General features: G+C 69.0%; 50 protein-coding genes (2 of these 50 cut by a window edge). 14 read left to right on the forward strand and 36 right to left on the reverse strand.

The annotated features are described in order from the left end of the window. Positions 1-96: the end of a sensor histidine kinase gene (locus tag MOQ72_RS45150; RefSeq protein WP_242182851.1), read on the forward strand. It extends 1,125 nt beyond the left edge of the window; the window shows 96 of its 1,221 coding nt (coding positions 1,126-1,221); its start codon lies off the left edge, out of view; it ends in the stop codon at positions 94-96. Positions 97-157: 61 nt separating this feature from the next. Here MOQ72_RS45150 and bla read toward each other — a convergent pair whose 3' ends face one another. From bla to MOQ72_RS11500, 9 genes are all read right to left on the reverse strand, one after another. Further along, positions 158-1,075, reverse strand: a complete 918-nt coding sequence (gene bla / locus MOQ72_RS11460; RefSeq protein WP_242182852.1) for a class A beta-lactamase — start codon at positions 1,073-1,075, stop codon at positions 158-160. Positions 1,076-1,244: 169 nt separating this feature from the next. After that, a complete protein-coding gene (locus MOQ72_RS11465) occupies positions 1,245-2,141 on the reverse strand; it encodes a serine hydrolase (protein WP_242182853.1) in 897 nt (298 codons plus the stop codon). Beyond that, on the reverse strand, positions 2,138-3,013 hold the full coding sequence (locus tag MOQ72_RS11470; RefSeq protein ID WP_242182854.1) for a LysR family transcriptional regulator: 876 nt from the start codon (positions 3,011-3,013) through the stop codon (positions 2,138-2,140). The genes MOQ72_RS11465 and MOQ72_RS11470 overlap by 4 nt, the downstream gene beginning before the upstream one ends. Positions 3,014-3,408: 395 nt before the next feature. Continuing rightward, a complete protein-coding gene (locus MOQ72_RS11475; RefSeq protein WP_242182855.1) occupies positions 3,409-4,407 on the reverse strand; it encodes a YdcF family protein in 999 nt (332 codons plus the stop codon). Between the two features lie 126 nt (positions 4,408-4,533). Continuing rightward, positions 4,534-5,244 (reverse strand): maleylpyruvate isomerase family mycothiol-dependent enzyme, encoded by a 711-nt coding sequence (locus tag MOQ72_RS11480; RefSeq protein ID WP_242182856.1) that lies wholly within the window; start codon positions 5,242-5,244, stop codon positions 4,534-4,536. Continuing rightward, positions 5,241-6,059 carry a fumarylacetoacetate hydrolase family protein gene (locus MOQ72_RS11485; protein WP_242182857.1) on the reverse strand — a complete coding sequence of 273 codons (819 nt, stop codon included), beginning with the start codon at positions 6,057-6,059 and terminating at the stop codon, positions 5,241-5,243. The genes MOQ72_RS11480 and MOQ72_RS11485 overlap by 4 nt, the downstream gene beginning before the upstream one ends. Further along, positions 6,056-7,132, reverse strand: a complete 1,077-nt coding sequence (locus tag MOQ72_RS11490; RefSeq protein ID WP_242182859.1) for a cupin domain-containing protein — start codon at positions 7,130-7,132, stop codon at positions 6,056-6,058. The genes MOQ72_RS11485 and MOQ72_RS11490 overlap by 4 nt, the downstream gene beginning before the upstream one ends. A 77-nt stretch (positions 7,133-7,209) precedes the next feature. Next, a complete protein-coding gene (locus MOQ72_RS11495) occupies positions 7,210-8,520 on the reverse strand; it encodes an MFS transporter (protein WP_242182860.1) in 1,311 nt (436 codons plus the stop codon). Positions 8,521-8,680: 160 nt separating this feature from the next. After that, a complete protein-coding gene (locus tag MOQ72_RS11500) occupies positions 8,681-9,448 on the reverse strand; it encodes an IclR family transcriptional regulator (RefSeq protein WP_242182862.1) in 768 nt (255 codons plus the stop codon). Positions 9,449-9,541: 93 nt separating this feature from the next. Here MOQ72_RS11500 and MOQ72_RS11505 point away from each other — a divergent pair, with 93 nt between their 5' ends. After that, the gene (locus MOQ72_RS11505) at positions 9,542-10,729 is read left to right on the forward strand and encodes an FAD-dependent monooxygenase (protein WP_242182864.1); all 1,188 of its coding nucleotides are present in this window, start codon (positions 9,542-9,544) and stop codon (positions 10,727-10,729) included. Between the two features lie 104 nt (positions 10,730-10,833). Here the strand turns inward: MOQ72_RS11505 and dnaK are convergent, their stop codons facing one another. The 14 genes from dnaK to MOQ72_RS11575 all read right to left on the reverse strand — a co-directional run bounded on the left by dnaK (position 10,834) and on the right by MOQ72_RS11575 (position 27,050). Beyond that, complete coding sequence (dnaK, locus tag MOQ72_RS11510; protein WP_242182866.1) at positions 10,834-12,675, reverse strand: molecular chaperone DnaK; 1,842 nt, start codon at positions 12,673-12,675, stop codon at positions 10,834-10,836. Positions 12,676-12,851: 176 nt separating this feature from the next. Beyond that, positions 12,852-13,961 carry a nucleotide disphospho-sugar-binding domain-containing protein gene (locus tag MOQ72_RS11515; protein ID WP_242182868.1) on the reverse strand — a complete coding sequence of 370 codons (1,110 nt, stop codon included), beginning with the start codon at positions 13,959-13,961 and terminating at the stop codon, positions 12,852-12,854. Between the two features lie 240 nt (positions 13,962-14,201). Then, entirely contained in the window at positions 14,202-15,347 is a 1,146-nt protein-coding gene (locus tag MOQ72_RS11520) for an MCE family protein (RefSeq protein ID WP_242182870.1), read from the reverse strand. Continuing rightward, entirely contained in the window at positions 15,347-16,477 is a 1,131-nt protein-coding gene (locus MOQ72_RS11525) for an MCE family protein (RefSeq protein ID WP_242182872.1), read from the reverse strand. Before MOQ72_RS11525 ends, MOQ72_RS11520 begins: the two co-directional genes overlap by 1 nt. Then, a complete protein-coding gene (locus tag MOQ72_RS11530; protein ID WP_242182874.1) occupies positions 16,474-17,631 on the reverse strand; it encodes an MCE family protein in 1,158 nt (385 codons plus the stop codon). The genes MOQ72_RS11525 and MOQ72_RS11530 overlap by 4 nt, the downstream gene beginning before the upstream one ends. Continuing rightward, complete coding sequence (locus MOQ72_RS11535) at positions 17,631-18,650, reverse strand: MCE family protein (protein WP_242182876.1); 1,020 nt, start codon at positions 18,648-18,650, stop codon at positions 17,631-17,633. The genes MOQ72_RS11530 and MOQ72_RS11535 overlap by 1 nt, the downstream gene beginning before the upstream one ends. Next, a complete protein-coding gene (locus MOQ72_RS11540; RefSeq protein WP_242182878.1) occupies positions 18,647-19,681 on the reverse strand; it encodes an MCE family protein in 1,035 nt (344 codons plus the stop codon). Before MOQ72_RS11540 ends, MOQ72_RS11535 begins: the two co-directional genes overlap by 4 nt. After that, positions 19,678-21,003 (reverse strand): MCE family protein, encoded by a 1,326-nt coding sequence (locus MOQ72_RS11545; protein ID WP_242182880.1) that lies wholly within the window; start codon positions 21,001-21,003, stop codon positions 19,678-19,680. Before MOQ72_RS11545 ends, MOQ72_RS11540 begins: the two co-directional genes overlap by 4 nt. Then, positions 21,000-21,854 carry an MlaE family ABC transporter permease gene (locus MOQ72_RS11550; RefSeq protein WP_242182882.1) on the reverse strand — a complete coding sequence of 285 codons (855 nt, stop codon included), beginning with the start codon at positions 21,852-21,854 and terminating at the stop codon, positions 21,000-21,002. The genes MOQ72_RS11545 and MOQ72_RS11550 overlap by 4 nt, the downstream gene beginning before the upstream one ends. Before the next feature lie 4 nt (positions 21,855-21,858). Continuing rightward, on the reverse strand, positions 21,859-22,590 hold the full coding sequence (locus tag MOQ72_RS11555; protein WP_242182884.1) for an MlaE family ABC transporter permease: 732 nt from the start codon (positions 22,588-22,590) through the stop codon (positions 21,859-21,861). A gap of 136 nt (positions 22,591-22,726) precedes the next feature. Further along, positions 22,727-23,470, reverse strand: a complete 744-nt coding sequence (locus MOQ72_RS11560; RefSeq protein ID WP_242182886.1) for a glucose 1-dehydrogenase — start codon at positions 23,468-23,470, stop codon at positions 22,727-22,729. A 1-nt stretch (position 23,471) separates the two neighbouring features. Then, a complete protein-coding gene (locus MOQ72_RS11565; RefSeq protein WP_242182888.1) occupies positions 23,472-24,980 on the reverse strand; it encodes an aldehyde dehydrogenase family protein in 1,509 nt (502 codons plus the stop codon). 82 nt (positions 24,981-25,062) lie between these two features. After that, positions 25,063-25,950 carry a 3-oxoacyl-ACP reductase gene (locus MOQ72_RS11570; RefSeq protein ID WP_242182890.1) on the reverse strand — a complete coding sequence of 296 codons (888 nt, stop codon included), beginning with the start codon at positions 25,948-25,950 and terminating at the stop codon, positions 25,063-25,065. An 11-nt stretch (positions 25,951-25,961) separates the two neighbouring features. After that, positions 25,962-27,050 carry a Zn-dependent alcohol dehydrogenase gene (locus tag MOQ72_RS11575; RefSeq protein ID WP_242182893.1) on the reverse strand — a complete coding sequence of 363 codons (1,089 nt, stop codon included), beginning with the start codon at positions 27,048-27,050 and terminating at the stop codon, positions 25,962-25,964. A gap of 394 nt (positions 27,051-27,444) precedes the next feature. Here MOQ72_RS11575 and MOQ72_RS11580 point away from each other — a divergent pair, with 394 nt between their 5' ends. From MOQ72_RS11580 to MOQ72_RS11590, 3 genes are read left to right on the forward strand one after another with little or no spacing between them, the layout of a single operon-like run. After that, positions 27,445-28,623, forward strand: coding sequence for an acyl-CoA dehydrogenase family protein (locus tag MOQ72_RS11580; RefSeq protein WP_242182895.1), 1,179 nt, complete (start codon positions 27,445-27,447; stop codon positions 28,621-28,623). 56 nt (positions 28,624-28,679) lie between these two features. Next, positions 28,680-29,777: an acyl-CoA dehydrogenase family protein gene (locus tag MOQ72_RS11585; RefSeq protein ID WP_242182896.1), complete on the forward strand. Its 1,098-nt coding sequence runs from the start codon at positions 28,680-28,682 to the stop codon at positions 29,775-29,777. A 1-nt stretch (position 29,778) separates the two neighbouring features. Further along, a complete protein-coding gene (locus MOQ72_RS11590; protein ID WP_242182898.1) occupies positions 29,779-31,359 on the forward strand; it encodes a long-chain-fatty-acid--CoA ligase in 1,581 nt (526 codons plus the stop codon). A gap of 103 nt (positions 31,360-31,462) precedes the next feature. Here MOQ72_RS11590 and MOQ72_RS11595 read toward each other — a convergent pair whose 3' ends face one another. Both MOQ72_RS11595 and MOQ72_RS11600 read right to left on the reverse strand, forming a co-directional pair. Further along, positions 31,463-32,566, reverse strand: coding sequence for an NAD(P)H-dependent flavin oxidoreductase (locus MOQ72_RS11595; RefSeq protein WP_242182901.1), 1,104 nt, complete (start codon positions 32,564-32,566; stop codon positions 31,463-31,465). Positions 32,567-32,688: 122 nt separating this feature from the next. After that, the gene (locus MOQ72_RS11600; protein WP_242182903.1) at positions 32,689-34,332 is read right to left on the reverse strand and encodes an acyl-CoA synthetase; all 1,644 of its coding nucleotides are present in this window, start codon (positions 34,330-34,332) and stop codon (positions 32,689-32,691) included. Positions 34,333-34,487: 155 nt separating this feature from the next. On the opposite strand from MOQ72_RS11600, the gene MOQ72_RS11605 reads away from it, so the two are divergent. Then, positions 34,488-35,291, forward strand: coding sequence for a crotonase/enoyl-CoA hydratase family protein (locus MOQ72_RS11605; RefSeq protein ID WP_242182905.1), 804 nt, complete (start codon positions 34,488-34,490; stop codon positions 35,289-35,291). Between the two features lie 154 nt (positions 35,292-35,445). On the opposite strand, the gene MOQ72_RS11610 is transcribed toward MOQ72_RS11605, so the two are convergent. Continuing rightward, entirely contained in the window at positions 35,446-36,996 is a 1,551-nt protein-coding gene (locus MOQ72_RS11610) for an acyl-CoA synthetase (protein ID WP_242182906.1), read from the reverse strand. 61 nt (positions 36,997-37,057) lie between these two features. Then, complete coding sequence (locus MOQ72_RS11615; protein WP_242182908.1) at positions 37,058-38,107, reverse strand: LLM class F420-dependent oxidoreductase; 1,050 nt, start codon at positions 38,105-38,107, stop codon at positions 37,058-37,060. Positions 38,108-38,206: 99 nt separating this feature from the next. Between MOQ72_RS11615 and MOQ72_RS11620 the strand changes: the two genes are divergently transcribed. The 5 genes from MOQ72_RS11620 to MOQ72_RS11640 all read left to right on the forward strand — a co-directional run bounded on the left by MOQ72_RS11620 (position 38,207) and on the right by MOQ72_RS11640 (position 42,788). Beyond that, positions 38,207-39,175 carry a Zn-ribbon domain-containing OB-fold protein gene (locus tag MOQ72_RS11620; RefSeq protein WP_242182910.1) on the forward strand — a complete coding sequence of 323 codons (969 nt, stop codon included), beginning with the start codon at positions 38,207-38,209 and terminating at the stop codon, positions 39,173-39,175. Between the two features lie 19 nt (positions 39,176-39,194). Continuing rightward, the gene (locus tag MOQ72_RS11625; protein ID WP_242182912.1) at positions 39,195-40,250 is read left to right on the forward strand and encodes a thiolase family protein; all 1,056 of its coding nucleotides are present in this window, start codon (positions 39,195-39,197) and stop codon (positions 40,248-40,250) included. Continuing rightward, positions 40,250-41,410 (forward strand): thiolase family protein, encoded by a 1,161-nt coding sequence (locus tag MOQ72_RS11630; RefSeq protein ID WP_242182914.1) that lies wholly within the window; start codon positions 40,250-40,252, stop codon positions 41,408-41,410. Before MOQ72_RS11625 ends, MOQ72_RS11630 begins: the two co-directional genes overlap by 1 nt. Continuing rightward, positions 41,407-42,276 (forward strand): TIGR03619 family F420-dependent LLM class oxidoreductase, encoded by an 870-nt coding sequence (locus MOQ72_RS11635; RefSeq protein WP_242182917.1) that lies wholly within the window; start codon positions 41,407-41,409, stop codon positions 42,274-42,276. The genes MOQ72_RS11630 and MOQ72_RS11635 overlap by 4 nt, the downstream gene beginning before the upstream one ends. 68 nt (positions 42,277-42,344) lie before the next feature. Beyond that, positions 42,345-42,788 carry a nuclear transport factor 2 family protein gene (locus MOQ72_RS11640; protein WP_242182919.1) on the forward strand — a complete coding sequence of 148 codons (444 nt, stop codon included), beginning with the start codon at positions 42,345-42,347 and terminating at the stop codon, positions 42,786-42,788. A gap of 145 nt (positions 42,789-42,933) precedes the next feature. Here the strand turns inward: MOQ72_RS11640 and MOQ72_RS11645 are convergent, their stop codons facing one another. Further along, complete coding sequence (locus MOQ72_RS11645) at positions 42,934-44,160, reverse strand: cytochrome P450 (protein WP_242182921.1); 1,227 nt, start codon at positions 44,158-44,160, stop codon at positions 42,934-42,936. A gap of 207 nt (positions 44,161-44,367) precedes the next feature. Here MOQ72_RS11645 and MOQ72_RS11650 point away from each other — a divergent pair, with 207 nt between their 5' ends. Further along, positions 44,368-45,504, forward strand: coding sequence for a steroid 3-ketoacyl-CoA thiolase (locus tag MOQ72_RS11650; RefSeq protein ID WP_242182923.1), 1,137 nt, complete (start codon positions 44,368-44,370; stop codon positions 45,502-45,504). A gap of 7 nt (positions 45,505-45,511) precedes the next feature. Here the strand turns inward: MOQ72_RS11650 and hsaB are convergent, their stop codons facing one another. From hsaB to MOQ72_RS11690, 8 genes are read right to left on the reverse strand one after another with little or no spacing between them, the layout of a single operon-like run. Then, positions 45,512-46,078 (reverse strand): 3-hydroxy-9,10-secoandrosta-1,3,5(10)-triene-9,17-dione monooxygenase reductase subunit, encoded by a 567-nt coding sequence (gene hsaB, locus MOQ72_RS11655; RefSeq protein WP_242182925.1) that lies wholly within the window; start codon positions 46,076-46,078, stop codon positions 45,512-45,514. Continuing rightward, a complete protein-coding gene (gene hsaC / locus MOQ72_RS11660; protein WP_242182927.1) occupies positions 46,075-46,983 on the reverse strand; it encodes an iron-dependent extradiol dioxygenase HsaC in 909 nt (302 codons plus the stop codon). Before hsaC ends, hsaB begins: the two co-directional genes overlap by 4 nt. 24 nt (positions 46,984-47,007) lie before the next feature. Continuing rightward, a complete protein-coding gene (hsaD, locus tag MOQ72_RS11665; RefSeq protein ID WP_242182929.1) occupies positions 47,008-47,868 on the reverse strand; it encodes a 4,5:9,10-diseco-3-hydroxy-5,9,17-trioxoandrosta-1(10),2-diene-4-oate hydrolase in 861 nt (286 codons plus the stop codon). Continuing rightward, the gene (gene hsaA, locus MOQ72_RS11670) at positions 47,865-49,037 is read right to left on the reverse strand and encodes a 3-hydroxy-9,10-secoandrosta-1,3,5(10)-triene-9,17-dione monooxygenase oxygenase subunit (RefSeq protein WP_242182931.1); all 1,173 of its coding nucleotides are present in this window, start codon (positions 49,035-49,037) and stop codon (positions 47,865-47,867) included. Before hsaA ends, hsaD begins: the two co-directional genes overlap by 4 nt. A gap of 31 nt (positions 49,038-49,068) precedes the next feature. Next, a complete protein-coding gene (gene dmpG, locus MOQ72_RS11675) occupies positions 49,069-50,118 on the reverse strand; it encodes a 4-hydroxy-2-oxovalerate aldolase (protein ID WP_242182934.1) in 1,050 nt (349 codons plus the stop codon). Beyond that, a complete protein-coding gene (locus MOQ72_RS11680; protein WP_242182936.1) occupies positions 50,115-51,008 on the reverse strand; it encodes an acetaldehyde dehydrogenase (acetylating) in 894 nt (297 codons plus the stop codon). The genes dmpG and MOQ72_RS11680 overlap by 4 nt, the downstream gene beginning before the upstream one ends. Further along, positions 51,005-52,126, reverse strand: coding sequence for a 2-keto-4-pentenoate hydratase (locus tag MOQ72_RS11685; RefSeq protein ID WP_242182937.1), 1,122 nt, complete (start codon positions 52,124-52,126; stop codon positions 51,005-51,007). The genes MOQ72_RS11680 and MOQ72_RS11685 overlap by 4 nt, the downstream gene beginning before the upstream one ends. Then, positions 52,113-53,711 carry an FAD-binding protein gene (locus tag MOQ72_RS11690; RefSeq protein ID WP_242182939.1) on the reverse strand — a complete coding sequence of 533 codons (1,599 nt, stop codon included), beginning with the start codon at positions 53,709-53,711 and terminating at the stop codon, positions 52,113-52,115. The genes MOQ72_RS11685 and MOQ72_RS11690 overlap by 14 nt, the downstream gene beginning before the upstream one ends. A gap of 134 nt (positions 53,712-53,845) precedes the next feature. Here MOQ72_RS11690 and kstD point away from each other — a divergent pair, with 134 nt between their 5' ends. Next, complete coding sequence (gene kstD, locus MOQ72_RS11695; protein WP_242182941.1) at positions 53,846-55,522, forward strand: 3-oxosteroid 1-dehydrogenase; 1,677 nt, start codon at positions 53,846-53,848, stop codon at positions 55,520-55,522. A 14-nt stretch (positions 55,523-55,536) separates the two neighbouring features. Continuing rightward, positions 55,537-56,576 carry the 5' portion of a 3-ketosteroid-9-alpha-monooxygenase, oxygenase component gene (locus MOQ72_RS11700; protein WP_242183065.1) on the forward strand. Its footprint extends 103 nt past the window's final position, so the window shows 1,040 of its 1,143 coding nt (coding positions 1-1,040); its start codon is at positions 55,537-55,539; its stop codon lies off the right edge, out of view.

Genomic DNA, 56,576 nt, shown 5'->3' on the forward strand with positions numbered 1-56,576 from the left:
CGCGTGCAATTGGCCGGTGGCACCATCGACTCCGGCCCACTGCCCGACGGCGGATTCCAGGTGACCGCAACGGTTCCCGCCGCGGAACCGGCCTGACTTCGTGGCGTGGCGATTGCGCGCGAAAGCGCCCCTACGCAAGCCAATCCGCGCACCCCTCCTACCCGAGGGCTTCGGCGACGAAGCGGGCGCCGTCGGCGAACAGGGCGCTGTTGACTTCGGCGTCCTGCTCCGCGCGGCTGGACAGCATCGCGATCACGATCGGATCGCCGTGGTCGGTCCAGGTCACCGCGATGTCGTTGGCCGCGCCGTAGGAGCCCGTGCCGGTCTTGTCGCCGGTTCGCCAGGAGGGCGGCAAGCCAGCGCGGATCCGCTCGTTCCCGGTGGTGTTGGCGATGAGCCAGTTGGTCAGCTGGTCGCGCTCGGGTTGCCCGAGGGCGTCGCCCAGCACCAAAGCCTGATAGCCCGCCGCGATCCCGGCCGGGGTGGTGGTGTCCCGCTCGTCGCCGGGGATCGCGCTGTTGAGCTCCGTTTCCCAGCGGTCCAGCCGAGTGCTGCCGTCGCCGATCGAGCGCGCGAACGGGGCGATCGCCGCCGGGCCGCCCAGTTCGGCGAGCAGCAGGTTGCCCGCCGTGTTGTCGCTGTGCGTGATCGCCGCGTAGCACAGATCGGCGACGGTCATGCCGGTTGCCACGTTGGTTTCGGTGATCGGTGAGTTCTCCACCAGATCTTCGCTGGTGTAGCGGATCACCTTCGCGAAGTAGCCGGTGGCCAGCGGGTGGGCGCGCAGCAGGGCGGCGGCCGCGTAGGTCTTGAACGTGGAGCAGATCGCGAACCGCTCGTCGGCGCGGTGTTCCAGAGCACGGCCGGTGCGCACGTTGCGCGCCGACAGCCCCAGCCGCACGTCGTACCGGCGTTCCAGGTCGGCGAACACCGGCTCGTGCTGGCGACCCGGTTCCTGCGGGGCGCTGCCGGGTGCCGCCGACACTCCAGCCGAACCGCACCCGGCCAGCAACGGAGCGGCCAGCAACGCGCCGAGGACCGCTCGGCGTCCGACGCGAAATTCGTGGTGCTGCAAGGAAATTCTCCATTCAGATTGGGCGAGGCGGAACACCGATCCGCCGCCACTGAAGCAGCACCCCGATCGATAGCGCCAATCCGCACAACCCGCTCGGGCGATAGCGGATCGATATGAACACAGTTGCCGAGCCCTGCCCCCGCCCATTCGAACCGGCGAAAAATTTCGATCAAAGCCGCCCGGAACGCAGGTCGGTGACGGCGAGCCGGGCGCACTCGGCGATCGCCGCGTCGACCTTCGGCAGCGCCGCATCGGCTCGGGCCGCCAGCGTGAACACGGCGACCGCGACCGGTGCTTCGCCGTCGAACTCGACGACGGACACCTCGTTGCGCACCGCGCCGATCGTGCCGGTTTTGCCCGCGACCCGCACACCCCGGTACGGGAACCCGGCCCGGATCCGGTGCTGCCACGCCTGGTTGCCCAACAACCGCCGGATGAACGCGCATTGCGACGGCGATGCGACCGCATCGGCCCAGACGAGTTCGAGCAGCCGGGTCATCTCCCGTGGTGTGGTGGCGCTGGCCAGCGCCGGGGCGTAGGCGCTGACCGCGTTGACCTCGTCGTTGTCGGTGAGCCGCGCGAACGCCTCGTCTGCGGTGGTCACGCCCAGGTCGTGGACCAGCGAGGCGTGTGCGTCGGCGGTGCCGCCGACCACCCGCGTGCGGGAAAGCCCCAGGTCGGCAAGCGTGCTGGCGATCGCCTCCAACCCCACCGCGTCGAGGATCACGTCCGCTGCGGCGTTGTCCGAGACGCCGATCATCGAGGCCGCCAGGTCGCGCCAGGACAACGTGACGGGGTCCAGGAACGTCGACAGCCCGGTGGGACCGGGCGTGCTGGAAGTCGGATCGATCCGCACCGCAGCGCGCGGATCCAGCGCACCCGAGTCGAAGTCGCGGCACATCGCCACCAGCAGCGGCAGCTTGTAGACCGACGCTGCGACCACGAGTTCGTCGGCGCCGAGACCGATCTCCCGCACGGTCGCGCAACCCAACTGCTTCGCATGCACCCAACCTTGGGCACCGGCATCGGCGAGCACCTCGCGGATCCGGTCCTCGACGGGGTTCACCGCTGCCGTCGCAATGCCGTCTCGAACGCGGTCCGCACATCCTCGGGCGACGCCGGTTCTTGCCAGATCAGCCGCACCCGCAGCGCCAGGTCCTCGCCGGCCGACAGGCTCACCACGCCGGGCACCGCCAGCGACGAGTCGGTGGTGAGCGCGAACGCCCGCCCGGCGGCCACCGCGGTAACCGCGTCGCGATCCCCGGCCGCCGGTAGGAAGTCGGGGTCGAGGCCCTTGCTCCGCAGGGTGTCCGCGAGCAGGTCGAACGCGGCCGTGCCGTGGCTGCGCGGTGCCGTCGCACATGCGAGCCCGCGCAGCGCCCTGATCGACTGCTTTCGGCGCGCGGCCGGATGATCGGTGGGGACCAGCAGCCAGCGCGGGATCTTCAGGACTGGCCCGGCTGCCAGCGCGCCGACCAGTGCCGGGTGGTGCACCGCTGCGCAGTCCAATCGACCAGCGGTTACGGCATCGACGAGTTCGACCGTCGCTGCGGTGCTGGTGATCACGGTGCGGGCCGTCGGATCCGGCGCGGCGGCGCGAACGGCCGCCGTGATGGCGGCGACCTGCCAATCGCTCAACGCCGGGATGACACCGACCCGCACCGCACCGCGGTTCTCCCGCTGGCGGCGCGCCTCGTCCTCGAACTGGTCCGCGCCGTCGAGCAGGGCGCGCGCTCTGGGCAACAACTCGGCACCGGCCGTGGTCAGCCGGACGCCGCGCGAACCTCTCGTCAGCAGCGTGACGCCGAGTCTCGCCTCCAGCCGTTGCACGCCCTGCGACAGCGGCGGCTGCGTCATGCCGAGCCGGTCGGCGGCGTGCCCGAAATGGCCTTCCTCGGCAACCGCGACGAAGAACCGGAGATGGCGAAGCAGATCCACGACCTAGATCCAAGCAAACCACCCCAGCACCACCCGGAGGGTGCGAGGTGAAGGGCACCTTTCACCAAGTTAGAGGGTGCGCGGATTGGGCGTGGCGTGGGCGGTCATCAAGCAAGCGGCGGTAGCCGCTTCCGGTGGTAGACCGCCGCCGCGACACCCAACGGACGCACGCACCTGGGCCGTCGCAAGCAGCGAAGCCGCTTAGCCCACCCATGCAACTTGCACCGCCGCGGGTTCTCAGAGGCTTTCTCGCGAGGACAGCCCCGACGCCGCGTATCCGGACATACATAAGTCGGGGATCCCGCAGCCGAGAAAGCCTCTGAGGTTCCGCACCCGCACCGCCACGCAAAACGAGCCGCACACCCTCCAACTTGGTAAGAGGTGCCCTTCACCTCTCACGTGATCGCGGGGACCACTTGGCCCGCGATCAGGAATAGGCAGATGCAGCCGTTGATGATGCGGTGGGTCAGGAAGACCGCCACGAACTCGCGGATCGTCGCGCTCGGCACGAAGTACCGGGCCGTCGGGGAACCGATCACCTGCGCCCTGACCTTCTCCTTGCGGGCGATTCGAGCGGCGCGCATGACGTGGAAGTTGTTGGTGACCACCAGGCAGCGGTACTTGGGCTTGATGGCCTGCATGATCGCCTTGCTGAACCGCAGGTTCTGCTCGGTGGTGCGCGACTCGTCCTCGACCAGGATCTCGCTTTCCGGGACACCGCCGGAAACGAGGTAGTCGGCCATCGCCCGCGCCTCGGGTAGGTCCTCACCGGGCCCCTGCCCGCCGGAGGTGATCAGCACGGGGTGTCGGCCCTTCGCCCGCTCGGCGTCGTACACGGCGCGCCCCCGGTCGAGCCGACTGGCCAGCAGCGGCGGCACGCGGGACCCGATCAGCCCCGAGCCCAACACCACGATGAAGTCCACGGCGCGGCGGGGCCGGATCTTGCCGTAGACGAACGAGTAGAGCAGGAAGCACACGAACAGGAATGACACGTAAGCGAGCAGGCTGCCCACGGTGGCCATGGCGACTTTCAGCGGCGGCCACTTGGTGAAGTTGGCCACGGCTGAAAGCACCAGGTAGCCGATGATCCCGATGCCCGCTGCCAGCGACAGCAGGTTCGCCGGGCGCCTGCCCTCGCGCCGCAGCATCGTCACGCCGTTGGCGATCAGGAAACCGGCGAGGACCAGTACGAACAGCGGGATGAGCAGCACCAGCCCCACCAGCACGACGGCTGCCGCCCACTCCGATACCGAAGCGAGCGTCGTCAGCAGTCCGCCGACCAGGAAGACCAGCGCGAAGAACAGGTAGACGCCGTTGCGCAACTGGCGACGGTCGTAGATGAAACTGACCGTGAACACGAGGAAAAGCATCCCGGCTGGGATGTAGAAAAGCATGCCCGGCAGGCTATCCGACCACCCGTGGCGGCTTTCGGATACCAGGCGAGGCGCACTCGCCTGGCTCCGATTCGCCCGAAACCCTCGCCAAGTCCGGTCTCGCGGGCGCGTGTCGACAGTCGGGAACTACAGCCAGCGGCCCAGTTCCGGTAGTTCGCCCCCATCGGCCTTGAGGTCGCCGACTCCCCTACCGGACACCCAGCGGGCGAGGTCCACGCTGGAACCCCGCACCACGCGGGGCTTCTCGCCGTCGATGTCGACCCGGTACTCGGCGTCGCGGTCGTCCGGGCGCAGCAGCAGGGCCGGACCCTGCCCCTTGCGGTGCCACAGGCTGATGATGTCGGCCAGCAGGGCATCGACGAAATCCGGTGGGAAATCGACGAAACTACCGCCGTTGCCGAGGTCGACCGCGTGGATCCACACCTCGCGGGCCCGCAACCACGGCGTCTCGGTGGCTGGCACCAGGCGCCCCTGCGCGGTGCGGACCTCGGCGTTCCAGCGATCTTCGGGCAGATCCCGCCAACTGACGTCCAGGTGCGCCGCCGCGTGCTCGGCGAGCGCCCGGAGGGCGGACACGCTGAGCGTGGCCCCTTCCTCGATCTCCGCCGCACGTGCCTGCGGCGAGCTGTACATCGGGTTCTCCACGCCGGTTTCGGCCCAGTCGACCAGCCGCGCGATGGCTCGCGCGTTGTAGCCGACATGGGCCACCAGGTGCCGCCGGGTCCAGCCCGGCAGCGCGGTGGGGGTGTCGAATTCGGCGTCCGGAAGTTCGTTCAGCTTGCGGGCGAAGTACGCGCTGCCGCGCCGCGCCCACAGCAGCCGCTGCGCGAGGCTCACGACGGTTCCCGCACGGTGTTGACCAGTTCGCCGAGCCCGTCGATGCGGGTCACCAGCTTGCTGCCCGCGGCCAGGTAGCGGGGTGGTTTCCGGGCGTGCCCGACGCCGCCGGGAGTACCGGTGGCGATCACGTCGCCGGGGTTGAGCGTGACGATCTCGGAGATGTAGGAGACCAGGTGCACCGGGTCGAAGAGCAGGTCGCTGACGTTGGACCGCTGCATGACCTCCCCATCGACCTCGGTGACGATCTCCGCGTCGAGCGCGAACTCGTCGGGTGTCACCAGGTACGGCCCGAATGGCGTGGTGGCCTCGAAGGTCTTGCCCTGCAACCACTGCTTGGTCCGGTACTGGTAGTCGCGCACCGTGACGTCGTTGAGCACCGCATAACCGGCGATCGCCGCCTCGGCAGCCGCGCGGTCGGCGCCGCGCACCCGCGAGCCGACCACGACCGCCAGCTCGGCCTCCCAGTCGAGCGCTTCGGAGACCTTGGGCAGCTCGATTTGGTCGTTCGGGCCGATCAGCGCTTCCGAGAACTTGGCGAACAGCGTCGGGTAATCCGGCAGCTCGCGTCCCATCTCCAGGATGTGGTTGCGGTAGTTGAGCCCGACGCACACGATCTTCCCAGGATCGGGCACCACCGGCGCGAGGTCCACATCGGACAGCCGGTGCCGGGCGCCATCAGCCGACGCGGCGGTCTGCCACTGGTCCTGCCGCAGCAGGGCGCCGACATCGGCTGCGGCGAGCGCCACCGCCTCGTCACCCTCGATGCGAGCGGCGGTGGTCGTGCCACCGAGGCGCAGCGTGGCCAGCTTCATCGTTCACCTTCCTCGACGAGCACGCGGGACTGGTTGAGCCGTTCGAAGATCGGCTGGTCGGAGAAGCGGAACAGGTCGAACCCGCCTTCGGAACGCAGCGACCACTTGGACCAGGACGGCACGACGAACAGGTCACCGGTCGACACGTGGTGCTCGGTGCCGTCGAGCACCACCTCGCCGTCGCCTTCGAACACCTGCCACACCGCGGAGCCGACCTCCCGGCGCGGGCGGGTCCACGCCCCGGCGCGCAGCCGGTGGAACTCGGCGCGGATCGTCGACATCACGTCGCCGCCGGTGGTCGGGTTGCTGTAGCGCACCGCGGCGTGGCCCGGCTCGACGGTCGCCGGTTGGCCCTCGTCCTCCAGCGCGAGCTGTTCGCGCAGGGCCGCGTCGGTGTGCTCCCAGCGGTACGCGGCGATCGGTGAGTTCGGCAGATCGTCCAAACCGGACAGCGGGCGCAGGCCGGGGTGCGCCCACAGCCGCTCGGAGCGCGAGATGTGCGGCGTGGCCGGGTCGGTGACCTGTTCCGAGCCGAATTCGAAGAAGCCCGTGTCGGTGTAGTGCACGAACGGGATGTCCAGCCCGTCGATCCAGGCCATCGGCCGGTCGGTTTCGTTGTGGTGGCCGTGGAAGTTCCAGCCCGGCGTGAGCAGGAAGTCACCGCGGCGCATCGCCACCGGGTCACCGTTGACGACGGTCCACACGCCCTCGCCCTCGACCACGAACCGGAAGGCGTTCTGGCTGTGCCGGTGCTCCGGGGCCACCTCCTGGGGCCCGAGGTACTGGATCGCCGCCCACAGCGTCGGGCTCGCGTGCGGCACGCCGCCCAGACCGGGGTTGGCCAGCGCGATCGCCCGGCGCTCGCCACCGCGGCCGACGGGGACCAGGTCACCCGCGCGCTGCGCCAGCGGGTAGAGCGTCGACCAGCGCCACACGTGCGGCACGGCCTTCGGGGTCGGCTGCATCGGCATGAGGTCGTCGCGCTGCGTCCACAGCGGGTTCAGGTTCTCCGCCGCGAAGTCCGCGTAGAGTTGGGCGAGCGCGGCTTCCTGCTGGGTGTCAAGCGAAGTCATTTCCGTTCTCCCCTCGAATACCGTCGATATTTCCAAACTGTTCACTGGTGCGGAACCAGATTCTTATATGCAGAACATCAGTTGGCGTCCGCCACCGGCAGGGGTTCGTCCGCGGCGGTTCGGCTGCGCGCCGAACGCGGGCACAGCCACAGCACCGCACCCGCCACGGCGGCGGCCACCGCGAAGGCGAGGAAGTTCGACCCGACCCCCAGGCCCGCGGCCAGCAGCAGCCCACCCACCTGCGGGGCGGCGACGGCGCCGATGCGACCGACACCGAGCGCCCAGCCCAAGGCGGTGCCCCGCAGCCGCGCCGGGTAGTAGTTCGCGACCGCGGCGATGACCAGGCATTGGGTGCCGTGCGTGCCGACTCCGGCCAGCACGAGCAGGGCGTAGGTGACCACGTTCGGCGGATGCGCCAGCAGTCCTGCCAAGCCCAGTGCGGCGACCAGCGCCGCCACCACGCCGGTGCGCATCGGACCGAACCGGTCGCCCGCCCACGCGGTCAGCAGCGAGCCGACGACCGCGCCCAGGTTCAACGCCAGCAGGAAGCTCAACGACGAACCGAGGTTGAACCCGGACTCCCGCATCAGCTGCGGCAGCCAGGTGCCCAAGCCGTACCAGGCGAACAGGATCGCCAACGTGGCCAGGGCGAACAGCACCGTGGCGGCGGCGTAGGACCGGGAGAACAACCCCGGCAGGTCGTCGGGCTCATCGAGCGATTCGTCCACGGTGGTCCCGAACCGGCGGTCCACCTCGGCCGCGCGCTCGTGGTCACCGCGAGCCCGGTGGTACGCCGCGGTTTCCGGCAGGAGCCGCCAGCACAGCGGCAGCACCACGACCACGCAGATCGCCGCGACGCCGAACATGCTCGGCCAGCCCCAGGCCGGGATCATCCAGATCCCCAACACCGCCGCCGCGCTCCCGCCGATCGGGACACCGGACATCATCAGCGTCGACACCAGGGCCCGTCGGTGCCGGGGGACGAACTCGGCGGCCAGCGCGTTCGCCGACGGCACCAGCCCGCCGAGGCCGAGCCCGGCGAGGAACCGGAACGCACCGAACGACGTGGGATCCCACGCCACCGCGCAGAGCACGGTGAACACCGAGAACCAGCCGGTGCACAGCAGAACCGCGCGGCGCCTGCCGATCCGGTCCGACAGCACCCCGGCGGCCAGCGCGCCCACCAACATTCCGGCGAAGGCCAGGCTGCCCAGCAGGCCAGCGACGCCAGGTGTCAGGCCCCAGCCCGGCTCGTGCAGCAGTTCCGGCAGCACGGTGCCGTAGACGATCAGGTCGTAGCCGTCGAAGACGACGGTGATCCAGCAGAGGGCGACGACGAGAACCGCGGCCCGACCTGACCGGGCCGGGCGCACTCCGGTGTGCGACATGCCCCACACCATAGGGCCGGGATTCCGCCATATCGGCCAGCATTCTGCTATCCAGAATGCGTCGACCCGATCGGCGTACCCCCACATCTGGACTCCAGCCCAGTCGCACCTCGGTGCCTGCCTGCTGCGGCCGTCGAAGCGCGTTGCACTTCGACGGCCGCTAGAGCTCGGGCAGGGCCCGGACGTCGGTCTCGGCGCGGGCCACCGCGGCTCGCAATTCCCGCGCCAGAACGGGAATCTGCTTGGGGTCGAACCGCGCCGACGGCGCGGCGACCGACAGCGCACCGACCGCCAGCCCGGTCGAGTCGTGCACGCACATGCCGATGGCCGAGACACCGTCCTCGGTCTTCTCCCGGTTGACCGCGTAACCCGTCTCCCGGACCGCCTTGAGTTCGCGCAACAGGGTCTTCCACTCCCGGTCCGGGAGTTGCCGATCCGCCTCGCCCGGCCGGTAGAGCTGTTCCAGCTGGGCGCGCTCCAACTCGGCCAGCAGCGCCTTTCCCCCGGAGGACAGGTGCGCGGGCAGGATCGTTCCCCGCCGGTCTCCGACGTGCAGGATCTGCGTCGACTCGACGCTGGCCAGGAACCGCGTCTGGGTGCCCACCCGCACCATCAGGTTCACCGTCTCCTGCACCCGCTCGCACAACGCGTCCATGTGCGGGTACAGCGCCTTGCGCAGTTGCTGGTTCGGATGTCCCGCCACCTGGTTGGCGGCCATCGCCGGGCCGGGCACGTAGGTTCGCCGGTCGTCCTGGATCGCGAAGTCCCGGTACACCAACATCGACAGCAGCCGGTGGGCGGTGGACCGGGCGATGCCGAGCTCTTCGGCCGCCTCGCTGACCCGCAGCCCGCCCTGGTCGCGAAGCATCTGCAGGAGCAACAGCGCGTTGTCGACCGAGGTCAGCGCATAGGACGGTTTGTTCTTCATGCTGGAATTCTATTCTTCTACCTCGAACGAGTCGTTAACGTCTGGTCGCTCCCCAACGCACGAGCCCGTTCAACGCAGAAGGGAATCCGCACGATGAGCAGCAATCGAGCAGTTGACCGGCAGGACGTGGTCGTGGTGGGCGGCGGCATCGGCGGGCTGGCCGCCGCGCTCGCCCTGCGCCTGCAAGGCCAGTCGGTGCGGCTGCTGGAGCGCGCCGCCGAGTTCGGCGAGGTCGGTGCCGGTCTCCAGCTCGCGCCCAACGCCACCCGCATCCTCCGCGAGTGGGGTGTGCTGGATCAGGTGCTCGCCGCCGGAGTCGAACCGCATCGCCTGGTGCTGCGCGACGCGGTCAGCGGCGACGAGCTCACCCACCTCGACCTCGACGACGAGTTCCGCACCCGCTTCGGCGCCCCGTACGTCGTCGTGCACCGCAGCGATCTGCACCGCATCCTCGTCGATGCCTGCCGCGACGCCGGTGTGCTGCTGGAAACCAACTGCCACGTCGAGCGCGTCGAAAGCACCGACGACACCGCGTTCACCTACTGCGCTGGTGGTCGCGTGCTCGAAAGCCACGTCGCGCTCGGTGTTGACGGCCTGAACTCCACGCTCCGGGACGGCATCGTCGGCGACCAGCCGGTCGCCTCCGGCTACGTGGCCTACCGCGGTGCCGTCGCAGTCGAGGAGATGCCCGCCGAGGTGAACCTGGACGAGGTGGTCGCCTGGATCGGACCGACCTGCCACCTGGTGCAGTACGCCCTCCGGCAGCGCCAGATGGTCAACCAGGTCGCGGTGTTCCGCAGCCCCGCCTTCGACCGCGGCGAATCCGACTGGGGCGGGCCGGAGGAGCTCGACGACGCGTTCCGGAACTGCTGCGAGCCGGTGCGCAACGGGCTGGCCTCGCTGTGGCGGGATCGCCGCTGGCAGATGCACGACCGCGAACCGGTCGACAACTGGATCAGCGGTCGCCTGCTGCTGCTCGGCGACGCCGCGCACCCGGTTCTGCAGTACCTGGCCCAGGGCGCCTGCCAGGCGCTGGAGGACGCCGCCACGATCGCTCGCGAAGCCAGCGAGCACAACAACGACTGGCCCACAGCGCTGCAAGCGACCCAACAGGCCCGCATCCCGCGAACCGCGCGCGTGCAACGCAACGCGCGCACCTGGGGCGACATCTGGCACATCGACGGCGTGGGACGCCTGCTGCGCAACGAACTCCTCACCAACCGCGACCCCCACGACTACACCCACATCGACTGGCTCTACACCGCGCGCGAGACGGAGTGAAGGGCACCTTTGACCGGCATACCCGGTCGAAGGTGCCCTTCACTCCTCACCTGAACGGGTCGTGGGTGGACAACCGGGTTGGCGGCCGGTTGCGCACTCACGACTCATTCCTTCTTGTCGTCCTCGTCGATGATTTCCGCGTCGACGACGTCTTCGCCGTCGGGTTTCGGCGGTGCGCCGTCGCCGCTGGTGTCGGTCGCGGTGTGCTGGTGGCCGTACATGGCCTGGCCGATGGCCTGCGACGTCGCGGCGAGGTGGTCGACCGCCGAGCGGATCTTGTCGACGTCGTCGCCCTTGAGCGCCTCGTTGACGTCCTTGATCGCGTCCTGCACCTGCGTCCTGGTGTCGGCCGGGATCTTGTCGGCGTTGTCGGTGAGCACCTTCTCGGTCTGGTACACCAGCGTCTCGGCCTGGTTGCGGGTCTCCGCCTCCTCGCGGCGCTTGCGGTCCTCCTCGGCGTGCGCCTCGGCGTCCTTGACCATCCGGTCGATGTCGTCCTTGGGCAGCGCCGAGCCGCCGCTGATCTTGATGGACTGCTGCCGACCGGTGCCGAGGTCCTTGGCGTTGACGTGCACGATGCCGTTGGCGTCGATGTCGAAGGTGACCTCGATCTGCGGCAGGCCGCGCGGCGCGGGCGGCAGACCGGTCAACTCGAAGCTGCCCAGTTTCTTGTTGTGCGCGGCCATTTCCCGCTCGCCCTGGAACACCTGGATCATCACCGACGGCTGGTTGTCCTCGGCGGTGGTGAAGGTCTCCGAGCGCTTGGTCGGGATCGTGGTGTTGCGCTCGATGAGCTTGGTCATGATGCCGCCCTTGGTCTCGATACCCAGCGACAGCGGCGTGACATCGAGCAGCAGCACGTCCTTGACCTCACCGCGCAGCACGCCAGCTTGCAGCGCAGCACCCACCGCGACGACCTCGTCCGGGTTCACGCCCTTGTTCGGCTCCTTGCCGTCGGTGAGTTCGCGCACCAGGTCGGTGACGGCGGGCATCCGCGTCGCCCCACCGACCAGCACCACGTGGTTGATGTCGCCGACCTTGATCCCGGCGTCCCGGATCGCGTTGTTGAACGGCTTGCGGCAGCGCTCCAGCAGATCCGAAGTGATCCGCTCGAACTCGGCGCGGGAGAGCGTTTCGTCCAGGAACAGCGGGTTCTTGTCCGCGTCCACGGTGATGTAGGGCAGGTTGATGCTGGTCTGCGACGAGCTGGACAGTTCGATCTTGGCCTTCTCGGCGGCCTCCTTGATCCGCTGCATGGCCATCCGGTCCTTCGTCAGGTCCATGCCCGACGAGGACTTGAACTTGTCCACCAGCCACTCGACTATGCGCTCGTCCCAGTCGTCGCCACCGAGGTGGGTGTCCCCGGAGGTGGCCTTGACCTCCACCAGGCCCTCCCCGACCTCCAGCAGCGACACGTCGAAGGTGCCGCCACCGAGGTCGAAGACCAGGATGGTCTGCTCCTTCTCACCCTTCTCCAGGCCGTAGGCCAGCGCGGCGGCGGTCGGCTCGTTGATGATCCGCAGCACGTTGAGCCCGGCGATCTGCCCGGCCTCCTTGGTGGTCTGCCGTTGCGAATCGTCGAAGTACGCGGGCACCGTCACCACCGCGTCGGTGACGTCCTCACCCAGGTAGGACTCGGCGTCCCGCTTGAGCTTCATCAGCACGCGGGCGCTGATCTCCTGCGGCGTGTAGATCTTGTCGTCGATCTGCACCTTCCAGTCGGTGCCCATGTGCCGCTTCACCGACCGGACGGTGCGGTCCACGTTGGTGACCGCCTGGTTCTTCGCTGGCTGACCGACCAGCAGTTCGCCGTTCTTGGCGAACGCCACCACCGACGGGGTGGTCCGGGACCCCTCGGAGTTGGCGATCACCGTCGGTTCACCGCCCTCCAGCACGGCCACCACGGAGTTCGTCGTCCCCAGATCGATACCAACCGCGCGCCCCATCACGCACTCCTCTCCGACTCGCGGACCGAGCCTTGCGAGGCCGACACCTTTCAGTATGGGAACCCCCCACCAGCGCGTCCACCTGGGCAAAGCCGCTCGTCAGAGGCGTGCGCACGGTTACGACAACAACGTTGTCCCCAACCGCAACACCAGCCCCACTACTGGCGGCCGCCAGGTCAGGAGCGGTCGAGCGCTTCGAGGGTTGGGACCAGTTCGTCCGGGCCGGGCATGGCGGCGATCTCCGCTTGGACTTCGGTCGCTGCCGATGCCAGGGCGTCGTCGGTGATCAGCCGGTTCAGGTCGACCGCGGTGATCCGCTTGGCCGGGACCGAGAGGCCCGCGCCGCGCGCCGCCACCAGCTGGGCGTTGTGCTTCCGGTCGCCCGCTCCGGGTGTCACCAGTTGTGGGAGGCCCGCCGCGAGGGCGCCGAAGACGCTGCCCGCTCCGCCGTGGTGCACCACCGCCGCGCAGGTCGGCAGGACGTCGTTGATCGGGACCCAGTCGACCGTTCGGACGTTCTCCGGCAGCTCCCGGCTCGCCGTCTTGTTGTCCGGGCGCACCAGCACCACTTCCGCGTCGACCTCCGGCGCTGCCGCGACAACAGCCGCCATCGGGTTCTCCCCAGCGCCGTTGACCGTGCTGCGGCTGACCAAGATCCGGGGCCGCGCAGGCCGTTCCGCCAACCAGTCGGGCGCCGCGCCCCCACCGCTGAACGGCTCGCACCGCATGGGCAACCCTTCGCGCGCGCCGACCACGCTCGGCGGCGCGATGGTCAACGTCGTCGCGGCAGACGGCAATGCGTCCACGCCGTACCGCCCCAGGGTTCCGGCGAAGCGGGTTGCGGCAAGCAATTCCGGGCCGTTGAACAGCGAGTTCTCGTGCAGCACCAGGGGAACGCCACGGCGTGCCGCAGCCAGTGCGCCGGACGCGGCGAGTGGTTCGCAGATGACCAGATCGGGCTGCCACCGGTCAGCCAGCGCTACCACACCATCGGCCATTTCGTCGTTCACCGCACCGAAAATGCGCGACACTCCCCGGAGTCCGCCGTCACCGGCGATTTCGGCACGGGCTACCAGCGGATGGCGCATCATGATCCGCCGCGCGATCCGGCCGAAGTCGAAGCCCGGCGCGACGTCCTCGACCTCGATCTCGTTCCCCCGCGCCGCAAGCGCGTCCCCGGCCGATGCCGCCAGCACATCATGACCCACGTCGCGCAGCGCTCGCGCCAACGGAATCAACGGGAACAGGTGCCCGAGCAACGGAGCCGACACAACGAGAATCCGCATGACGGCACATTAGACGGTGCGCGGATTGGTTTGCGTGGCGGTGCGAGTAGCGGAACCTCAGAGGCATTCTCGACTCCGGGATCCCCGACTTACGTATGACCAATACGCGGCGTCGAGGCTGTCCTCGCGAGAATGCCTCTGAGAACCCGCGGCGGTGCCAGCTGCGAGAGCGGAAGGAAGCGGCTGACGCCGATTGCCTGACGACCATTCCCGTCACACCCAACCCGCGCGAGTTCTTACTCACGGGGTGAACGGGGGTGGTGGCGGGACGGGGTCCGGGATCGGGGCTGTCGGGGCGTTTTGCGAGCCGCGGACGCTGATCTCGCTGTCCGGTGGCTCCGCGCAGTGCACGTTTTCGTTCGTCGGTCCCGGTGCCGTTTCGCTGCCCGGTCGCCGGGGTGTGTCCTCGTAGCCCCTGGTGCAGGCGATCGGGTTGAAGAAGTTGAGCACCAGGCCCAGGTGCCCGGTGCCATCCGGTGCCAGCGAGTGGGTGAATGAGGAGACCACCGGCAGGGCCACCAGCATCTGCTCGACCGCCGGTCCGCGCACTTCGGTGATCCGCATGGTGGTCAGCAGGTTCGCCACCACCACGCCGAAGTCGGTGCCCGCGCTGCGCAGCAGCGCATCGACCTCCTGGCTGGCCACTGGCGCCTGCTGGATGATCCGCCGCAGATCCGGGTCCGATTCCTTGAGCTGCGCGGAGATCTGGCGCAGCCCGCCGCTGAACGACACGATCTGCTCGGCCTGCTCCTGCTGGGTGCGCAGCACGACGTCGCTGTTGGCCAGCAGACCGGTGGTCTGCGGGAGGTGCTGATCGGCCGCCGCGGTCACCGAGCTGGCCGCGTCGAGCAGGCGTTGCAGGTCGTCGCCGGTGCCGTCGAACGCGGTGCCGACCTCGTCCACGACCGTGCGCAGGTCGTCGACCGGCACGCTGCCCACCAGCCGGTCCAGGTCGACCAGCAGCGATTCCGGCGCCGGTGGCGTCTCGGTGCGGTCCTGCGCGATCACCGATCCGGCGGCGAGGTACGGGCCGCGGTCGTGTTCCGGTCGCAGGTCGAGGAACTGCTCGCCGACCGCCGAGCGGTTGGCCACCGCGGCGCGCGTGTCGGCCGGGATCGGGGGCGCGGAATCGGCGATGTGCAGGTCGACGTCGATGCCGGTGCCGGTCAGCCGCATCGCGGTGACCCGGCCGACCGACACCCCGCGGTAGGTCACCTCGGAGTTGGTGAACAGTCCGCCGGAGTCGGCCATCCGCACCGTCACGGAGTAGCCGTTGCCGCCGAAGAACCGGTCCAACCCGGCGTACTGGCCGCCGGTGTAGCCGACGCCGACCACCGCGAGGACCAGGAACAACCCCAGCCGCACCTTGGTCTTCCGCGCGAACATCACGGTCCTCCCAACTGCGGGGCGGGTATCGGCAGCGGGGGCAGGGCCGGTGCGGGCGGCGGCAGGGTCAGCCCGGACTGCCCCGAGTCGGAGAGTCCGGGGATCGGGATCAGCGGACCGGAGGAGCGGGTGAGGTTCTCCATGATGCTGCTCAGGTCCAGGTCGATCCGGACGTCGGCGTTGACGAAATCGCCCTTGAGCGGATTCATGACGTACTCCGGGAACGGGTAGGTCGCCAGGTAGCCGATGGCGTCCGGCAGCGCGTCGCCGGTGTCGGCGAGCTTCTGCAGCGTGGGGGCGAGGGCTTGCAGGTCGGCCACCATGTCGTCCCGGCTGCGGTTGACGGTCTGCACCGCGACACCGGAAAGCTGGTCCAGCGCTTGCAGCATCGCGACGAGCTGGCCGCGCTGCTGCGCCAAGGTCTGCAATCCGGGCGCCAGGCCGTCGAGTGCCCCCGCTACCGCGTCAGTCTGCCCGCGCAGGGTCGACGACAGCCGGTTGAGGCCGTCGATGGCGCGGGTGATGTTCTCCTTCTGCGCGTCCAGCCTCGTGACGGCCTCGTTGAGATTCCCCAGCAGAGCCCGGATTTCGGCCTCGTTGCCGGTGAACGCCCGGTTCAGCTCCTGCACGATGTCCTGCAACTGCGCGACCCCGCCCCCGTTGAGCAGCATCGACAGCGCACCGAGCACTTCCTCGACCTGCGGATTGCGATTGGTGCGTGCCAGCGGGATCACCGCGCCGTCGGCCAGTTCGTCCGACGCCGCGGCTGGGGGTGCCGCGAGCTCGACGAACTTCTCCCCCAACAGGCTCGACTGCCGCAGTTGGGCGTCGGCGTTGGCGGGCAACCGGACGTCACCGCTGACCGCCATGACCACCAGTGCGGTGGTGTTGTCCTGGCTCAGCTCGATCTTCTCCACCCGTCCGACCGCGACGTCGTTGACCTTCACGCTGGCCTGCGGGACGAGGTCGAGCACGTCGGCGAAGTGCGCGGTCACCCGGTACGGGTGGTCGCCCAGTTCAGCACCACCGGGCAGCGGCGCGTTGTAGAGACCGGCGAATCCCCCTGCGGTGCAACCGGAAACCAGCAGGGCCACGAGCAGACCGGCGACCAGCGCGCACCGTCTGGTCATGGGTTTCCCCCTTGTCGAGCGGCGTCCGCCAGCGGCAGCGGTAGCGGCGGCAGTTCGCCCTGCTGGAGGTGGTGCACCGTTTCGCCGATCGACGGCAGTCGCAGCGTTCCGTCCAGCACCGGGGCCAACTTGGCGCAGGCGTCCTTCAGCTCCGCGGGCAGCGGTTCGGGCGCGCTGTGCTGGAGCAGCTTGCACACCATCAACACCGGCGGATGGGTGAGTTCGTTGAGGTGGCCGCGCACCGTGACGCTTCCGGAGGCCGCGTCGTAGGCGTTGATGAAGTTCGTCGCGCCCAGCGGCGCGACGTCGAGCACCTCGGCCAACGCCTTGCGCTGATCCACCAACGCCTGCGTCACGCCGGTCAAGTTGTCCACATTGGATGCCACGAGGTTCCTGTTGTCGTGGACGAATCGGGAGACGTCGTCGAGCGCGACCGACAGCGAACCCAGCGCGGCACCCATCTGCTCCTGTTCGCTGGCCAGGAATCCGGTCACATCGGTGACCCGCCCGTAGAACTCCTGGATCTGCCGGTCGCTGGCGGCCAGCGCGGCGGTGAACTCGTTGAGGTTGTCCACCGTGGCGAACAGATCGCCCTGGTTCTCCTGCAGGGTTCCGGCCAGGGCACCGAGTTGCCGCACCGTGGCGTTGAGGTCCTTGCCGTTGCCCTCCAGCGCGGCGGCCGAGGTGCTGAGCACGTCGGACAACGCGCCCGTGCTGTTCGCGCCATCCGGGCCGAGGGCCTGTGCGAGCGCGTTGGCGCTGCGGTACAGGTCGTCGAGTTCGGCGGGCGTGGCCGTGCGGTCCTTGGCCAGCACCGCACCGGAAACCAGCTCGGCACCGCCGGAATAGGCCGGGGTGAGCTGCACGTACCGGTCACTGACCAAGCTGGGGGCCACCACCACGGCCTTGACATCGGCCGGGATCCGGACGTCGTCCTGGACGTGCATGTCCACCCGGACCACGTCCCCCTGCGGCACGACGCTGTCGATGTTGCCGACCTCGACACCCAGCACCCGCACGCTCGACCCGGCGTAGACGCCGACTGCCTTGTCGAAATACGCGGTGATCTGCTTGCCGGGATCGCTGAACAGCCACCACAGGCCCGTGCTGACCAGCAGCACGAGCACGCACCCCAGACCGAGCTTCTTCGCCATCAGCCACCTCCGACGGGACGGGACGGCACCGGGATCTCGCAGGACGTGGTGTTCGTCTGGAGTGGCCCGGCATTGATCGCCGGTGGGAACAGCCCGCACAGGTAGCCGTCGAACCACCGGCCGTTGCCGACGGTGTTGTTGAAGCCGCGCACGTACGGCGCCATCGCCGCAATCGTCCGGGCCAGGTCGTCTTGGTTGCGCTGCAACATCTCGGTCAGCTGGTTGAGCTGGTCCAGGGTCGGCTGCAACTGCTGCTGGTTGTCGGCGACCAGGCCGCGCAGCTCGTCGGAGAGCCGCTGGGTTCCGGCCAGCAGCGCGGAAATCGCCTCGCGGCGGCTCTGCAGTTCGGCCAGCAGCAGGTTTCCGTCGGAGATCAACCGCTGCACCTGCGCATCGCGGTCGGCGACGATCTTGCTGACACCGCTGGCGTTCTGCAACAGGGCGGCCAACTGCTGGTCGCGCGAGGCGATGGTCCGCGACAGCTGCGACAGCCCGTCCATCGCCTGTCCCAGGTGCTGCGGTGCGCCGCGGAAGGTCTCCGACAGCACCCGGAAGCTCTCGGCGAGCTGCTGGGTGTCGATCCGATCGGCGGTGCGGGTGAGCTGGTCCAGCGCGTCCGGGATGTCGAACGGTGCGGTGGTCCGCTCGACGGGGATCGGCTCCGCGAGCTCGTCGGCCCCTTCTGGTCGCAGCGCGAGGTACTTCTCACCGAGCAGCGTCTTGATCTCGATGCTCGCCCGGCTGCGCTCGCCCACTCGCACGCCGTCCACCCGGAACGTCACGAGCACCCGATTGCCGTCCAGCTCGACATCGGTGACCTCACCGGACTTGATCCCGGCGACCTGCACGTCGTTGCCCGCCGCGAGTCCGGCGGACTCGGTGAAGTACGCCTGGAAAGTCCGGCCGCTGCCGATCACCGGCAGGTCCTTGGCGAAGAACGCCCCCAGCGTGACCAGGGTGATCAGCACGACCGCCAGCACGCCGACGACGGCCTGGTTCCGCTCCCGCAACGGCTTCATGACTTGCACCTCTCCGGCATCTCCGACGCCGGGACGGGCACGATCGGAACGGTGATGTTCAGCTCGGAAATCCCGACCGTTCCCGAGATCCGGCACAGGTAGAAGTTGAACCAGCTGCCGTAGCTGACGGTCCGGGTCAACGAGTTCAACCGGTCCGGAATCGTCTGCAGGTCGCGCTCCAGCTTCGGCTGCTCGGCGTTGAGGACGGTGGTCACCCGGTTCAGCTCGGCGATGCTGCTCCGCAACGGTGGTCGCGCCTGTTCCAACAGTCCGGCCGTGGTGTGCGAGAGCTCGTCGAGCGCGGCGATGGCTTCGCCGATCGGTTGCCGCGCTTCGGCGAATCCGCTGGTCAGCTGCTGCATCGCGGTGATCAGCTCGCCTAGTTGCGGGCCGCGGGCGTTGACCGTGCCCAGCACCGCGTTGAGGTTGTCGATCACTTGGCCGATCACTTCGTCCTTGCGCGCGAGCGTTGAGGTCAGCGATGCGGTGTGGGCCAGCAGGCTGTCCACCGTACCGGCCTCGCCCTGCAAGACCTGGACGATCTCGGCCGACAACTGGTTGACGTCCTGCGGCGAAAGCGCCTGGAACAGCGGCTTGAACCCGTTGAACAGCGCCGTGAGGTTCAGCGCCGGATGGGTGCGCTCCAGCGGGATCTCGCCGCCCGGCGGCAGCACGTCGGCCGGATCGCGCAGCGGGGCGTCCAGCGCCAAGTACCGCTGCCCGGCGAGGTTGCGGTACTTGACGGTCGCCGCCGCGTCGCGCGGAAGCCGCCGCTGCGCATCGATGTCGAAGTGCACCAGGGCGAATCTGCCGTCGACGACTTCCAGTTCGGTCACCCGGCCGACCTTCACCCCGGCGATCCGCACGTCGTCGCCGACGTCCAGGCCGGATGCGTCGGCGAACCGGGCGCGGTAGGACTCGGTTGAACTGGCGGTGGAGGCGGCGATGGTCATCGCGAGCACGCCGGTGAGCGTGATCGTGACCACGGCGAACAGCAGCAGTTTGATCAGTGGGGCGGTGATCGACCTCATCGCACCGTCACCTCCGCCCCGCGGTACAGCGGCCCGATGAGAAGTCCGCTCCAGTCCGGCACATCCGCCCGTTGAACGCCCAACTGCGGTGCCAGCAGCGCGGACAGCAGATCCCGCTCGGCCGGTGAGTTCACCAACGACTGCGGGGTGGTCGATGCCGGTACCTGGTTCCACGGGAACACTTCGTCCCGGTCGCGCGGCGGTTCGGGGAACGTGGAGCCGTCCTGCACCGGACCGCCCGGCGGGTACTGCGGGAAGGTGTCCGGCGGCTCGACCCACGGGTAGCAGCGCGGCCCCCGCTGGTCCAGGTAGCGGGGCGCGTCCACACCGGGCAGGTACTTGCCCCGGCTGCCGGTGATCTCGATGGTGAACTTGGCGATCTCCGGGTTCTCCGATCCCTTCCCGAAGGACGCCTCGGCATTCGGTATCGAGTCCGCGAACTGCTTGAGCATGCATGGGTATTCCGGCGCGTACTCGGCGAGCAGTTCCAAAGTGGACCTCGACGTGCCGGTGAGGTTGATCAGGTTGTCCTTGTTCAGGTCCAGGAACCGGTGCAGGTCGTTCGCGCTGCCGGTGACGGTGCCGAGCATCGTCTCCAGCGCGGCGCGCTGCTCGGCGATCGTCCTGCTGGTCGTGGTCAGGTCGCTGAGCGCCTGCGTCAGGTCGGGGGCGGCTTGGTCGTAGGTGTCGGCCACCTCGTCGATGCGCGCGATGACCGATTCGAGCTTCGGCAGCGACGGGTTCATCCGCGCCAGGTAGCCGTCGAGCTGCACCAACGTGTCGCCGAGCTGTTCGCCACGGCCGTCCAACGCCTGCGACACGGCGCTCAACGTCGTCGAGAGCTTTTCCGGTTGCACCGCTTGCAGAACCGGTAGCAGATCGTCGAGCACCCGCTCGATCTCGATCGCCGAGGCGCTGCGGTCCTGCGGGATGACATCGCCGGACGCCAGCCTCCGCGAATCCGGATTCCGCGGGATCTGCAAGGAGACGTAGCGTTCCCCGAACAGCGTCTTGGGCAGCAGCCGGGCCGACGCGCTCGCCGGGATCAGCTCCGCCTGGTCCGGCTGCAACGCCAGGTCCAGCACCGCGTGGTCCCCGGCTGCCCGCACGTCGCGCACCTCACCCACCACCACGCCGCGCACCTTGACGTCGGCACCGACCCGCATCTGGTTGCCGATCCGGTCGGTCTCCAGGCTGACCGCCACGACCGGCGTGAACACCTTGCGGTAGGCGGCGATGGTGCCCGCGAAGAACAACCCGGCCGCCACCAGGAACGCCACCCCGAGCGCCTGGTACCGGCGCCTGCTCCACCCCGGCCTCATCCCGAGATCCGAACTGTCGTGGTGGATCCCCAGATGGCCAGGCTGAGGAAGAAGTCCAACACCGCGACCAGCACGATCGAGGTGCGCACCGCACGGCCCACCGCGACCCCCACACCGGCCGGTCCGCCGCGTGCGGTGTAGCCGTAGTAGCAGTGCGTCAGGATCACCGCGATGCTGAACACGATCACCTTGCCGAACGACCAAAGCACGTCCTGCGGCGGCAGGAACAGGTGGAAGTAGTGGTCGTAGGTGCCCGCCGACTGGCCGTAGAACCACACGGTGATCTGCCGGGAGGCGAGGTAGGAGCCGAGCAGGCCCACCACGTACAGCGGAATCACCGCCGCCACCCCGGCCAGCACCCGGCTGGTCACCAGGTACGGCACGGTGCGCACACCCATCACCTCCAGCGCGTCGATCTCGTCGGAGATCCGCATCGCGCCCAGCTGCGCGGTGAACCCGCAACCGACGGTCGCCGACAGCGCCAGGCCCGCCGACAGCGGCGCGACTTCGCGGGTGTCGAAGTAGGCGGCCACGAACCCGGTCAGCGCCGAGGTGCCGAGCTGGTTCAGCGAGGAATAGCCCTGCAATCCCACGACCGCACCGGTGGCCACCGTCATGCCGATCATGACGCCGAGCGTGCCGCCGATGACGGCCAGCGCACCGCTGCCGAACACGACCTCGGTCAGCAGCCGGGCGGTCTCGCGGGAGTATCGGCGCAGCGTCACCGGCGCCAGGGCGAGAGCGCGCAGGTAGAACGAGAGCTGCCAGCCCAGGTCGGCCAGCGCGTCGCCGGGCCCGCTGGTGATCCGCCGCCGCGCCGGGGACGCGGCGGCCGGGTCGACGACGGCCATCGGCTCACAACCCCTTCGGTGGCACGAGTTGCAGGTAGATCCCGGTGAGCACCAGGTTGATCAGGAACAGCAGCAGGAAGGTGATCACCACGGCCTGGTTGACCGCGTCGCCGACGCCCTTCGGCCCCGCGGCCGGGTTGAGCCCGCGGTAGGCGGCGACCACCCCGGCGACGAACCCGTAGAGCAGCGCCTTGAACTCGCTGATCCACAGGTCGGGCAGTTGGGCGAGCGCGTTGAAGCTGGCCAGGTACGCGCCCGGCGTGCCGCCCTGCAGGATCACGTTGAAGAAGTAGCCGCCGAGCACCCCGACGACGCTGACCATCCCGTTGAGCAGCAAGGCGACGAGCACCGCACCGAGCACCCGCGGCACGATCAGCCGCTGGATCGGCGACACCCCCAGGACCTGCAAGGCGTCGATCTCCTCGCGGATGGTGCGCGCGCCGATGTCGGCGCACATCGCCGACCCACCGGCCCCGGCAACCAGCAGCGCGGTGATCAGCGGACTGGCCTGCTGGAGGATCGCCAACGCGCTGGCGGCGCCGGTGAACGACTGCGCGCCGATCTGCTGGGTCAACGACCCGAGCTGCATGGCGATGACGGCCCCGAACGGAATGGCCACCAAAGCGGTGGGCAGGATCGTCACACTGGCGAAGAACCAAGCCTGCTGAACGCACTCCCGCCATTGGAAGGGCCGCCGCGGAATGGCCCGCAACACCTCCCACCCCAACGTCGCCATCCGCCCAACCTGCCCAAACGCCCCCACCCCAACACCACTCACCGCCACTGCCCACCTCCCGATCCACGCTGATCCGGGGTGAGGGGCACCCTTGACCAAGTAAGTTGGTGAAGGGTGCCCCTCACTCACCACCCGTTCAGGCGAGTGAGTGCGTTGCCGTTGCGCCACCGTCCGCGGTGAATTCCGCGCCGGTGCAGTAGGAACTCTCATCGCTGGCGAGGAAGACCGCGAGTGCCGCGATCTCCTCCGGTTGGCCGACCCGACCCAGTGGGACGCGCTTGCCGACGTAGTCCATCGGGACCGGGCCACCGGCCGCGTCGGAGATCATCTGGGTATCGATCGCGCCGGGGTGCACCGAGTTGACCCGGATCCCCTTGGCGCCCAGCTCCATCGCGGCCACCTTCGTCATCCCGCGAATCGCGAACTTGCTCGCCGTGTACGCCACCAGCAGCGGCATCCCGGCCAGACCCTCCACAGAGGACACGTTGATGATCGAGCCGCCCTCGGACATCGCCGGGATCACCTCGCGCATACCGAGGAAGGTGCCGATCTGGTTGACCCGGATGACCCGCTCGTAGTCGGCCAGGCTGGTGTCCGCCAACTCCGAGAAGTGCAGCACCCCGGCGTTGTTGACCAGCACGTCGACCCGCCCGAGCTCGCGGGCCGCGCGTACCGCGTCGATCCAGTCGTCCTCGGAACCGACGTCCAGGTGCTGGTAGACGGCGGCGGGGCCGAGTTCATCGGCCAACGCCGCGCCCTGTTCGTCGGCCACGTCCGCCACCAGCACCCGTGCGCCTTCGGCGACGAAGCGGCGAGCCGTCGCCGCGCCCTGTCCGCGCGCGGCACCGGTGATGATCGCGACCTTGCCCGCCAGCCGCATGTCACATCAGCTCGTCGCTGAGCGGTAGCAACACGGCCTTGAGCTCGGTGTAGGACTCGAAGGACGACCGGCCGCCCTCCCGACCGAGCCCGGACTGCTTGTACCCGCCGAAGGGCAGGTGCGGCTCCACGGTGAACCCGTTGATCCCGACCGTGCCGGTGCGGATCCGCTTGGCGACCCGGAACGCGCGTTGCACGTCCGAGGTGTACACCCCGGCGCCGAGCCCGTACTCGGAGTCGTTGGCCAGCCGGACCGCTTCGTCCTCGTCGGCGAACGGCACGACCGACAGCACCGGGCCGAAGATCTCCTGCTGCGCGATGGTCATCGAGTTGGTCACGTCGGCGAAGATCGTCGGCTGCACGAAGTACCCGGCGCTGAGGTCGCCGTCCGACCGGCCGCCACCGGCGACCAGTCGCGCGCCTTCCCGCTGCCCCTGCTCGATGAAACCCAGCACCCGGTCCAACTGCCGCTGGTTGATCAGCGGGCTGGACAGCACGCCCTGGTCGAACGGGTCGCCGTAGGTCACCGAGGCGGCGATCAGCCCGGCCGCGCCCAGGAAATCGTCGTAGACGTCCTGGTGCACCAGCGCCCGGCTGTGCGCGACGCACGCCTGACCGGACAGCCCGAGCGTGACCATGCCCATCGCGGTCATGCCCGCCATGCCCACGTCGGCGTCCGGGAACACGATGGCCGGGCTCTTGCCGCCCAACTCCAGCGACACCCGCTTCATGGTGTCCGCCGAGGCCGCGATGATCCGGCGACCCACCTCGCGACTGCCGGTGAAGCTCACCTTGTCCACCAGCGGATGCCCGACGAGCGCCTCGCCGGTCGGGTCGCCGGGCCCGGTGACGACGTTGATCACGCCGTCCGGAACTCCGGCTTCCCGCAGCAGTTCCACCAGCCGCAGCACGCAGAACGTCGCGTATTCCGAGGGCTTGAGCACCACCGTGCACCCGGCGGCCAAGGCCGGGGCGACCTTCTGCGCGAACAGCAGGAACGGCGCGTTCCACGGCAGCACCGCGGCCACCACGCCGACCGGTTCGCGGAAGGTCATCGCCAGGTGGTCGCCGCCCTGGTAGGGCGGCAAGGTCTCGCCACCCGCCTTGTCGATCCACCCGGCGTGGTGTTCGAAGACATCGGCCGCCACATCCACCGATCCGGCGTACACCGTGCCGAACGACAGCGGCACGCTGTTGTCCAGCGCCTGCCGGGCCCGCAGGTCATCGGCGTGCTCGCGCAGCAGGTCCGCGTAGCGGCGCAGCAACCGCGCCCGCTCACCAGCGCGAATCGTCGGCCACGGGCTCTCGTCGAACGCCCGACGCGCGGCGCGGACCGCGTCGTCGACATCTTCGGCTGCGGCGACGGCGAAATCCGCCACTGCTTCGCCGGTCGCCGGGTGGTGGTGGGTCCAGGTCCGCCCGGCGCGGGCCTGCTGCCACTGGCCGCCCACCAGCAGCAGTCCTTCCTTCAGCGCCACAGCATCACAGTGCTGCCGCACGGTCAGGGCCATCGAATCCTCCTCGCCCAAGAGCTCGTTCCGTGGACCTGGCTTGCGCACCACAAGCGGCTGCCGCCGCTCACAAAAAGACCTCCTACGGAAGGGAAGACAACTCGGTGTTGGCGAAGCTCAGTTCGGGATCGCGCGTTGCGAAGTAGGCTCCGACGGTGTCCGCCAACTCTTCTTCTGTCCACAAGGGACATTCGGTGTCGAAGCGCCGCTCGACAGCTGGCGCCGCCATCAAGGCGATCATCCCGCTGTGCACGACGAACACCTGACCGTTGATCGCTTGCGCCGCGGGTCCGGCCAAATAAACGACCAGCGGCGCCACGTGATCCGTCGACAATGGATCGATGCCGGTTTCGGGTGCCGGTCCGAAGATGTCTTCGGTCATCGCCGTCCGGGCACGCGGGCAGATGGCATTCGCCCGAACCCCCATGCGCTGCAACGCGCGCGCCGTGGACACGGTCAACGCCGCGATTCCCGCCTTGGCCGCCGCGTAGTTCGGCTGCGCCGGGGATCCGAGCAAGAACGCTTCGGAAGCCGTGTTGATCAGGCTGCCGCAGGTCGATCCGGTCTGCTTGTACTGCTCCCGCCAATGCGCAGCGGCATTCCGGGACAACAGGAAATGGCCGCGCAGGTGGACGCGGATCACGTCGTCCCACTCCGGCTCGCTCATCTTGAACAACATCCGGTCCCGCAACACCCCGGCGTTGTTGACCACCACGTGCAAACCGCCGAAGCGCTGCACCGCGGTCGCGACCAACTCTTCGGCGGTGACGCTGTCGGAGACGTCCCCGACGACAGCAGCGGCCTTGCCGCCGAGCTCCTCGATCTCCGCCACCACGGCCGACGCGGTCTCGGACACGTCGTTGACCACCACATCCGCACCGGCACGCGCCAGCGCCAACGCTTCCGCGCGTCCCAACCCCGCGCCCGCGCCGGTGACGACGGCGACTTTCCCGTCCAGGCTCCGCACCACTGCTCCCGGCCTCAGTCGAATGTCACGATCTGCCGCACCACCGCGCCACCGGGGCTCTGCAACGCGGCCAGTCCCTCGTTGATGTCGTCGAGCCTGATGCGGCGGGAGATCATGCCTTCCAGGTCGAGCCGCCCAGCGCGCCACAGGTTCACCATCCGCGCGGTGTCCCGGCGCGGATCCGACGAGCCGTAGAACGACGGCAGGATCTTCTTCTCGTTGATGAACAACTCCTGCGCGTTGAACTCGACCGCCTGCTCCGGCCCGCCCGCACCGACGATCACCACGCTGCCGCCGCGCCGAGCCGCGTCGTAGGCGGAGCGGATCGTGGCGGCCGATCCGACCACTTCGATGGCGTAGTCGAACCCGCGGCCACCGGTCACCGCGTTCTGCACTTCCGCCAAACCCTCCGGCGTGGTGGCGTGCGTGGCGCCGAACTGCTTCGCCGCAGCGTGCTTCTCGGTCACCGGGTCGACCGCGACGATCTGCGCGGCACCGGCCAGCCGCGCGCCCTGGATCACCGAGATGCCGACCCCGCCGCAGCCGATGACGACCACAGTGGACCCCGGTTCGACCTGCGCGGTGTTGAGCACCGCGCCGACCCCGGTGAGCACCCCGCAGCCGATGAGCGCACCGATCTCGAACGGGATGTCCTTGTCGATCCGGTTGGCGCCCGCGCTGGGCAGCACCACTTCCTCGGCGAACGCCCCGCAGCCGCCGAAGCCGAACGCGGGCTCGCCGCCGACCTCGAACCGCGGCGACACGAACGCCGCGACGGTGTGCACTTCGCACAGGTTCGGCTGCCCGTTGAGGCAGTACTCGCACCGGCCGCACGGCGGCACGAAGGAGAGCACGACGTGATCGCCGGGTGCCAGTTCGGTCACTTGGCTGCCGACTTCCACGACCTCACCGGCGCCTTCGTGCCCCATCACGCCGGGTGCCAACGCGGGCAGCGCCCCGTTCATCGCGGAGATGTCGCTGTGGCAGACACCGGCCGCCTTGACGCGCACTCGGACTTCGTCTGGGCCGGGCGTGGTGGTGGCGACGTCCGACCGCACGTCCAGCTTGTCATCACCGATCTGCTTGAGCACCGCTGCCTTCACGGGGTGGTCACCTCACCGAGATCGCCCGCTGTGGGATCTGTTACCCACGACACATTAGAACGTGTTCTTATGAACTAGCAAGACTCACACGAGAAATCCTGGAATATTGAGACCTACACCGAAAATCACATGTAGAACCAGTTCTATGGAACGTGCGGTTCAGCTGGAAGGCAGGTCACTCAGCCTCACAACGAGCCGTTCGCACGCGGGTCACTGCTCCATCCGGCGTCAATCCGAGCCACCATCTCGACATAGAACCAGTTACTACTACACGCGGAACACCCGCTGTCGGGAATTCACTTGTTCAGCTGTCATGTGTCGACCGCCGAGCCGGACTCGGACTATGGTTGATGAAACATGTTTCACACGCTCTCCGTCGATGCAGGAGGGATGCATGCGCATCGCCTACACGCCTGAGCAGGAGCAGCTGCGCAAGGAGCTGCGCCGCTACTTCGGCAAGCTCATGACACCGGAGCTCCGCGAGGAACTGGCCGCGCACGGCGACTACGGCGACGGCGCGGCGTACAAGCGGCTGGTCCGGCAGATGGGCGCGGACGGCTGGCTCGCGCTGGGCTGGCCGTCGGAGTACGGCGGGCAGAACCGCGGCATGCTAGAGCAGCTGATCTTCACCGACGAGGCGGCGATCGCCGGTGCTCCGGTGCCGTTCCTGACGCTCAACAGCATCGCGCCGACCATCATGCGGTTCGGCACCCCGGAGCAGAAGTCGTTCTACCTGCCGCGGATCGCCTCCGGCGAGATCCACTTCTCCATCGGCTACTCCGAGCCGGAGGCGGGCACCGACCTCGCCTCGCTGCGCACCACGGCCGACCGGGACGGCGATGCGTACGTGGTCAACGGCCAGAAGATGTGGACCAGCCTGATCCAGTACGCGGACTACGTGTGGCTGGCCTGCCGGACCGACCGCGAAGCCAAGAAGCACCGCGGGCTGAGCATCCTGATCGTGCCCACCGCCACGCCCGGTTTCTCCTGGACCCCGGTGCACACCGTCGCCGGGCCGACCACCAGCGCCACCTACTACCAGGACATGCGCGTGCCGACCTCGGCCCTGGTGGGTACCGAGAACGAGGGTTGGCCGCTGATCACCAACCAGCTCAACCACGAGCGGGTGGCGCTCACCTCGTCGGCACCGCTGCGGGTGGCGTTGGACGAGGTGCTGGTGTGGGCGCGGGAGACCCGGCTCGCCGACGGGCGCCGAGTGCTCGACCAGGAGTGGGTCCGGCGGCACCTGGCCCGCGTGCACGCCGGGGTGGAGTTCCTCAAGCTGGTCAACTGGAAGATCGCCGCCACCGTCGAGCAACAGCCCGCACCCGCCACCGCCTCGGCGACCAAGGTGTACGGCACTGAGTTCGCCACGGAGGCGTACCGACTGCTGATGGAAGTGCTCGGCAGCGCGGCCTACGTGCGCCAGGGCTCGCGGGGCGCGGTGCTGCGCGGTCGGGTCGAACGCATGCACCGCTCGGCGCTGATCCTCACCTTCGGCGGCGGAACCAACGAGGTGCAACGCGACATCGTCGCCGCGGTCGGTCTCGGCCTACCGCCCGCCAAGCGCTGACGTGCATCTTCCGCGGGCACGGCTGCGGGTTCGAAGACGGACTTGAGGGAGGATCCATGGACTTCTCGTGCACCGAAGCGCAGGTAGAGCTGGCCGGGTTGGTCGCGAAGATCGTCGGTGATCGGGCGACGAACGAGCGGTTGCGCGAGGTGGAAAGCGAACCGGACCGCTTCGACCGTGCACTGTGGACGCACCTGGCGCAGGCCGATGTGCTCGCGGCAGCGTTGCCGAGCTCGGTCGGTGGTGGCGGATTCGGGTTGCTGGAGCAGTGTTCCGTGTTGATCGAGCTGGGTCGCGCGGCCGCGCCGGTGCCCTACCTCGCCTCGATCACCACGGCCGCTTCGGCGCTGGCCCAGTTCGGCACCCCGGAGCAGCAGCGGCGCTGGGCGGTCCCGGCTGCCAACGGCGAGCTCGTGCTCACCGCCGCGCTGACCGAGGAGAACAACCCCGACCTGCACCGGCCCGTCTGCCGCGCGGAGCGGCTGGACGGCGAATGGGTGCTCACCGGCAGCAAAACCACGGTTCCGGCCGGGCCGGTCGCTGACTTGGTGTTGGTTCCCGCATCGACGTCGGACGGGCCGCGCGTGTTCCTGGTCGAGCCCGCGCGGCTCACCATCGAGCGGCAACGCATCGTCGACTCCGACAGCGAGGCGTGGCTCGACCTGGACGGTGTGCGGCTCAGCGACGACCAGGTACTCGGCGCGGATTCAGCGGTGCTGGACTGGTTGATCACCAGGGCGACGGTGGGAGCGTGCGCCCACCAGGCCGGAGTCGTCGCGCGGGCGTTGGAGCTGACCAGCGAATACGCCCGCGAGCGAGTGCAGTTCGGGCGTCCGATCGGCAGCTTCCAGGCGGTCGCCCAGCGGTTGGCGGACGCCTTCATCGACGTGGAGGCCGTGCGCCTGACGCTGTGGCAGGCGGCGTGGCAGGTCGACGAGGGATTGCCGTGCGCGACAGAGGTGGCCACCGCGAAGTTCTGGGCCGCGGACGCCGGACACCGCGTGGCGCACACGGCGGTGCACATCCACGGCGGAGTCGGTATCGACGTCGACCACCCGCTGCACCGCTACTTCGTCGCGGCCAAGCGCAACGAGTTCTTCCTCGGTGGCGCGGCGGACCAGCTGGGACGGCTCGGCGACGCGCTGGTGGACTGACATGACGCCGACGGTGACCGAACTCCTGCTGGCCCGTGCCGACGACAACAGCTGCGGACTTCGGTTCGCCGACCGCGCGTGGTCGTGGGCGGAGCAGGTTCGGGTCTGCGCGCAATACGCGTCGCTGCTGCGTGCTCGGCTGCGCGCGGATGTCCCCCGCCATGTTGGTGTTCTGCTCGGCAACGTGCCGGAGTTCGCGTTCCTGCTCGGCGGGGCCGCGCTGTCCGGGGCGGTGCTGGTGGGGCTGAATCCGACGCGGCGCGGAGCGGCCTTGGCCCGCGACATCCGGCTGACCGACTGCCAGCTGATCGTCACCGACAGCTGGCACGCGGAACTGCTCGCCGGGCTCGACCTCGAATCGGTGGACGTGCTGCTCGTCGACACGCCGCCTTGGTCGTCATTGCTCGCCGAACATGTCGGTAGCAGCCTCGATCCGGAGCCAGCGACGCCGGACGACCTGCTCGTGCTGGTGTTCACCTCCGGCACCGGCGGCGAGCCCAAGGCGGTCCGCTGCACGCACGGCAAGATCGCCTTCCCGGGCCGGATGCTGGCCGACCGGTTCGCGCTGACCGGCGACGACGTGGTGTACGTGTCGATGCCGCTGTTCCACTCCAACGCCCTGATGGCCGGTTGGGCGGTCGGCTTGGCGGCCGGGGCGGCCATCGCGCTGCGCCGCCGCTTCTCCGCTTCCGGGTTCCTGCCGGACGTGCGCCGCTTCGGTGCGACGTACGCGAACTACGTGGGCAAACCGCTCGCGCACATCCTGGCCACCCCGTCGCGCCCGGACGACGCCGACAATCCGCTGCGGCTGGTGTACGGCAACGAGGGCAACGAACGAGACGTGGCCCGGTTCGCCGAGCGGTTCGGCTGCCGCGTCGTCGATGCCTTCGGCTCCACCGAGGGCGGGATAGCGGTGGCGCGCACGCCCGATACGCCACCCGGTGCGCTGGGGCGGCTCCCGGACGGCGTCGCAGTGCTCCACCCGGACACCGGAAAACCCTGCGCTCCGGCTGAATTCTCCGCGGACGGCCAGCTGCTCAACCCGGATGAGGCGATCGGTGAACTGGTCAACACCGCCGGATCGGGCTGGTTCGCGGGCTACTACAACGCGCCGGAGGCCGACGCGGAGCGGATGCGCGACGGCATGTACTTCAGCGGCGACCTCGCCTACCTGGACGCGCAGGGCTTCTGCCACTTCGCGGGCCGCTCGGCGGACTGGCTCCGGGTGGACGGCGAAAACCTCGGCACCGCACCGATCGAACGAATCCTGTTGCGACACCCCGAAATCCTCGAAGCAGCGGTCTACGGCGTCCCCGACCCGACGGTGGGCGACCAGGTGATGGCCGCGATCACCGCGAACCCCGACTTCGACCCAACCACGCTGGGCGACTTCCTAGCGGCACAACCCGACCTCGGCCCCAAGCAATGGCCCCGCTACATCCGCCTGGCGAAAGAACTCCCCCGCACGGCAACGCACAAGATCCTCAAACGCCAACTAGCCGCCGAACGCTGGCAAACCCCAGACCCGATCTGGCACCACGCCAACAACGCCTACACCCCGCTCGAACCCCGCAAGACGTAGCGCGAAGGTGAGGGGCACCCGTGACCAAGTAACTGGGTCACGGGTGCCCCTCATCCGTTCCACGATGCGGATCCCGTTCGTCCCGGCGGGTTCCGGAGGTATCTCAATTCAGCTTGTTCAGGTTCGCGATCGTTTCGTCGAGTTCGTGCAGGAGGTTCGCCAGCACTTCGGCGACCGGGCGGACCTCGTTCATCCGGCCGACGATCTGGCCCACCGGCATCGACACCACACCGGGATCGCCGGAGCGCATGATGCGCTGGTGGGCTTCGCTGACCAGGATGTTCTGCAGCGGCATCGGTAGCGGCTCCGGTGCGTCCGGCTCGGCCCACGAGTCGGTCCAGCGGGTCCTCAGCAGCCGCGCCGGTTTCCCGGTGTAGATGCGCGACCGCACGGTGTCGCTGGAACCCGCCGCCAACAGGGCCCGCTGCGCCGCCGAATTGCCCGGCATCTGCTGGTATTCGCTGGTGGTCAGCCAGTACGAGCCCATCCAGACCCCGCTGGCGCCGAGCGCGAGCGCCGCCGCGATCTGCCGCCCGGACCCGATGCCACCGGCCGCCAGCACCGGTGCCCGGTCGCCGACGGCATCGACGATCTCCGGCACCAGCACCATCGTGGCGATCTCCCCGGTGTGCCCACCGGCCTCGTGCCCCTGCGCCACCACGATGTCCACGCCGTTGTCGACATGCCGACGAGCATGTTCGGCCTTGCCCGCCAACGCCGCCACCAGCACGTCGTGCTGATGCGCCTGTTCGATGACGTCCACCGGCGGTGAGCCCAACGCGTTGGCGATCAACCGCACCGGGTGCCGCAACGCAACGTCCACATGGGACCGGGCTACCGAGTGCAACCAGCCCAGAACGCCTTCCGCGTGCCGTTCATCGGCGGGAAGTTCCGGCACGCCCAGCTTGGTGAGCGTGCGTTGCACGAACTCCCGGTGTTCCGGCGGAATCAGCTGTTCCAGATCGATCGAGGTACCCTCGGTCGGGATCTTCGCGGGCATCACCACGTCCACCCCGTAGGGCTTGTCGTCGGTGTTGTGATCCATCCAGTCCAGCACCGCGTCCAAGTCGTCGGCGTCGTTGAACCGCACGCAGCCGAGCACCCCCAACCCACCGGCCCGGCTGATCGCGGCGGCGACGTGCTCGGACGGCGTGAAACCGACGATCGGGTGCTCGATGCCCAGGGTCTCGCACAGTGTCGTTCGCATTGCTCCTCAGATCCTGTCTCCGAACTCGTTTTGCGTGGCGGTTCCGGTGGCGGTGCGAGTTGCACAGGTGGGCCAAGCGGCTGCGTCGCTTCAAAGACAACGGGCCAAGACCGGACAGGCCCTCAACTCGGCTCGATGGCGGTTTCGCGCCACGACGGGTCGCGCACGTCAGTCGGCTCGTGCGTGCGGGTGTGCCGCTTCGCCCAGGTGTAGTCGGGTTTTCCGCTGGGCGACCGGGTCACCTGCGCCACCAGCCACAGGCTGCGCGGCACCTTGTACCCGGCGATCCACGCCCGGACGTGCGCGTCGAGCTCGGCCAGCCGGGGCACCGCACCGGCCCTGGGCTGCACGACCGCCGCGACCCGCTGGCCGAGGCGATCGTCCGGCACCCCGACCACCAGAGCGTCGAACACGTCCGGATGCGACTTGAGCGCGGCCTCGACCTCCTCCGGGAAGACCTTCTCGCCACCGGTGTTGATGGACACCGAACCCCGCCCGAGCATCGTCACGGTGCCGTCGTCCTCGATGCGCGCGTAGTCGCCGGGCACGACGTACCGCTTGCCGTCGATCTCGACGAACACCGACCGGGACTTCTCCTCGTCCTTGTAGTAGCCGAGCGGGACGTGCCCGGTGCGCGCCAACCAGCCGATCTCGCCGGGCGGCGCGAAGCTCCGGTCGTCGCGGATGACGACGGTGGAGGCGTCGGCGTTGACCCGCGGCCCGCCGGTCTGCTCGACGTCGCGGGCGATGACGCCGATGCCGCTGAACCCGGTCTCCGACGAGCCGATCGAGTCGGTGATCACGACGTTGGGCAGCGCATCGAGGTACTGGTGTTGCACCGACCGAGAGAAAAGCGCCGCGCTGCTGGAGATCGCCACCAGCGAGGACGCGTCGTAGCTGCCCTCGTGGTACGCCTCGATGAGCGGCCGGGCCATCGCGTCACCGACGATGGCCAGCACGTTGACCCGTTCCCGCTCGATCGCGCGCCACACCTCGTGCGCGTCGAACTGCGGCACGAACACCACCGGACTGCACGCGAACAGGTTGCCGAAGCTCGCCCACTGAGCGGCGCCGTGGATGAACGGCGCGGCGGGCAGCCGGACCAGGCCACCGCTTTCGGCCCCGGCGCGCGCCTGCTGCCACTCGTCGAGCATCCGCTCGCCGGTCATGAAGTCGATGCCGCCGCCGAGCACCCGCCAGACGTCCTCGTGCCGCCACATCACGCCCTTGGGCATGCCGGTGGTACCGCCGGTGTAGAGCAGGTAGAGGTCGTCGCCGCTGCGCGCCGGGAAGTCGCGCTCAGTCGGCTGATCGGCCAACACCGACTCGTACTCGACGCCGCCATACCCGGTGTAGTCCTCGTCGGTGCCGTCCTCGACGACGAGGACCTGGCGCAGTTCTGGGAAATCCGGCCGAACCTGGGCCACGGTCGCGCTGTAGCGGCGCTCGTGCACCAGTCCGGCGAGGTCCGCGTTGTCGAAGATGTAGCGCAATTCCTTCGGCACGTAGCGGAAGTTGATGTTGATGGGCACGGCGCGGACCTTGTAGGCCGCGAGCATGGTCTCCAGTGCCTCGATGGAGTTGCGGGAGTAGACCCCGATGTGCGAACCGGCCCCGAGGCCGTTCGCCGTGAAGTGGTGCGCCAACTGGTTGGTCCGCTGCTCCAGCTGTGCGAAGGTCAGCCGCCGCTCGCCGCAGACCACGGCGACGCGATCGGGTACCAGATCGACGGCGTGCTCGAAGAGATCTGCGATGTTGTAAGCCACCCCAGAGAAACTAGAACGTGTTATCGTTTTCGGCAAGAACCCGAAAGCGTCTGTTTCCCAGTGCGAGATCCGGTCAGCACTACGACTTCTCGAGCAGTGCCCGGAAGAACCCGCCACGCGAACCGTCAAACACCTCCTAGCGCGGAAAGGTCCCCATGACGTCGACAACAGAGGTCGTCGAGCAACCCCACTGCCTGGTCGAGCGGCGCGGCGCGGTGCTCGTGGTGACGATGAACCGGCCCGAGGTCCGCAACGCGCTGTCCGGGCCGATGCTGCAGATCATGCGTCAGGCGTGGGACGAAGTCGACCAGGACGACGACATCCGGGTGTGCGTCCTCACCGGCGCGGGCGGTGCGTTCTGCGCCGGTGCGGACCTGAAGGCGATGACGCAGGCCCATCCCGGCGACACGGCCCGCGGCATGGACATGTCGGTCATCGAACCCCTGCTCAAGGGCCGTCGGCTCACCAAACCGCTGATCGCGGCGGTGGAGGGACCCGCGGTGGCGGGCGGAACGGAAATCCTGCAGGCGACGGACATCCGGGTGGCGGGCGAGAGCGCGCGGTTCGGTGTCTCGGAGGCCCGGTGGGGCCTGTTCCCGCTGGGCGGCTCCGCGGTTCGGCTACCCCGGCAGATCCCGTACACCGTGGCGGCGGACATCCTGTTGACCGGCAGGCACATCCGAGCAGCGGAGGCCAAGGAGCTGGGTCTGATCGGACACGTCGTCCCGGACGGCCAGGCGCTGGAGAAGGCGCTGGAGCTCGCGAATCTGGTCGCGGCCAACGGTCCGCTGGCGGTTCAAGCAATCCTGCGCACCATGCGGGAGACCGAGGGCATGCCGGAGAACGAAGCGTTCACTGTGGACGCTCGTCTCGGCATGGAGGTGTTCGCCAGCGAAGACGCCAAAGAAGGCCCCCGAGCCTTCGCCGAGAAGCGCAAACCCCACTTCCGCGGCCGATAACCCGATCGGCCCAACACCGAAGGGCACCACCACCCGAGCAAGAGCACACGCCGCTCCGATCGGCGGCGCGGGTTCACTTGGACGTGGCATGAGTGAAGGGCACCTTCGACCGGTTAAGTCGGTAAAAGGTGCCCTTCACTCAGCACTCCAACGGTCAGATCGCTCGGTCGTGGTTGGCCCAGTAGGGGTCTCGGAGCTTGCGCTTGTAGAGCTTTCCGTTGGGATCGCGGGGTAGTTCCGCGACGAAGTCGACGCTGCGCGGGATTTTGAACTTCGCCAGCCGTTCGTGGGCGAAGGCGATCAGCTCGGCCGCCAACTCCTCTCCCGGCTCGACGCCTTCGGCGGGCTGCACGACGGCCTTGACCTCTTCTCCCCAGTCCTGGTGCGGGACTCCGAAAACCGCCACGTCGGCCACCTCAGGGTGCACCGACAGGGTGTTCTCGATCTCGGCCGGGTAGATGTTCACCCCACCGGAGATGATCATGTCGCTCTTGCGGTCGCACAGGTACAGGTAGCCGTCCGCGTCGAGGTAGCCGATGTCCCCGAGAGTGAACAGGTCGCCGACCCGCGCTTGCTCGGTCTTCCGGGCGTCCCGGTGGTATTCGAAGCTGGATCCGCCCATCCGCATGTAGACCGTGCCGATCTCGCCGGGCGGCAGCTCCGCGCCGTCGTCCCCCAGCACCTTGACCGTCGATCCCGGCCAGGCCCGGCCGACCGAACCGGGCTTGGCCAGCCACTCCTCGGCGGTGATCGACGTACCGCCGCCCTCGGTCGCCGCGTAGTACTCCACCACCACCGGCCCCCACCAGTCCAGCATCGCCCGCTTGACCTCAGGCGGACACGGCGCCGCCCCGTGGATCGCCGCGCGCAGCGACGACACGTCGTAGCGCTCGCGGACCTCGGTCGGCAGCGCGAGCAGCCGGTGGAACTGGGTCGGCACCATGTGCGTGTGGGTGACCCGGTGCTGGTCGATCAGCCGGAGCATCTCTGCCGGGTCCCAGCGGTCCATCAGCACCGCCTGGTGTCCGAATTGGATGGCGTGGCTGACGAAGTTGAGCACTGCGGTGTGGTACAGCGGCGAACCGCACAGGTGCACGTGGTCGTCGAAGGGTCGCAGGCCGAAGATGCCGAAGAACCACTTCGCCGCCGCTGGTACCTGGTCGGGATCGTCCCCGGTCAGCGGGCGGCGGACGCCCTTGGGACGACCTGTGGTTCCCGAGGTGTAGAGCATCGGCGAACCCGTCGTCCGCACGTCCGGACGCTTCGGCGGCTCCTGCGCGCCGAGGCTGGAAAGCCGGTGGAAACCGGGTATCTCGCCCACAGCGAACCGCGCCGACGACGGCAATCCGCTGCGGGCCGCGGCATCCGCCGCTGCCTCGGCGAACCTCTCGTGCGCCACGAATGCTTTCGCGCCGCTGTCTTCGAGCAGGTAGGCGACCTCGGCGCCGACCAGGTGCCAGTTCACCGTCACCACGTACAAGCCGCATTGCAGCGCCGCGAAGTACGCCGCGAGCAGGTCCGCCCCGTTGGGCAGCATCAGCACGATGCTGTCGCCGACCTCCAGCCCCATGCTCTGCAGACCTCGCCCGTAGCGGTCGGCCGCCGCCGCGAGCTCGGCGTAGCCGACCGACTCGCCATCCGGCGTGACCACGGCGGTCCGGTTCGGTTGTTGCTCGGCGATCTTCCACAGCCCAATGTCGGACACGGTGGGACTCCTGTCGACGATGACGCAGCCGGAATCAGCAGAACACCCAAATTAGAACTTGTTACAGTTCGTCGGCAAGCCCCAGGGCCCCGGCGATGCCGAGCAAGTGCTCGACGTCGCGACAGCCGACCAGCAGCGTGCCCACCCCGGCTTTCTCCCACTCCCGCACCCGGTTCCGCACCGCCTCGGCATCGCCGATGATCGCGACGTCCTCGACCATCTCGTCCGGCACCACCGACACCGCTTCCTCGCGACGCCCGGCGGCGAACAGCCGCACCACGTCGTCCACAGCAGATCCGTAGTCCATCCGGCGGAACAGCTCGGCGTGGAAATTCATCCCAGGCGCACCCATCCCGCCGATGTAGAGCGCGAGCGAGGGCTTCAGCCGCGCCCGCTCAGCTGGCGGATCGTCGGTGACGACGATCTGGCAACTGGCCGCGATCTCGAACTCGCCGCGGCTGCGGCGTGCCCCTGGACGGGCGAATCCCTCGGCCAACCAGTCCTCGTACATCCCGGCGACGCGCGGCGAGTAGTACACCGCGAGCCAACCGTCGGCGATCTCGGCGGTCTGAGCGACGTTGCGCGGACCTTCCGCACCCAGCCAGATGGGCAGATCGGCGCGCAGCGGGTGGGTTATCGAGCGCAACGATTTGCCCAGACCGAGTGAGCCGGGCCCATCGTAGGGCAACCGGTGGTGCGTACCGTCGTTGCGCACCGGAGCCTCGCGGGCCAAGACCTGCCGCACGATCTCGACGTACTCCCGAGTCCGCGCAAGCGGTTTGGCGAACGGTTGGCCGTACCAGCCTTCGACGACCTGCGGTCCGGACACCCCCAGTCCCAACACGCACCGCCCGCCGGAAAGGTGGTCCAGCGTCAGCGCGTGCATCGCGCAGGACGCGGGCGAGCGCGCGGCGATCTGGGCGACCGAGGTGCCCAGCCGCACCCGACTGGTCCGGGAGCCCCACCAGGCCAGCGGGGTGAACGCATCCGATCCCCAGGACTCCGCCGCGAAGATCCCGTCGAATCCGGCGCGCTCGGCTTCGAGAACGAGTTCTTCCGCATTCGGCGGCGGTGCCGCACCCCAGTAGCCGAGCTGAAGCCCGATCCTCATCGGCGAACCTCCTTGTCCTGCTGCACGATGACGTACTCGTCCACTTGCCATCGTGCCCGGATATTGCCCCAAAATCGAGAACATGTTTCACTTCACTGCGTGACTGGGCTCTCCGAACCACTCAGCGCACCCCTCGAAGTCGGCTTCGACTACACCCGATCCCTCGGCCCGGTGCACGGCCGGTTCGCCACCGCGTTGCGCGACGGCCGCATCATCGGGGTTCGCGGCAGCGACGGCCGGGTGCACGTGCCGCCGGTCGAGTACGACCCGGACACCGCCGCAGCGCTCGACGAATTCGTGCCGGTCGGATCGCAGGGCACCGTCGTGAGCTGGTCGTGGATGCCCGAGCCGTTGGAAGGCCAACCGCTGCAACGTCCCTTCGCATGGGCCTTCGTACTGCTCGACGGCGCGGACACCCCCATGCTGCACGCCGTCGACGTGCCGTCTCCCGAACAGATCCACACCGGTTTGCGGGTGCAGGTGCGCTGGGCCGAGGAGCGCGGCAACGGCATCCGCGACATCGCGTACTTCGAACCGGTCGTGAGTGGAAATGGTCGCCAGGACGACCAAAATCACTCACGACCCGAACCCGTCACCATGCTGACCACCCCGGTGCACCTGCACTACCAGCACTCGGCGTCGCCCGAGGAGAGCCGCTACCTGCGCGGCCTGGCCGACGGTCGGCTGCTCGGCCAGCGCTGCCCGGCGTGCGGGAAGGTCTACATCCCACCGCGCGGCGCCTGCCCGACCGACGGGGTGCCCACCGAGGACGAGGTCGAGCTCCCCGACACCGGCATCGTGACCACGTTCTGCATCGTCAACGTCCCGTTCCTGGGCCAGCGCATCAAGCCGCCCTACGTGTCGGCTTACGTGCTGCTCGACGGCGCCGACATCGCCTTCCTGCACCTGGTGCTGGGTTGCGCGGCCGAGGAGGTGCGGATGGGGATGCGGGTGCGCGCGGTGTGGAAACCCCGCGAGCAGTGGGGGAACACGCTGGAGAACATCGATCACTTCCACCCCACCGGCGAGCCCGATGCGCCCTTCGAGTCCTACGCCCAACACCTTTGAGCTTCTCCGGGAGTCCGTCGTGACAGACGTAGCGGTCGTCGGTTTCGCGCAGGCACCGAACGTGCGCGCCACCCAGGGCACCACCAACGGGGTCGAGATGCTGGTCCCGATCTTCCGGGAGGTGCTGGCCAGCACCGGGTTGACCAAGGAGGACATCGGCTTCTGGTGCTCCGGATCCTCGGATTACCTCGCGGGCCGCGCCTTTTCGTTCATCGCCGCCATCGACGCCATCGGCGCGTTCCCGCCGATCAACGAATCGCACGTGGAGATGGACGCGGCTTGGGCGCTCTACGAGGCGTGGGTGAAGATCCGCACCGGCGAGGTCGACACCGCCCTGGTCTACGGATTCGGGAAATCCTCGGCGGGAGACCTGCGCCGAACGCTCGCCCTGCAACTCGACCCGTACGCGGTCGCGCCGTTGTGGCCGGACTCGGTGAGCATCGCCGGGTTGCAGGCCCGACTCGGATTGGACACCGGGGACTGGACCGAACGCGACATGGCCGCGGTCGCAGCCCGAAGTCGGGCAGCCGCCAGGGCGAATCCCAGCGCGCAGCTGTCCGGATCGGTCGAAGCGGACGAACTGCTCGCCGCGCCCTACATCGCCGATCCGCTGCGGGCGCACGACTGCGCGCCGATCACCGACGGGGCTGCGGTGGTGGTGCTGGCGAGCGCGGGCAGAGCTCGGGAGATACGCGAAAGACCCGCCTGGATCACCGGTTTGGAACACCGAATCGAATCGGGCAGCCTCGGTGCCCGCGACCTGCGCCGGTCGTCGTCGACCACGGCCGCTGCGCAAGCGGCAGGTGTCGACGGCGTCGAACTCGCGGAGCTGCACGCCCCGTTCACCCACCAGGAAATCCTGTTGCGCCAGGCGATCGGACTCGACGACGACGTCGCGATCAACCCTTCTGGCGGTGCGCTGTGCGGCAACCCGATGTTCGCGGCGGGACTGGCGCGCATCGGCGAGGCCGCCACGCGCGTGCTGGACGGGCGGGCCGCGAGAGTGCTGGCGCACGCCACCAGCGGTCCGGCGTTGCAGCAGAACCTGGTCTGCGTGATGGAGGGAAGGTCCTGATGGGCAAGCGGTTGGCGGCGGTCCTCGGGACCGGCCAGACGCACCACACCAGCAAGCGGCTCGACGTCTCGATCGCCGGGCTGTGCCGGGAGGCGGCCGAGCGCGCGTTGGCCGATGCGGGCCTGGACTGGCCGGACATCGACGCGGTCGTGGTCGGCAAGGCACCGGACCTGTTCGAGGGCGTGATGATGCCGGAGCTGCAACTGGCCGATTCCCTCGGGGCGACCGGGAAACCGCTGCTCCGGGTGCACACCGCCGGATCGGTCGGCGGCTCGACCGGCAACGTCGCCGCGACCCTGGTGCAGGGCGGGGTGCACCAGCGGGTGCTCGCGGTGGCGTTCGAGAAGCAGTCCGAGTCGAACGCGATGTGGGCGCTGTCCATCCTGCCGCCGTTCAACATGCCGGTCGGGGCCGGGGCTGGTGGCTACTTCGCCCCGCACGTCCGGTCCTACATCCGCCGCTCCGGTGCACCCGAGCACATCGGTGCCATGGTCGCGGTGAAGGATCGGCGCAACGGCGCCCGAAATCCGTACGCACACCTCAAACAGGCTGGTATAACCCTGGAATCGGTGCTGGCGTCGCAGGTGCTGTGGGATCCGATCCGCTACGACGAGACCTGCCCGTCCTCGGACGGCGCGTGCGCATTGGTCATCGGCGACGAGTCGTCGGTGGCCGGACCTGCCGCGTGGATCCACGCCACCGCGATGCGCACCGAACCGACCACCTTCGCGGGGCGGGACCAGGTGGACCCGCAGGCCGGTCGGGACGCGGCGGCGGCGCTGTGGCGGCAGGCGGGCATCACCGATCCACTGTCCGAAGTGGACGCGGCCGAGATCTACGTGCCGTTCTCCTGGTTCGAGCCGATGTGGCTGGAGAACCTGGGCTTCGCAGCCGTCGGCCAGGGTTGGAAGCTGACGGAGGCCGGGGACACCGCGCTGGACGGGCGGCTGCCGGTGAATCCCTCCGGCGGCGTGCTGTCGTCGAACCCGATCGGCGCGTCCGGGTTGCTGCGGTTCGCCGAGGCGGCGATGCAGGTGACCGGCAAGGCGGGCGAGCACCAGGTGGACGGTGCCCGAACCGCGTTGGGCCACGCTTACGGCGGTGGCTCGCAATACTTCTCCATGTGGGTTGTCGGCGCGCAGAAACCGGGGGAACGATGAAGTTCACGCTGTCCGTCGCGATGAGTCCGTTGGACCAGCTCACCGAACTGGCCCGCACCGCCGAGGAATGCGGGTTCGACGCGATCGCCCTGCCGGACTCGCTGTTCTACTCCGAACACGTCTCGGCGCAGTACCCCTACACGCCGGACGGCTCGCGGATGTGGACCGCGGAAACACCCTGGACCGATCCACTGATCGCCGCGGCGGCGATGGGCGCGGTGACCTCGCACCTGCGCTTCTACACCTCGGTGCTCAAGCTCGGGCCGCGCAACCCGGTGCTGCTGTCGCGGCAGCTGGCTTCGGTGGCGGTGCTCACCGGGGACCGCTTCGGCCTGGGCATCGGGCTCGGCTGGGCGCCGGAGGAGTTCGAGTGGTGCGGCGCGCCGTACGCGAAACGCGGGGCGCGGGTGGACGAGGCGATCGAGGTCCTGCGGCTGATACTCGGCGGCGGAATGGTCGAGTACCACGGCGAGTTCTTCGACTTCGACCGGCTGCAGATGAGCCCCGCGCCGAATCGGCCGGTGCCGATCTACATCGGTGGGCACACCGAGGCCGCGCTGCGGCGAGCCGCGCGGGTCGGCGACGGCTGGGCATCGGCGATGATGGGCTTGGCGGAGCTGCGCACCACCATCGACCGGCTGGCGGAGCTGCGGGCCGCGTACGGGCGCGCGGACGAGCCGTTCGAGATCCAGGGGGTGTGCGTGGACCGGTTCGGCGTCGACGGGTACCGGGAGCAGGCGGACATCGGCGTGACGGACGCGATCGTGGTTCCGTGGCTGTTCGACGGGCACGGCTTCGACGCGGAGCTGACCGCGAAGCAGGACTCCATCGCCAAGTTCGCCGCCGAAGTCATCAACGAACTCTGACGTCCACGTCGTGAGTGCGAAAACCGCTCCAACCGGCTTTCGCACTCACGACTGATCTGGAGGCGGGCATGAGCGAGGGCGTGCACTGGACGGCGAGCCGGGAGCCGCATCCGGCTCGCGATGCGGCGTTGGCGTCGATGGATGCGGTGGTGCGGGGCGCGAAGGACGAGTGGGTGGCCCTGTTCGCGCCGGACGGGGTGGTGGAGGACCCGGTCGGACCGTCGATCTTCGACCCGGAGGGCCGAGGCCACCACGGCCCCGACGGCATAGCGGCGTTCTGGGACCTGGCCATCGCCCAAGCCGAGCGCATCGAGTTCCACATCCACGACTCGTTCGCAGCGGGCCAAGAGGTCGCCAACGTCGGCCGGATCACCACGTTCCTCCCCGACGGCAACGCCATGGACGCCGAAGGCGTCTTCGTCTACCACGTGAACGAGTCGGGCCAGATCCGCTCGATGCGCGCCTTCTGGGAGTTCGACCGAGCCATCGCCACCCTCCGCCCCACCGAGTGATTCTTCCGAGGTGAGGGGCACCCTTTACCAAGTAAGTTGGTAAAGGGTGCCCCTCACCCATCACCCGTTCGCGGGTTTTGGACTTGGGTGAGGGGCACCTGTGACCCAGTTACTCGGTCACGGGTGCCCCTCACCCATCAGCTGATCAGGCGTACTGGACCTGGACTTCTTTGATGCCGTTGAGCCAGCCCGAGCGCAATCGCCGGGGCTCGCCGACTCGTTTGATGTCCGGCATGTGGTTGGCGATCGCGTTGAAGATCAGGTCGATCTCCAGTCTGGCCAGGTTCGCGCCCAGGCAGTAGTGCGCGCCGGTACCGCCGAAACCGACGTGCGGGTTGGGGTCTCGGGTGATGTCGAATCGCTCCGGCGCGTCGAAGACCTCCGGGTCGAAGTTCGCCGAGCTGTAGAACATGCCGACCCGTTGGCCCCGCTTGATATCAACCCCGCCGATCGCGGTGTCGGCCGTTGCGGTGCGCTGGAACGACACCACCGGGGTCGACCACCGGACGATCTCGTCGGCCGTGGTCGCCGGGCGCTGCTGCTTGTAGAGCTCCCACTGCCGCGGGTGGTCCATGAAGGCCAGCATCCCGTGCGTGATGGCGTTGCGGGTCGTCTCGTTGCCCGCCACCGCCAGCAGGATCACGAAGAAGCCGAATTCGTCCGAAGTCAGCGCGTTGCCGTCGATGTCGGCATGCACCAGCTTGCTCACGATGTCGTCCATCGGGCAGCCGCGGCGCTGCTCGGCCATGTTCGTGAAGTAGCCGAGCATCTCGGCTGCGGCGGCCTCGGGTTGGATGTCGTACTCCGGGTCGTCGTAGCCGACCATCTGGTTCGACCACTCGAAGATCTCCTTGCGGTGCTCCTGCGGCAACCCCAGCAGCTCCGCTATCGCCTGCAATGGCAGCTCGCAGGCCACATCGGTGACGAAGTCGCCGCTGCCCCGAGAACGCGCGTCAGTGGCGATCTGCTGCGCCCGGTCCCGCAGCGCCTGCTGGAGGCTGTTGATGGCGCGCGGGGTGAAGCCCCGTTGCACGATCTTGCGCAGCTTGGTGTGCTGCGGCGGATCGATGTTGAGCATGATGAAGCGCTGCAGCTCGATCTGCTCGCGGGTCATGCTCTCGTTGAACCGGATGATCGCGGTGTTCTCCCAACTGGAGAACACGTCGCTGCGCCGGGAGATCTCCTTGACGTCGGCGTGCCTGCTGATCACCCAGAACCCGTCGTCGTCGAAGCCGCCGCACCGATCGGGCTGCCGGTTCCACCAGACCGGCGCGGTGCGGCGCAGCTCGGCGAACTCGGCCAGCGGTAGCCGTTCGGCGAGCAGGTCGGGATCGGTGAAGTCGAAGCCCTCCGGAATGCGCGGTGCGACCACGGCTACCTCCTACAGCAACGGTTTCCGATCAATAATTGAAACGAGTTCTACGAAATAGAACCACACTTTCAAGATTCAGTAAACCCCTGTAACTCCTGTTGAATCGAGCAAGTAGCAGCCGTTTTGATCAACCCGACTGCCAGCCCTTGTCGAACAAGAGAAACGTGTTCTACTTTGATCTGACCGGAGGTTCGAGAGGAGGCCGAGGTGGGCGATCCAGTGATCGTGGCGGCAGTCCGCACCCCGATCGGCAAGCGCGGCGGTCGGCTGTCGGGGCTGCACGCCGCCGAGATCCTCGGCGCGGCGCAACGCGGTCTGCTCGACCGCGCGGGCATCGACGCAGCCGAAGCCGACCAGGTGATCGGCGGCTGCGTGACGCAGGCCGGGGAGCAGTCGAACAACATCACCCGCACCGCCTGGCTGCACGCCGGGTTACCGCACCAGGTCGGTTGCACCACAGTGGACGCTCAGTGCGGTTCGGCGCAGCAGGCCACGCACCTCATCGCGGGGCTGATCGCCGCGGATGCGGTGCGGGTCGGGATCTCCTGCGGTGTCGAGGCGATGAGCCGGGTACCGCTGCGCAGCAACCTCGGCACCGATGTCGGCATGCCACGACCGGACTCCTGGGACATCGATCTGCCGAACCAGTACGAAGCCGCCGACCGCATCGCCGCGCGCCGCGGACTGAGTCGCGAAGACCTCGACGCCTTCGGCCTGCGCTCCCAGGACCGCGCGCAGGCCGCTTGGCGAGCAGGCCGTTTCGACAGGGAGATCGTCCCGGTGCACGTCTCCGATGCCGAGCCGGTAAGCCGCGACGAAGGGCTGCGTGACACCAGCATGCGGGCGTTGGGCGGCCTCAAACCCGTGCTGCAGGCCGGAATGCACACGGCGGGGACGTCGTCGCAGATCTCCGACGGTGCGGCTGCCGTGCTGCTGGCCGACGCCGACCGCGCTGCGGAACTCGGACTGCGCCCGCGCGCCCGAATCGTCGCGCAGTGCCTGGTGGGCGGCGAGCCGTACTACCACCTCGACGGCCCGGTGCAGGCCACGCAGCGCGTGCTGGAGCTCAGCGGGATGAAGCTCGGGGACATCGACCTGTTCGAGGTCAACGAGGCGTTCGCCTCGATCGTGCTGTCCTGGGCGTCGGTGCACGAACCGGACCTCGACCGGGTCAACGTCAACGGCGGAGCGATAGCGCTGGGCCACCCCGTCGGCAGCACCGGCGCCCGGCTGATCACTACTGCCCTGCACGAACTGGAGCGCCGCGACGCCACGACCGCATTGGTCACGATGTGCGCCGGAGGCGCGCTGGCCACCGCCACGATCATCGAACGGGTCCGCTGAACGCGGGTTATATCCAGTCGTCGGGGTGGGCGGCGGTTAGGAATGCGTCGAGGTCTGTTGGTGGGGGTTGGGGTGCAGCGGTTATTCCGGTGTAGGCGCCTCGGTAGAACAGGAGTGGTTCGTCGTTGGTGGGGTTGCCGAGGGCTTCGACGTGACCTATGACGACGTAGTGGTCGCCCGCCTCGTGCACCGCTTCGATTCGGCAGTCGAGCCAGGTCAGGGCGCCGTCCAGGATCGGGGCTCCGGACGGGGCGGGGTGCCAGCTCAGACCGGCGAACTTGTCGTCGCCGCTGCGGCCGAACACGGTGCTGATGGGTTGCTGCGCTCGCGCGAGCACGTTCACGCAGAACTGCCCGGCGCGGTCCAGGACCGGCCAGGCGCGGGAAGTGCGCGACGGGCAGAACAGCACCAGCGGCGGATCCAGCGACAACGCCGCGAACGACTGGCACGCGAAGCCCACCGGCCGTTGCCCGTCCAGACCGGCCACCACCGTCACCCCGGTGCAGAAGTGCCCCAACACCCGGCGGAACGACGCCGGTTCCACGGCTTCGCGCTGCACATCGGTGCCGCTCATGACTGCTGGCGGGCGCCGACGCTGAAGTCGTGGCCCCACAGGCTCACCGCGGTGCTCTCGCGGGCGATCCAGTCCTGATCGTCGACCTGCCTGCCCTCGCAGCCGAACTCCACGTCGAAGCCGCCCGGCGACTTCATGTAGAACGACAGCATCAGGTCGTTGACGTGCCGACCGAGCGTCGCCGACATCGGCACCTTCCGGCGCTGCGCCCGGTCCAACGCCAGGCCGACGTCGTCGACATCGGCTACCTCGACCATCAGGTGCACGATCCCGCTGGGCGTCGGCATCGGCAGGAACGCCAGGCTGTGGTGGCGCGGGTTGCAACCGAAGAACCGCAGCCAGGCCGGTTCCGCGTCCGCCGGACGACCGACCAATTCCGGGGCCAGCCGCATCGAGTCCCTCAGCCGGAACCCCAGCACGTCCCGGTAGAACCGCAGCGCCGCCGCGTCGTCGTGGGTGGACAGCACGACATGGCCGAGGCCCTGCTCTTCGGTGACGAACCGGTGGCCGTAAGGGCTCACCACGCGCCGGTGCTGCAACGCCACCCCCTGGAAGACCTCGAGCCCGTTGCCGGACGGGTCGGTGAACCGGATCAGCCCGTTGACCCGCCGGTCGGCCAGTTCGTCGGCCGTGCCGTCCTTGTACGGCACGCCAGCCGCGTCCAACCGGCCCTTGACCTCGTCGAGTTCCCCGGCGTTGGCGACCTCCCAGCCCGAGGCGTCCAGCCGGTCCTGTTCACCGGGTAGGACCACCAGCCGTGCCGGGAAATCGTCCATCCGCAGGTACAGCGCGTTCGGGTCGGGGCCGGTTCCTTCCAGCATGCCCAGCACCTTCAGCCCGAACACCCGCCACGCCTCGATATCGGTGGCCTCGATGCGCAAGTAGCCGAGCGAACGAATACCCACGGCATCCTCCCTCCCGTCGAAAGCTCAGTCGAGCAGGAAATCTCTTGCGATGCGGTTGAATTCGGTGAACTTCTCCAGCTGCGCCCAGTGCCCGCACCGGCCGAACACGTGCAGCTGCGCACGCGGGATCAGCTTCAGCGCGATCAGTGCCCCGTCCAGCGGGTTCACCCGGTCCTCGCGCCCCCAGATCAGCAGGACGCGCTGGCGCAGGCGGTACGCCTCCCGCCACAACATGCCTTCCTCGAAGGTGTCCGGCTGCATGAACGACGCACCCATCGCCCGCATCGCCGCCAGCGACTCGGGCGCGGCCGCAGCGGCATAACGCTCCTCGATCAGCTCGTCGGTGATCAGCGACTGGTCGTAGACCATCGTCCGGAGGAAGTCGGCGAGCTTTTCCCTGCTGGGTCCCGGAGGTGCGCCGAAGGCGCTGAGCTTGCGCACCCCTTCGGTGGGATCGGGCGCGAAGACGTTCAGGCTCAGGCCACCGGGTCCCATCAGCACCAGCCGTCCAGCGCGGTCGGGGTGGTTCAGCGCGAACCGCACCGCTGTTCCGCCACCCAGCGAGTTGCCCAGCAGATCCACCCGTGCGATGCCGAGTTCGTCGAGCAGGTCCCGCAGTGCGGTGGCGCTGTGGGTGAAGTACTGGCCGTGCTCGGTCGGCTTGTCGGAGCGGCCGAAGCCGGGCTGGTCCACCGCGAGGGTGTGGAAGTCTTCGGCGAAAACCCCGATGTTCCGGGCGAAGTTGCTCCACGACGAAGCACCGGGGCCGCCGCCGTGCAGCATGACCACCGTGGACTTCTCCGCATCGCCCGCTTCGTGGTAGTGCAAGGTCAGCCCGGATCGCAGCTTGGCGGTCCGGCTCGTCGTGTCGAAATCGACCGTCATACCATCGAATCCTTCACTGGGATGCCGAATTCACCCGAGCCGAACATGGTGTAGGCCCGTTCCTGGTCGTTGGCCGCGTGCACCCGGCCCGCGTGCGCGTCGCGCCAGAACCGCTGGATCGGCGTGCCCGACCACAACGCGCGTCCGCCGGAGTTCTCGAAGAGCCCGTCGATCGCCGAGATCGCCCGCGCGGTGCCGCGCACTTGGTCGCGACGCGCGCGCAGCCGCAACGACATCGGAACCTGCTCACCCGCGCTCACCAGCGCGAATTCCTCGGCGAGGTTGTTGGTCAACTGCAGCCAGGCGGCGTCGATCTCGCTGGCGGCCTCCGCGATCCGCACCTTGGCGAACGGGTCCTCCTTGGCCTTCTCCCCCGCGTACGCCGCCCGCACCCGCTTGCCCTGGTGCGCCACGTGCGCGTCGTAGGCGCCCTGCGCCATGCCGATGATCGGCGCCGTGATCGTCGAGGGATGCACTGTGCCCCAAGGCAGTTTGTACAGCGGCGCGGTGTTCACCTGGTGGCCGGGGCACTGGGTCTTGGACATCGCCATGAAGCTCAGCACCCGGTGCTGCGGGACGAACACGTCGTCCACCACGATGTCGTTGCTGCCGGTGCCGCGCAGGCCGACGGTGTCCCACACGTCCTCGATGCGGTAGTCGCCGAGCGGCAGGAGGTACGTGCAGAAGTCGACCGGCTTGCCATCGCTGCCCAGCGCCGGGCCGCCGACGAACACCCACGACGCGTGGTCGCAGCCGGAGGAGAAGCTCCACCGACCGCTGAGGCGATAGCCACCATCGACGATGGTCGCCTTGCCGGTCGGCGCGTAGGAGGACGACACCCGCGTTGCCGGATCGCTGCCCCACACGTCGTCCTGGGCCTGCTCCGGCAACAGCGCCAGGTGCCACGGGTGCACGCCGAGGATCGAAGCCACCCAGCCGGTCGAGCCGCACGCGCTCCCCAGCAGTTTGACCGCTGTGTAGAAGTCCAGCGGATCCGCCTCATAACCGCCGTAGCGTTCCGGTTGCAGCATCGCGAAGAACCCGATGTCCTGCAGCGCTCCGATGGTCTCATCCGGGATCTTCCGGGCATCCTCGGCTTTCTGCGCGCGATCGCGCAGGACCGGCAGGAGTTCCCGCACCCGTTCCACGACTGCTCGACTGTCCTTCATCGGCCGCTCCTGTTTCCCGAGTTCCCACAGGCTAGAACCTGTTCTCATGCTGGCGTTGCAGCTCCAGTGCGATGTCGATGAGCTGGTCCTCCTGGCCGCCGACGAGCTTGCGCTGCCCCGCGCGCACCAGCAGCTCCGCCTCGCTGACGCCGTAGCGCTCGGCCTGCCGGGTGGCGTGCTTGAGGAAGCTGGAGTACACCCCGGCGTAGCCCATCATCAGCGCCGAGCGGTCCAGCAGGCATTCTTCGGGCATCGCCGGGCGCACCACGTCTTCGGCGGCGTCCGCGACGGCGAAGAAGTCGACTCCGGTGCGGATGCCGAGCTTGTCGCACACCGCGACGAACGCTTCGACCGGCGTGTTCCCGGCTCCGGCGCCGAAACGCCGCGCGCTGCCGTCGATCTGCACCGCACCGGCGCGGGCCGCGGCGATCGAGTTCGCCACTGCGACGCCGAGGTTTTCGTGACCGTGGAACCCGATCTGGGCCTCGCCGCCGACTTCCGCGACCAGTGCGGACACCCGCTCGGCGACCTGTTCGAGCACCAGCGCACCAGCCGAGTCGACGACGTATACGCACTGGCATCCCGCGTCCACCATGATTCTCGCCTGCTCGGCCAGCGATTCCGGTGGCTGGGAATGCGCCATCATCAGGAATCCGACGGTTTCCAGGCCCAGCTCGCGCGCCAGGCCGAAGTGCTGCACCGACACGTCCGCTTCGGTGCAGTGCGTGGCGATGCGGCAGACCGAAGCACCGTTGTCGCGGGCGATGACGATGTCGTCGGTGACGCCCACTCCCGGCAGCATGAGCACCGCGATCTTGGCGTGCCGCGCGGTTTCGGCCGCGATGGTGATGAGCTCCTGCTCCGGAGTGCGGGAGAACCCGTAGTTGAACGACGATCCGCCCAGCCCGTCGCCGTGCGTCACCTCGATGACCGGTACACCCGCACCATCCAGGGCCGCGACGATGTCGCGCACTTCGGTCGCGGTGAACTGGTGCCGCTTGTGGTGCGATCCATCGCGCAGCGAACTGTCGGTGATCCGCACGTCGAGCGCGTCGGAGTAGGTGTTCGGCAGGCCGGTCACCGCACTGCCTCCTTGATCGTCAGCTCCTCGGCCACCCGCACCGCGGCCGCGGTCATGATGTCCAGATTTCCGGAGTACGGCGGCAAGAAGTCCCCGGCACCCTCGACCTCGACGAAGATCGCCACCCGAGCCATGCCGCCGGTGCTCGCCGACGGCGGGTCGAACTGCGGCTCGACCAGCAGGCGGTAGCCGGGCACGTACTCGGCGATTTCGGCCGCCATCTTGGTGATCGACGTGCCGATCGCGTCGGTGTCAGCCTCGGCCGGGATGGCGCAGAAGATCGTGTCGCGCATGATCACCGGTGGATCGGCCGGGTTGAGCACGATGATCGCCTTGCCGCGTTTCGCCCCGCCGAGCACCTCGATGCCGGTGCCGGTGGTGCGGGTGAACTCGTCGATGTTGGCGCGGGTGCCCGGCCCGGCCGACACCGAGGCCACCGACGCGACGATCTCGGCGTAGTCGACCGGAACCACTCGCGACACCGCGTGCACCATCGGGATGGTGGCCTGGCCGCCGCAGGTGATCAGGTTCAGGTTCGGCGCGTCGAGGTGCTGGTCCAGGTTCACCGGCGGCACCACGTAGGGGCCGACGGCGGCCGGGGTGAGGTCGATGGCGCGGATGCCCGCCTCGGCGTAGCGGGGCGCGTTCGCCCGGTGCACCTTCGCCGAGGTCGCCTCGAAAACCACGTCGGGGCGGTGGTTTTCGAGCAGCCAGTCAACCCCGTCCGCGCTCGCCGCCACGCCGAGTTCGGCCGCCCGGCGCAGCCCCGCGCTGTCCGGGTCGATGCCGACCATCCACCGGGGTTCCAGCCGCGCGGACCGGCTCAGCTTGTGGAGCAGGTCGGTCCCGATGTTGCCAGACCCGACGATCGCCGCGGTCGCCTTGCTCATCCCGCCTCCTTTCCACAGGTCAGGTGTCGTGGGGGGGGAAAAACGGGGGGGCCCCGGTTTTGGCAACCCCCCCCCCCCCCCCCCCCCCCCCGCCCCCACCCCCCCCCCCCCCCCCCCCCCCCCCCCCCCCCCCCCCGGGGGGGGGGGGCCCCCCCCGCCGGGGCGGGGGGGGGCCGCCGGGGGGGGGGGCCCCCGCCCCCCCCCCCCCCCCCCCCCCCGCGTGTCCCCCCCCCCCCCCCCCCCGCGGGGGGCGCCCCGCCCCCCCCCCCCCCCCCCCCCGTTGGGGGGGGGGGCCCCCCCCCCCCCGGGCCCCCCCCCCCCCCCCCCCCCCACGACCCGAACGACACCGCCACGGAGCCCAATTCGACTCCCTCGCATCCGAAATCGGCCCAGAACTCGTCGCCCGGCGCCACGTCGATGGCACGGGTGCACGAGCCGGGCAGCACGACGTTGCCGGCTCGCAGCCGGACGTCGAAGGCGGCCACCTTGCGGGCCAGCCAGGCGACGGCGGTGGCCGGGTTGCCCAGCACCGCGTCGGATCGGCCGTGCTCGATGGGCTCGCCGTTGCGCCACAGCACCGCGTCGATCCGGCGCGGGTCCACGGAGTTCGGGTCGATGCGTGCCGAGCCGAGTGCGAAACCGGCCGACGATGCGTTGTCCGCGATGGTGTCCACCAGGCTGATCCGCCAGTCCGCGATGCGGCTGTCGATCAGCTCGATCGCCGGGACCAGGGCCTCCGTCGCGGCCAGCACGTCTGATTCGCTGCACTCCGCGGGCAGGTCCGTCCCGAGCAGAAACCCGATCTCGACCTCCACGCGCGGCACGCAGTACCGCTGCGGATCGACCGACTTGCCCTCGGGCAGTCGCATGCTCGCCAGCAGATGTCCGTAATCGGGCTCGGAAACACCCATCATCTGCTGCATGACCGGCGAGGTCAGCCCGACCTTGTGCCCCACCACCGGCTCGTCGCGCCGCCGCACGTTCAGCAGTTGGACCGCGTACGCGTCGACCGCGTCGAGCTGCGGAGTCGTCTCCACCAGCGGCGGGATGGGCGTGCGATCGCGTTCGGCGTCCCAGAGCCGCCGCGCCACCTCGGCGCGTGCGTCAGGCGTCAGCATCCGTCAACTCCTTCGCCGAGTTGAGCCCGGCCCGGCGGCCGGAGAACACGCAGTCGGCCAACGACAGTCCGCTGATGTAGGAGTTCGAGCACACCCCGACCGCTGAGCGCCCGGCAGCGAACAGACCGGGTACCGTGCCGCCCTGTTCATCGCGCACCTGCCCGGTGTCCTCGTCAACGAGCAGCCCGCCGAGGGGCAGCATCGGGCACGGGTAGGCCAGTCGAGGCCGGATCGAAACGTCCAGCAGCGCGAACGGCGGCTGGTCCAGAGGCTGCACGAATTCCGCTGGTTTTCCGGCAGGGTCGGGTTTTCCGTTGCGAGCGGCCTCATTATGACTGTCCACGGTGTCCTTGAGACCACCCGCATCGACACCCGCCTTGGCGGCCACCGCATCCAGCGTGCCGCCGGACGCGGCGGTGGCGAGCAGGTAATGCGCCTGCAATCGCTGGAACCAGACCGTCTCGCTGCTCAGCTGCTGTTTGGCCTTCCGCCGCAACCGCTGGTCGATCAGCAACCAGCCGCGCCCGTGGTGCTCCTCGATGAGCGCATGCCCGTGCGCGGCGCCATAGCGGGACTCGTCACCGATCCGCCGTCCGTGCTGGTCGACGAGCAGGCCGCCGAGCATCGCGCTGGGTGGGCTGATGAACCGCCACGCGGAAACCCGGTCCATCTTGCCGAGCGCACCACCGGCGCCCTGCCCCAACCTGATCCCGCTGCCATCATCGCCGTGGGTGCCCAACGGCAGACCGCCCCGGTAGGCGGGGGCGAACTGGCGCATCATCTCCCGGTTCGCCACGAAGCCGCCCGCAGCGAGGACCACTGCCCGATCCGCGTGGATCCGCACCGGTTCGGCGTACCGCTGCTCCAGTTCCTCGGCCCCGCGGTGCAGCAGCCGCGCCAGTTTCGGCGCGTACATCCCAGGTTTCGCCGCGACGCGGCTCAACAGCGAGTGCGCCCGCCCAGCAGTCCCGGCAAGCCGCTCGCAGTCGACGGCGCAGACCCGTCCGTCGGCGTCGAGGACCAGCTCCCGCGCCCGAGTTCGGGTGAGCACCTGGACCCCGGACCTGTGCACCGCCTGGGCGAGCGCCGAGAACAGCACCTTCCCCGACGTACCACGGCCTTTGGTGCGGTGACCGCGCGGCGCGGGCGGCGCGATGTCGCGGAACCCGCCGGCCGCTTCACTGCCCGAGTAGTAGAGGTAGTGGCGGTTGCTCGGATAGGACGTCTTGTACGGGCAGAGGCTGCCTTCGAACGGCACCCCCTGCTGCTCAAGCCAGCTGATCAGGTCGGTGCTCGACTCGCAGAACCGGCGGAGGGTGTCCGCGCGGACCGCGTCGCCGACTTCCTGGTGCAGGTAGGCGTACATCGCCTCCGGCGTGTCCGACACCCCAGCCGCCTGCTGCTGCCGGGTTCCGCCTCCGGCGTACACCACACCGCCGGACAGCGCGCTCGCGCCGCCTCCGCCGAACCGGTCGAGCACCACGACCCGAGCACCAGCGCGCGCCGCTTCGAGGGCCGCGCAGGACCCGGCCACGCCGAAGCCGACGACCACCACATCGGCGTGCAACGCGCTGCGCTGGACCATCGCACCCCTCGCTAGTTTGAAACACGTTCCTTCATGGTGGATCGTGCAACAACTGCCTGTTTCCTGGCTACACCATAGCGCCACTGGCATCAAAATCTATAACATGTTTCAGTGTAGTTCGCGAGGGAGGTGCGATGCCGGGGACAACACCTGACAGCCGCTCGGAATTCGACGTCGTCGTGGTCGGCAGCGGCGCCGCCGGGATGACGGCCGCGCTGACCGCGGCCCAGCACGGCCTCGATGCGGTGGTCGTGGAGAAAGCAGCCCGGTTCGGCGGTTCCACGGCCCGCTCCGGCGGCGGCGTGTGGATACCGAACAACCACGTGCTGGCCGAAGCGGGCATCGTCGACAGCCCGGAGGCAGCCCGCACCTACCTCGCCCACATCGTTGGCGACGCGGTGAGTCCCGAACGGCAACAAGCCTTCCTGGAAGCCGGTCCGCAGATGCTCGCCGAGGTGCTGCCGAGCACGCCGCTGCGGATGCGCTGGGTGACCGACTACGCGGACTACTACCCGGAAGCTCCGGGCGGCCGAGTGCGCGGACGGTCCATCGAGGCCGCGCCGCTGGACGGCCGGATCCTCGGCGACCTGCTCGCCGACCTCGAACCCAACTACGGCAGAGCAGCTGCGAACCTGGTGATCACGCAGGCCGACTTCCGCTGGCTGAACCTGCTCGCCCGCCACCCGCGCGGCCTGCTCCGCGCGTTGCGCGTCGGGCTGCGCTGCCTGTTGGCCCGAGCCCGCGGCCAGCACCTGCTGGCGCTCGGCCAAGCGCTGGCCGCAGGACTTCGGGCCGGGCTGCGCGACGCCGGAGTGCCGGTGTGGTTGAACACCCCGCTGGTCGATCTGCGGCAGGACGGCGACCGGGTCACCGGTGTCGTCATCGAGCTGGACGGCGAGCACCGGACCCTGCTGGGGCGGCGCGGAATCGTACTGGCCGCAGGGGGTTTCGAGCACAACGAGCCGCTGCGCAAGCAGCACCAGCGCGAGCCCATCGGTACCCAGTGGACCGTCGGGGCCAAGGGCAACACCGGCGACGCGATCATCGCCGCACAGCGGCGCGGGGCAGCGGTCGAGTTGATGGACGACGCCTGGTGGGGTCCGTCGATCCCACTGCCGGGCGGGCCGTGGTTCTGCCTCGCCGAACGGACCCTGCCCGGCTGCATCCTGATCAACGGCGAGGGCCGCCGATTCGTCAACGAGGCCGCGCCGTACGTCGACGCGGTGCACGCCATGTACGGGCCCGGCGACGGCCCCGCGCGGAACGTGCCGACCTGGCTGATCGCCGACCAGCGCTATCGCAACCGCTACATGTTCGCCGGTTTGGGGCCGCGGCAACCGTTCCCCGGCCGCTGGTACAAATCCGGTGCCATCCAGCGGGCGAACACCGTCGAAGCGCTGGCCGAACGAATCGAAGTGCCAGGCGATGCCCTGCGCGCCACGATCGATCGGTTCAACGCCTTCGCGCGGCGTGGTGTGGACGACGACTTCCAGCGCGGTGCGTCCGGATACGACCACTACTACGGCGATCCGCGCAACAAGCCGAACCCGAGCCTGGGCGCGCTGGAGGTCGCACCGTTCTACGCGGTGAAGATCGTGCCGGGCGACCTGGGCACCAAGGGCGGACTGCGCACCGACGCGCACGCCCGGGTGCTGCGCGCGGACGGCACGCCCATCGAAGGGCTGTACGCGGCGGGCAACACCAGCGCCGCCGTGATGGGCCACACCTACGCCGGACCGGGCGCGACCCTCGGTCCCGCGATGACTTTCGGATATCTCGCCGCGCGGCACCTGGCGACTGACGCGGAATGAGCGAAAGGGACGAGATGACGGCGGTAAGCAATGGCCACGACGAAGCGCGCACCATCGACGTCGGGACCCCACCGACCCGATTCGCGCGCGGCTGGCACTGCCTCGGACCGGCCGAGTGGTTCAAGGACGGCAAGCCGCACGCGGTGACGGCCTTCGGCACCAAACTCGTGGTGTTCCAGGGTGCGGACGGCAGTCTCAACGTGCTCGACGGGTACTGCCGACACATGGGCGGCGACCTCACCCAGGGCACCGTCAAGGGCGATGCGGTCGCCTGCCCGTTCCACGACTGGCGTTGGGCGGGCAACGGCCGCTGCGTCGGAATCCCCTACGCCAAGCGGATCCCGCTGCGCGCCCGGACCAAGGCTTGGCTGGCGATGGAGGAGAACAAGCAGCTGTTCGTCTGGAACGATCCGCAGGGCAACCCGCCGCCGGAACACGTCACGATTCCGCACCTGCCCGAGGCGTTCTCCAACGAGTGGAGCAACTGGACCTGGGACACCGTGCGCATCGAAGGCTCGCACTGCCGCGAAATCGTGGACAACGTGGTGGACATGGCGCACTTCTTCTACATCCACTTCGCGTTCCCGACCTACTTCAAGAACGTCTTCGAAGGCCACGTCGCCAGCCAGTACCTGACCACCAGGGGACGCCCCGACATCGGCTCCGGGACCTACTCCGGCAGCGACAACCTGGTCCGCTCGGAGGCGTCGTACTACGGTCCGTCGTACATGATCGACCGGCTGTGGAACGACTACCGGGGCACCACCATCGAAACGATCCTGATCAACTGCCACTACCCGGTCACCGCGGACTCGTTCGTGCTGCAGTGGGGTGTGCTGGTCAAGAAGCTGCCCGGGATCTCCGACGAGCAGGCCGACAAGCTGGCGGGCAAGATCGCCAAGAACACCGGGGTCGGGTTCCTGCAGGACGTGGAGATCTGGCGGAACAAGACCCGCATCGACAATCCGCTGCTGTGCGAGGAAGACGGCCCGGTCTACCAGTTGCGCCGGTGGTACGAGCAGTTCTACGTGGACGTCGAGGAGGTCCGCGACGA

The organism is Saccharopolyspora soli, assembly GCF_022678645.1.
GTDB lineage: Bacteria > Actinomycetota > Actinomycetes > Mycobacteriales > Pseudonocardiaceae > Saccharopolyspora > Saccharopolyspora soli.

Excerpts from the sequence above, each read along its gene's own strand:
- MOQ72_RS11590 (WP_242182898.1), top strand. The coding sequence starts at position 29,779 with ATGACGCCGACGGTGACCGAACTCCTGCTGGCCCGTGCCGACGACAAC.
- MOQ72_RS11640 (WP_242182919.1), top strand. The coding sequence starts at position 42,345 with ATGAGCGAGGGCGTGCACTGGACGGCGAGCCGGGAGCCGCATCCGGCT.
- MOQ72_RS11680 (WP_242182936.1), bottom strand. The coding sequence starts at position 51,008 with ATGAGCAAGGCGACCGCGGCGATCGTCGGGTCTGGCAACATCGGGACC.
- MOQ72_RS11500 (WP_242182862.1), bottom strand. The coding sequence starts at position 9,448 with ATGAAGAACAAACCGTCCTATGCGCTGACCTCGGTCGACAACGCGCTG.
- MOQ72_RS11515 (WP_242182868.1), bottom strand. The coding sequence starts at position 13,961 with ATGCGGATTCTCGTTGTGTCGGCTCCGTTGCTCGGGCACCTGTTCCCG.
- MOQ72_RS11635 (WP_242182917.1), top strand. The coding sequence starts at position 41,407 with ATGAAGTTCACGCTGTCCGTCGCGATGAGTCCGTTGGACCAGCTCACC.
- MOQ72_RS11605 (WP_242182905.1), top strand. The coding sequence starts at position 34,488 with ATGACGTCGACAACAGAGGTCGTCGAGCAACCCCACTGCCTGGTCGAG.
- MOQ72_RS11585 (WP_242182896.1), top strand. The coding sequence starts at position 28,680 with ATGGACTTCTCGTGCACCGAAGCGCAGGTAGAGCTGGCCGGGTTGGTC.
- kstD (WP_242182941.1), top strand. The coding sequence starts at position 53,846 with ATGCCGGGGACAACACCTGACAGCCGCTCGGAATTCGACGTCGTCGTG.
- MOQ72_RS11545 (WP_242182880.1), bottom strand. The coding sequence starts at position 21,003 with ATGAGGCCGGGGTGGAGCAGGCGCCGGTACCAGGCGCTCGGGGTGGCG.
- hsaA (WP_242182931.1), bottom strand. The coding sequence starts at position 49,037 with ATGAAGGACAGTCGAGCAGTCGTGGAACGGGTGCGGGAACTCCTGCCG.
- MOQ72_RS11530 (WP_242182874.1), bottom strand. The coding sequence starts at position 17,631 with ATGGCGAAGAAGCTCGGTCTGGGGTGCGTGCTCGTGCTGCTGGTCAGC.
- MOQ72_RS11555 (WP_242182884.1), bottom strand. The coding sequence starts at position 22,590 with ATGGCGACGTTGGGGTGGGAGGTGTTGCGGGCCATTCCGCGGCGGCCC.
- MOQ72_RS11560 (WP_242182886.1), bottom strand. The coding sequence starts at position 23,470 with ATGCGGCTGGCGGGCAAGGTCGCGATCATCACCGGTGCCGCGCGCGGA.
- MOQ72_RS11525 (WP_242182872.1), bottom strand. The coding sequence starts at position 16,477 with ATGACCAGACGGTGCGCGCTGGTCGCCGGTCTGCTCGTGGCCCTGCTG.
- MOQ72_RS11580 (WP_242182895.1), top strand. The coding sequence starts at position 27,445 with ATGCGCATCGCCTACACGCCTGAGCAGGAGCAGCTGCGCAAGGAGCTG.
- hsaD (WP_242182929.1), bottom strand. The coding sequence starts at position 47,868 with ATGACGGTCGATTTCGACACGACGAGCCGGACCGCCAAGCTGCGATCC.
- MOQ72_RS11615 (WP_242182908.1), bottom strand. The coding sequence starts at position 38,107 with ATGAGGATCGGGCTTCAGCTCGGCTACTGGGGTGCGGCACCGCCGCCG.
- MOQ72_RS11690 (WP_242182939.1), bottom strand. The coding sequence starts at position 53,711 with ATGGTCCAGCGCAGCGCGTTGCACGCCGATGTGGTGGTCGTCGGCTTC.
- MOQ72_RS11475 (WP_242182855.1), bottom strand. The coding sequence starts at position 4,407 with ATGCTTTTCTACATCCCAGCCGGGATGCTTTTCCTCGTGTTCACGGTC.
- MOQ72_RS11550 (WP_242182882.1), bottom strand. The coding sequence starts at position 21,854 with ATGGCCGTCGTCGACCCGGCCGCCGCGTCCCCGGCGCGGCGGCGGATC.
- MOQ72_RS11505 (WP_242182864.1), top strand. The coding sequence starts at position 9,542 with ATGAGCAGCAATCGAGCAGTTGACCGGCAGGACGTGGTCGTGGTGGGC.
- MOQ72_RS11540 (WP_242182878.1), bottom strand. The coding sequence starts at position 19,681 with ATGAGGTCGATCACCGCCCCACTGATCAAACTGCTGCTGTTCGCCGTG.
- MOQ72_RS11630 (WP_242182914.1), top strand. The coding sequence starts at position 40,250 with ATGGGCAAGCGGTTGGCGGCGGTCCTCGGGACCGGCCAGACGCACCAC.
- hsaB (WP_242182925.1), bottom strand. The coding sequence starts at position 46,078 with ATGAGCGGCACCGATGTGCAGCGCGAAGCCGTGGAACCGGCGTCGTTC.
- MOQ72_RS11535 (WP_242182876.1), bottom strand. The coding sequence starts at position 18,650 with ATGAAGCCGTTGCGGGAGCGGAACCAGGCCGTCGTCGGCGTGCTGGCG.
- MOQ72_RS11595 (WP_242182901.1), bottom strand. The coding sequence starts at position 32,566 with ATGCGAACGACACTGTGCGAGACCCTGGGCATCGAGCACCCGATCGTC.
- dnaK (WP_242182866.1), bottom strand. The coding sequence starts at position 12,675 with ATGGGGCGCGCGGTTGGTATCGATCTGGGGACGACGAACTCCGTGGTG.
- MOQ72_RS11685 (WP_242182937.1), bottom strand. The coding sequence starts at position 52,126 with ATGCTGACGCCTGACGCACGCGCCGAGGTGGCGCGGCGGCTCTGGGAC.
- MOQ72_RS11485 (WP_242182857.1), bottom strand. The coding sequence starts at position 6,059 with ATGAAGCTGGCCACGCTGCGCCTCGGTGGCACGACCACCGCCGCTCGC.
- MOQ72_RS11495 (WP_242182860.1), bottom strand. The coding sequence starts at position 8,520 with ATGTCGCACACCGGAGTGCGCCCGGCCCGGTCAGGTCGGGCCGCGGTT.
- MOQ72_RS11520 (WP_242182870.1), bottom strand. The coding sequence starts at position 15,347 with ATGTTCGCGCGGAAGACCAAGGTGCGGCTGGGGTTGTTCCTGGTCCTC.
- MOQ72_RS11490 (WP_242182859.1), bottom strand. The coding sequence starts at position 7,132 with ATGACTTCGCTTGACACCCAGCAGGAAGCCGCGCTCGCCCAACTCTAC.
- MOQ72_RS11565 (WP_242182888.1), bottom strand. The coding sequence starts at position 24,980 with ATGGCCCTGACCGTGCGGCAGCACTGTGATGCTGTGGCGCTGAAGGAA.